This is a genomic window from Streptomyces sp. NRRL S-37 (assembly GCF_000721605.1).
GTDB lineage: Bacteria > Actinomycetota > Actinomycetes > Streptomycetales > Streptomycetaceae > Streptomyces.
Genome location: NZ_JOIZ01000015.1, coordinates 115344 through 173014, shown reverse-complemented (window position 1 = coordinate 173014; position 57671 = coordinate 115344). Strand labels below are relative to the sequence as shown.

At 72.9% G+C, this 57671-nt stretch carries 46 protein-coding genes and 1 pseudogene (2 of these 47 cut by a window edge); 26 read left to right on the top strand and 21 right to left on the bottom strand.

The genetic code is table 11. The features are described from left to right. The 3 genes in view from IH50_RS0122140 to IH50_RS0122130 are tightly spaced (at most 5 nt apart) and all read left to right on the top strand, a layout consistent with a single transcriptional unit that may run on beyond the window. Window positions 1-644 carry the 3' portion of an ATP-binding protein gene (locus tag IH50_RS0122140; RefSeq protein WP_030864965.1) on the top strand. The gene continues 526 nt to the left of window position 1, outside the view, so 644 of the gene's 1170 nt are visible here — the last part of the coding sequence; its start codon lies off the left edge, out of view; its stop codon occupies window positions 642-644. 5 nt (window positions 645-649) lie between these two features. Then, on the top strand, window positions 650-4177 hold the full coding sequence (locus IH50_RS0122135; RefSeq protein WP_030864962.1) for a vWA domain-containing protein: 3528 nt from the start codon (window positions 650-652) through the stop codon (window positions 4175-4177). Continuing rightward, complete coding sequence (locus tag IH50_RS0122130; RefSeq protein ID WP_030864957.1) at window positions 4174-5916, top strand: hypothetical protein; 1743 nt, start codon at window positions 4174-4176, stop codon at window positions 5914-5916. Before IH50_RS0122135 ends, IH50_RS0122130 begins: the two co-directional genes overlap by 4 nt. A gap of 83 nt (window positions 5917-5999) precedes the next feature. Here IH50_RS0122130 and IH50_RS0122125 read toward each other — a convergent pair whose 3' ends face one another. Then, entirely contained in the window at window positions 6000-6509 is a 510-nt protein-coding gene (locus IH50_RS0122125) for a hypothetical protein (RefSeq protein WP_030864955.1), read from the bottom strand. 137 nt (window positions 6510-6646) lie between these two features. On the opposite strand from IH50_RS0122125, the gene IH50_RS0122120 reads away from it, so the two are divergent. Beyond that, a complete protein-coding gene (locus IH50_RS0122120) occupies window positions 6647-7135 on the top strand; it encodes a hypothetical protein (RefSeq protein WP_030864952.1) in 489 nt (162 codons plus the stop codon). 5 nt (window positions 7136-7140) lie between these two features. Here the strand turns inward: IH50_RS0122120 and IH50_RS0122115 are convergent, their stop codons facing one another. After that, window positions 7141-8232, bottom strand: a complete 1092-nt coding sequence (locus tag IH50_RS0122115) for a DUF475 domain-containing protein (RefSeq protein ID WP_030864949.1) — start codon at window positions 8230-8232, stop codon at window positions 7141-7143. Between the two features lie 139 nt (window positions 8233-8371). Beyond that, the gene (locus IH50_RS0122110) at window positions 8372-9334 is read right to left on the bottom strand and encodes an NADP-dependent oxidoreductase (RefSeq protein ID WP_030864947.1); all 963 of its coding nucleotides are present in this window, start codon (window positions 9332-9334) and stop codon (window positions 8372-8374) included. A gap of 127 nt (window positions 9335-9461) precedes the next feature. Here IH50_RS0122110 and IH50_RS0122105 point away from each other — a divergent pair, with 127 nt between their 5' ends. After that, window positions 9462-10442, top strand: coding sequence for a GlxA family transcriptional regulator (locus IH50_RS0122105; protein ID WP_030864944.1), 981 nt, complete (start codon window positions 9462-9464; stop codon window positions 10440-10442). Window positions 10443-10524: 82 nt separating this feature from the next. Here the strand turns inward: IH50_RS0122105 and IH50_RS0122100 are convergent, their stop codons facing one another. From IH50_RS0122100 to IH50_RS0122090, 3 genes are all read right to left on the bottom strand, one after another. Then, on the bottom strand, window positions 10525-12051 hold the full coding sequence (locus IH50_RS0122100; protein WP_030864942.1) for an FAD-dependent oxidoreductase: 1527 nt from the start codon (window positions 12049-12051) through the stop codon (window positions 10525-10527). A gap of 47 nt (window positions 12052-12098) precedes the next feature. Continuing rightward, complete coding sequence (locus IH50_RS0122095) at window positions 12099-12986, bottom strand: AurF N-oxygenase family protein (RefSeq protein WP_030864941.1); 888 nt, start codon at window positions 12984-12986, stop codon at window positions 12099-12101. Window positions 12987-13402: 416 nt separating this feature from the next. Then, a complete protein-coding gene (locus IH50_RS0122090; RefSeq protein WP_030864938.1) occupies window positions 13403-14287 on the bottom strand; it encodes a hypothetical protein in 885 nt (294 codons plus the stop codon). Window positions 14288-14529: 242 nt separating this feature from the next. On the opposite strand from IH50_RS0122090, the gene IH50_RS0122085 reads away from it, so the two are divergent. Continuing rightward, on the top strand, window positions 14530-16044 hold the full coding sequence (locus IH50_RS0122085) for an MFS transporter (protein WP_030864936.1): 1515 nt from the start codon (window positions 14530-14532) through the stop codon (window positions 16042-16044). A gap of 153 nt (window positions 16045-16197) precedes the next feature. On the opposite strand, the gene IH50_RS0122080 is transcribed toward IH50_RS0122085, so the two are convergent. Together IH50_RS0122080 and IH50_RS0122075 are read right to left on the bottom strand one after the other, a co-directional pair. Continuing rightward, window positions 16198-17757: a DUF4139 domain-containing protein gene (locus tag IH50_RS0122080; protein ID WP_030864934.1), complete on the bottom strand. Its 1560-nt coding sequence runs from the start codon at window positions 17755-17757 to the stop codon at window positions 16198-16200. Window positions 17758-17763: 6 nt separating this feature from the next. Then, window positions 17764-19890: a DUF4139 domain-containing protein gene (locus tag IH50_RS0122075; RefSeq protein WP_051767406.1), complete on the bottom strand. Its 2127-nt coding sequence runs from the start codon at window positions 19888-19890 to the stop codon at window positions 17764-17766. A gap of 116 nt (window positions 19891-20006) precedes the next feature. Between IH50_RS0122075 and IH50_RS0122070 the strand changes: the two genes are divergently transcribed. Beyond that, the gene (locus tag IH50_RS0122070; protein WP_030864929.1) at window positions 20007-20933 is read left to right on the top strand and encodes a ketopantoate reductase family protein; all 927 of its coding nucleotides are present in this window, start codon (window positions 20007-20009) and stop codon (window positions 20931-20933) included. 11 nt (window positions 20934-20944) lie between these two features. On the opposite strand, the gene IH50_RS37925 is transcribed toward IH50_RS0122070, so the two are convergent. Then, on the bottom strand, window positions 20945-21130 hold the full coding sequence (locus IH50_RS37925) for a hypothetical protein (protein ID WP_037872673.1): 186 nt from the start codon (window positions 21128-21130) through the stop codon (window positions 20945-20947). 1736 nt (window positions 21131-22866) lie between these two features. Here IH50_RS37925 and IH50_RS43590 point away from each other — a divergent pair. The 4 genes from IH50_RS43590 to IH50_RS0122030 all read left to right on the top strand — a co-directional run bounded on the left by IH50_RS43590 (window position 22867) and on the right by IH50_RS0122030 (window position 27376). Beyond that, the gene (locus IH50_RS43590) at window positions 22867-23520 is read left to right on the top strand and encodes a peptidoglycan-binding protein (RefSeq protein ID WP_037872671.1); all 654 of its coding nucleotides are present in this window, start codon (window positions 22867-22869) and stop codon (window positions 23518-23520) included. 126 nt (window positions 23521-23646) lie between these two features. Further along, window positions 23647-24132 (top strand): hypothetical protein, encoded by a 486-nt coding sequence (locus tag IH50_RS0122050; RefSeq protein ID WP_030864923.1) that lies wholly within the window; start codon window positions 23647-23649, stop codon window positions 24130-24132. Between the two features lie 562 nt (window positions 24133-24694). Continuing rightward, complete coding sequence (locus tag IH50_RS0122040; RefSeq protein ID WP_030864920.1) at window positions 24695-26404, top strand: SpoIIE family protein phosphatase; 1710 nt, start codon at window positions 24695-24697, stop codon at window positions 26402-26404. A 156-nt stretch (window positions 26405-26560) separates the two neighbouring features. After that, window positions 26561-27376 (top strand): class I SAM-dependent methyltransferase, encoded by an 816-nt coding sequence (locus tag IH50_RS0122030; RefSeq protein WP_030864917.1) that lies wholly within the window; start codon window positions 26561-26563, stop codon window positions 27374-27376. A gap of 28 nt (window positions 27377-27404) precedes the next feature. Here IH50_RS0122030 and IH50_RS0122025 read toward each other — a convergent pair whose 3' ends face one another. Beyond that, window positions 27405-28049 carry a sugar O-acetyltransferase gene (locus IH50_RS0122025; RefSeq protein WP_030864913.1) on the bottom strand — a complete coding sequence of 215 codons (645 nt, stop codon included), beginning with the start codon at window positions 28047-28049 and terminating at the stop codon, window positions 27405-27407. Window positions 28050-28528: 479 nt separating this feature from the next. On the opposite strand from IH50_RS0122025, the pseudogene IH50_RS37920 reads away from it, so the two are divergent. The 4 genes and pseudogenes from IH50_RS37920 to IH50_RS0122005 form a co-directional block, all read left to right on the top strand. Continuing rightward, a pseudogene (locus IH50_RS37920) lies at window positions 28529-31235 on the top strand (PQQ-dependent sugar dehydrogenase); the annotation flags it as partial. Between the two features lie 4 nt (window positions 31236-31239). Further along, window positions 31240-32589: a ThuA domain-containing protein gene (locus IH50_RS0122015; protein WP_051767413.1), complete on the top strand. Its 1350-nt coding sequence runs from the start codon at window positions 31240-31242 to the stop codon at window positions 32587-32589. Between the two features lie 103 nt (window positions 32590-32692). Next, window positions 32693-32962 (top strand): hypothetical protein, encoded by a 270-nt coding sequence (locus IH50_RS0122010; RefSeq protein WP_030864908.1) that lies wholly within the window; start codon window positions 32693-32695, stop codon window positions 32960-32962. A gap of 8 nt (window positions 32963-32970) precedes the next feature. Further along, window positions 32971-33552, top strand: a complete 582-nt coding sequence (locus IH50_RS0122005) for a hypothetical protein (protein ID WP_051767405.1) — start codon at window positions 32971-32973, stop codon at window positions 33550-33552. A gap of 110 nt (window positions 33553-33662) precedes the next feature. Here IH50_RS0122005 and IH50_RS0122000 read toward each other — a convergent pair whose 3' ends face one another. Together IH50_RS0122000 and IH50_RS0121995 are read right to left on the bottom strand one after the other, a co-directional pair. After that, window positions 33663-34442 (bottom strand): GNAT family N-acetyltransferase, encoded by a 780-nt coding sequence (locus IH50_RS0122000; protein WP_030864901.1) that lies wholly within the window; start codon window positions 34440-34442, stop codon window positions 33663-33665. Window positions 34443-34705: 263 nt separating this feature from the next. Further along, window positions 34706-35914 (bottom strand): DUF2235 domain-containing protein, encoded by a 1209-nt coding sequence (locus IH50_RS0121995; protein WP_030864898.1) that lies wholly within the window; start codon window positions 35912-35914, stop codon window positions 34706-34708. A 120-nt stretch (window positions 35915-36034) separates the two neighbouring features. Between IH50_RS0121995 and IH50_RS0121990 the strand changes: the two genes are divergently transcribed. Together IH50_RS0121990 and IH50_RS38840 are read left to right on the top strand one after the other, a co-directional pair. Then, the gene (locus IH50_RS0121990) at window positions 36035-36886 is read left to right on the top strand and encodes a hypothetical protein (protein ID WP_030864895.1); all 852 of its coding nucleotides are present in this window, start codon (window positions 36035-36037) and stop codon (window positions 36884-36886) included. Between the two features lie 18 nt (window positions 36887-36904). After that, on the top strand, window positions 36905-40057 hold the full coding sequence (locus IH50_RS38840; protein WP_030864892.1) for a peptidoglycan-binding protein: 3153 nt from the start codon (window positions 36905-36907) through the stop codon (window positions 40055-40057). A gap of 102 nt (window positions 40058-40159) precedes the next feature. On the opposite strand, the gene IH50_RS0121980 is transcribed toward IH50_RS38840, so the two are convergent. Together IH50_RS0121980 and IH50_RS0121975 are read right to left on the bottom strand one after the other, a co-directional pair. Further along, window positions 40160-40942 (bottom strand): DUF899 family protein, encoded by a 783-nt coding sequence (locus IH50_RS0121980; RefSeq protein ID WP_030864888.1) that lies wholly within the window; start codon window positions 40940-40942, stop codon window positions 40160-40162. Between the two features lie 351 nt (window positions 40943-41293). Continuing rightward, the gene (locus IH50_RS0121975; protein ID WP_030864886.1) at window positions 41294-42142 is read right to left on the bottom strand and encodes a helix-turn-helix transcriptional regulator; all 849 of its coding nucleotides are present in this window, start codon (window positions 42140-42142) and stop codon (window positions 41294-41296) included. Window positions 42143-42243: 101 nt separating this feature from the next. Between IH50_RS0121975 and IH50_RS0121970 the strand changes: the two genes are divergently transcribed. Further along, on the top strand, window positions 42244-43008 hold the full coding sequence (locus IH50_RS0121970) for an SDR family oxidoreductase (RefSeq protein WP_030864882.1): 765 nt from the start codon (window positions 42244-42246) through the stop codon (window positions 43006-43008). 37 nt (window positions 43009-43045) lie between these two features. Here the strand turns inward: IH50_RS0121970 and IH50_RS0121965 are convergent, their stop codons facing one another. Continuing rightward, complete coding sequence (locus IH50_RS0121965) at window positions 43046-44938, bottom strand: SMI1/KNR4 family protein (RefSeq protein ID WP_030864880.1); 1893 nt, start codon at window positions 44936-44938, stop codon at window positions 43046-43048. Between the two features lie 75 nt (window positions 44939-45013). Then, entirely contained in the window at window positions 45014-45955 is a 942-nt protein-coding gene (locus tag IH50_RS0121960) for an aldo/keto reductase (RefSeq protein WP_030864877.1), read from the bottom strand. A gap of 91 nt (window positions 45956-46046) precedes the next feature. Between IH50_RS0121960 and IH50_RS0121955 the strand changes: the two genes are divergently transcribed. After that, window positions 46047-46667 (top strand): TetR/AcrR family transcriptional regulator, encoded by a 621-nt coding sequence (locus IH50_RS0121955; protein ID WP_030864874.1) that lies wholly within the window; start codon window positions 46047-46049, stop codon window positions 46665-46667. 24 nt (window positions 46668-46691) lie between these two features. On the opposite strand, the gene IH50_RS0121950 is transcribed toward IH50_RS0121955, so the two are convergent. Further along, window positions 46692-47105 carry a MerR family transcriptional regulator gene (locus IH50_RS0121950; RefSeq protein ID WP_030864872.1) on the bottom strand — a complete coding sequence of 138 codons (414 nt, stop codon included), beginning with the start codon at window positions 47103-47105 and terminating at the stop codon, window positions 46692-46694. A gap of 419 nt (window positions 47106-47524) precedes the next feature. Between IH50_RS0121950 and IH50_RS0121945 the strand changes: the two genes are divergently transcribed. Continuing rightward, window positions 47525-49015 carry a SulP family inorganic anion transporter gene (locus IH50_RS0121945; protein WP_037872668.1) on the top strand — a complete coding sequence of 497 codons (1491 nt, stop codon included), beginning with the start codon at window positions 47525-47527 and terminating at the stop codon, window positions 49013-49015. 48 nt (window positions 49016-49063) lie between these two features. On the opposite strand, the gene IH50_RS38835 is transcribed toward IH50_RS0121945, so the two are convergent. Continuing rightward, a complete protein-coding gene (locus IH50_RS38835) occupies window positions 49064-49708 on the bottom strand; it encodes a hypothetical protein (protein ID WP_051767404.1) in 645 nt (214 codons plus the stop codon). Between the two features lie 163 nt (window positions 49709-49871). Here IH50_RS38835 and IH50_RS41070 point away from each other — a divergent pair, with 163 nt between their 5' ends. Both IH50_RS41070 and IH50_RS42085 read left to right on the top strand, forming a co-directional pair. Then, entirely contained in the window at window positions 49872-50123 is a 252-nt protein-coding gene (locus IH50_RS41070) for a hypothetical protein (RefSeq protein WP_158801287.1), read from the top strand. A 236-nt stretch (window positions 50124-50359) separates the two neighbouring features. Beyond that, window positions 50360-50527 carry a hypothetical protein gene (locus IH50_RS42085; protein WP_179167568.1) on the top strand — a complete coding sequence of 56 codons (168 nt, stop codon included), beginning with the start codon at window positions 50360-50362 and terminating at the stop codon, window positions 50525-50527. Between the two features lie 87 nt (window positions 50528-50614). Here the strand turns inward: IH50_RS42085 and IH50_RS0121925 are convergent, their stop codons facing one another. Next, complete coding sequence (locus tag IH50_RS0121925) at window positions 50615-51490, bottom strand: PhzF family phenazine biosynthesis isomerase (RefSeq protein WP_030864861.1); 876 nt, start codon at window positions 51488-51490, stop codon at window positions 50615-50617. Window positions 51491-51923: 433 nt separating this feature from the next. On the opposite strand from IH50_RS0121925, the gene IH50_RS0121920 reads away from it, so the two are divergent. After that, window positions 51924-52790, top strand: coding sequence for an endonuclease/exonuclease/phosphatase family protein (locus IH50_RS0121920; RefSeq protein WP_030864859.1), 867 nt, complete (start codon window positions 51924-51926; stop codon window positions 52788-52790). A 170-nt stretch (window positions 52791-52960) separates the two neighbouring features. Here IH50_RS0121920 and IH50_RS0121915 read toward each other — a convergent pair whose 3' ends face one another. Continuing rightward, window positions 52961-53245, bottom strand: coding sequence for a GlsB/YeaQ/YmgE family stress response membrane protein (locus IH50_RS0121915; RefSeq protein WP_030864856.1), 285 nt, complete (start codon window positions 53243-53245; stop codon window positions 52961-52963). A 218-nt stretch (window positions 53246-53463) separates the two neighbouring features. Between IH50_RS0121915 and IH50_RS0121910 the strand changes: the two genes are divergently transcribed. Then, window positions 53464-54333, top strand: coding sequence for a hypothetical protein (locus IH50_RS0121910; protein WP_051767403.1), 870 nt, complete (start codon window positions 53464-53466; stop codon window positions 54331-54333). Window positions 54334-54696: 363 nt separating this feature from the next. On the opposite strand, the gene IH50_RS0121905 is transcribed toward IH50_RS0121910, so the two are convergent. Next, window positions 54697-55326, bottom strand: coding sequence for a TetR/AcrR family transcriptional regulator (locus tag IH50_RS0121905; protein ID WP_030864851.1), 630 nt, complete (start codon window positions 55324-55326; stop codon window positions 54697-54699). Window positions 55327-55437: 111 nt separating this feature from the next. Here IH50_RS0121905 and IH50_RS0121900 point away from each other — a divergent pair, with 111 nt between their 5' ends. Both IH50_RS0121900 and IH50_RS0121895 read left to right on the top strand, forming a co-directional pair. Then, window positions 55438-56346, top strand: a complete 909-nt coding sequence (locus IH50_RS0121900) for a carbon-nitrogen hydrolase family protein (protein WP_030864849.1) — start codon at window positions 55438-55440, stop codon at window positions 56344-56346. Next, window positions 56343-57671, top strand: the 5' portion of a protein-coding gene (locus tag IH50_RS0121895) for an APC family permease (protein ID WP_030864847.1). Its footprint extends 24 nt past the window's final position; the window shows 1329 of its 1353 coding nt (coding positions 1-1329); it begins with the start codon at window positions 56343-56345; the stop codon falls past the right edge of the window. The genes IH50_RS0121900 and IH50_RS0121895 overlap by 4 nt, the downstream gene beginning before the upstream one ends.

Here is a 57671-nt window from a genome sequence, read left to right as displayed (position 1 = left end):
TCGAGGAGGTCACCCGCTGCCTGCCCGAAGTGCAGGACTCCCTGGTGTCGTTGCTCTCCGAGCGGCGCATCGCCGTACCCGAACTGGCCGGCACCGAGGACGCGCTGGCGCACGCGGCACCCGGCTTCAACCTCATCGCCACCGCCAACCTCCGCGACAAGGGCGTCTCCGAGATGTCCGCGGCCCTCAAGCGCCGCTTCAACTTCGAGACCGTCGGCCCCATCGGCGACCTCGACGCGGAGACCGCGCTGGTGCGCGGCCGGGCGCGGGCGTCCGTGGAGCGCGCCGGAGCGCCGTTCCAGGTCGACGACGCCGTGCTGGAGGCCCTGGTCACCGCGTTCCGGGACCTGCGCGAGGGCCGGTCGGCGGAGGGCTGGGAGGTGGAACGGCCGTCGACGGTGATGAGCACCGCCGAAGCCGTGTCCGTCGCCGGCGCGCTCGCCCTCGCGGCGGCCTACTTCCCGGGCGACCGCGACGTCCTCGGACTGCTGCCCGGACACCTGCTCGGAGTGGTCCGCAAGGACGACCCCGCCGACGCCGCCCGGCTGCGCGGCTACTGGGACGGCCCCGTCCGGCGCCGGGCCGAGCAGGGCTCCGCCACCTGGCGCACCCTGTGGGACCTGCGCACGGTCCTGGAGGGCTGACGGCCGTGTCCCTCTCCCACGGGGCCGCCGTCCCGCCCGTCCCGCCCGACGAGGCGCTCGCCGCCCTCACCGGCCCGTCCGCGCCCTACCTCGTCGGCGTACGGCACCACGCGCCCTCCCTGGCCGCCGCCGTGCCCGCGCTGCTGGACGAGGCGGAGCCGAAGGTGCTGCTCGTCGAACTGCCCGCGGAGACACAGCAGTGGCTGCCCTGGCTGGGGCACGAGGAGACCCGGGCCCCCGTGGCGCTCGCCGCCGCACCCGGCGACGGCGACGGCGGACCGGCGTTCTACCCGTTCGCCGACTTCTCGCCCGAACTGGCCGCCGTGCGCTGGGCCGTCCGGCACGGCGTGCCCGTGGTCGCCTGCGACCTGCCGCTCGCCGACCGGGCCTGGACCGGCGGACGCCGGGCCACGGGGACGGGGGCGGGCGGCCCCGGTCTCGCCACCGCGCTGCGCACCCGGCTGACGGGCCGCCCCGGGGACGACCTCTGGGACCGGCTCGTCGAGACGGCCGCACCCGGCTCCCCGCCCGAGGCGCTGCGCCGGGCCGCCCTGCTCACCGGGTGGGCCCTGCGTGAGGACGCGGTCGCCTCGGGCGGCGTACCGGAGCTGGACCTGCGGCGCGAACGCTGGATGCGGGCCCGGCTGGCCGAGGCCACCGCGGGCGGCGAGCGGGCCGCCGTGGTGGTAGGCGCCTTCCACGCCCCGGCGCTGCTGCGGCAGGCCCCGGGGGACGAGGACGGAACGACGCCCGCGGACGGACAACGGCCCGTGTGGAACACCTCGCTGATCCCGTACACCTACGCCCTCCTCGACGAGCGGTCCGGCTACCCGGCGGGCATCCGGGACCCGGAGTGGCAGGACATGGTCCTGCGCGCGGCGGGCGACCCGGCCGCGCTGGAGGAGGCGCTGATCCGGGCGGCCGTACGCGTCTGCGCCGAGCTGAGGAGCCTCGGCCACCCCTCGGGACCGGCCGACGCCCAGGAGATCAGCCGGCTCGCCTCCGACCTCGCCCGGCTGCGCGGCCTGCCCGCGGCGGGCCGCGGCGAACTGGTCGAGGCGGTCCAGACGGTGCTCGCGCAGGGCGAGCCGTACGGGCGCGGCCGGGCCGTGGCACGGGCGATGGAGCGGGTGCTCGTCGGCACCCGCACCGGGCGCCCCGCCCCGGGGGCGCCGCGCAGCGGACTCGTCCCCGCGGTCGAGGCCGAACTGGCCCGGCTCGGCCTGCCCGGCCCCGAGGAGGGCGGCCCCGGCCCCGCCCGGGACCTGCGGCTCGACCCGCTGCGGTCCGACCTCGACCGGCGCCGCGAACTGCTGCTGCGCCGGCTGACGGTGTGCGGTGTGCCCTACGGGGAGGCCAGGGAGGTCGTCGGCGCGGGCGGCGCCGAGGCCCTCACCTCCCGCTGGGAGGTGCGCTGGACCCCCGCCACGGCGGCCGTGCTGACCGCGGCCGGCGTACGCGGAGTCACCCCCGCGCAGGCCGCCGAAGGAGTCCTGCGCGAACGGCGCCGCCAGGAACGCGACGAGGGCGGGCCGACCGCCGCACAGGCCCTCGAAGGGCTGGAACGGGCGGCGGAGTGCGGCCTGCCCGGACTCGCGGACGAACGGCTCGACGACGTCGCCGGCGTCCTGCCCCAGGCCGGCACCCTGCCGGAACTCCTCGCCGGACTGGCCCTGCTCGACCGGCTGCGGGCCGGCCACGTCCCCGGGCTGCCCGCCGACCCGGACCGCGAGCCCCGGACGGCCGCCGCCGCGGAACTGCTCACGGCGGCGGCGGTGCGGCAGGTCGACGGACTGACCGGGTCGGAGGACCCGGCCGACGCCCACGCCCTGCTCGAACTCTCCCACCGCGCCGACCTGCTGGGCGGCATCCGGCTCACCGACGCCCTGGACCGCCTGTCCGCCGGAGGCTCCCCGCTGATGCGCGGTGCCGCCGGGGCCGTACGCGTCCTGCTCGGACACGAGGACGCCCGCGCCTTCGGCGACCGCGTGGCCTCCTGGGTCGACGGGGCCACCGACCCCGGCTCCCGCGCCGCCCTCACCGCCCGGCTCGGCGGACTGCTGACCGCCGCCGGCCCCCTGCTGGAGGCGGCGCCCCCCGCGCTGGAGCCCCTGCTCACCCGGGTGACCGAACTGCCCGACCGGGCGTTCCTCGACCGGCTCCCCGCCCTGCGCGGCGGCTTCGACACCCTGAGCCCCGCGGCCCGCGACCGCCTCCTCACGGCCGTCGAGGAACGCCTCGGCACCACCCACGTCGCCGACACGGACGACGTCGACCCGGCCGCCCTCGCCACCTGGACCGCGGCGGACTTCGCGGCCCGCGCGGCCCTGCGGTCGCTCGGCCTGCTGCCTCCACCGGGCGGCGGTCCGGCAAAGGCCGCGCCACAGCACCCGGAGCGCGGTGCCCCGAAGACCGCCGGGGAGCACACCCTCGCCCCCGCCGACCGCTGGCGCCTCCTTCTCGGCCGCCGCGCCGACCGGCTGCCGTCGTCCGCCGCACCGCTGGCGACCGCGCTGGACGAGCTGTACGGCAGCGGACGCGGCGAAGGCAGCAGGGGAGACCTCACGGGCCCGGGAACCGGCGGGGGACGTCAGGCGCCGTACCCCGGAGTGCGGGAGTGGTCCGAGGAACTGGCCGCGCTGTTCGGCCCCGGCATCCGGGAGGAAGTGCTGGCGACCGCCGCCGCGTCGGGCCGCAGGGACGTCCTCGCCGAGCTGGACGCGGACAGCGTGCGGCCCTCGGTGGACCTCCTGCGCACCGTCCTGCGGCACGCGGGCGGACTGCCCGAGGCCCGGCTGGCCGCCCTGCGCCCGCTCGTACGGCGGCTGGTCGACGCGCTGACCCGGCAGCTCGCCACCCGCCTGCGCCCCGCCCTGCACGGCACCGCCCTGCCCCGCCCCAGCCGACGGCCCGGCGGCGGCCTGGACCTGCCCCGCACCCTGCGCGCCAACCTGGCGACCGCACGCCGTACCCCGGACGGCACGGTGCGGGTGATCCCCGAACACCCGGTGTTCCGCACCCGGGCCCGCCGGGCCGCCGACTGGCGGCTCATCCTGGTCACGGACGTCTCGGGGTCCATGGAGGCGTCCACGGTGTGGGCCGCGCTCACCGCCTCCGTCCTGGCCGGGGTGCCGACCCTCTCCACCCACTTCCTGGCGTTCTCCACGGAGATCATCGACCTCACCGGGCACGTGGAGGACCCGCTGTCGCTGCTGCTGGAGGTCAGCGTGGGCGGCGGCACCCACATCGCCGCCGGACTGCGGCACGCCCGCGAGCTCGTCACCGTGCCGTCGCGCACCCTCGTCGTGGTCGTCAGCGACTTCGAGGAGGGCTACCCGCTCGGCGGTCTCCTCGCCGAGGTCCGCGCACTGGTCGGAGCCGGCTGTCACGTCCTGGGCTGCGCGAGCCTCGACGACACCGGCCGGCCCCGCTACTCCACGGGCGTCGCCGGGCAGCTCGTCGCCGCGGGCATGCCCGTCGCCGCCCTCAGCCCGCTCGAACTCGCCCGCTGGGTAGGGGAGAAGATCGCATGAGCCCGGACCTGCCTCCGGTCGTCCCGTCCGTCACCGCCGAACTCGTCGCGGCGCTCTCGCCCCGGCTCCGCAAGCGGCTGGACGCGGGCGTGACCAAGCTCCTGGCGCGTCCGGCCGTCCGGGAGGGCGACACCGTGCGGATCGCCGTCGACGACGAGACCGACGTCGTCCTGAGGGCGCCCGGCGGGACGGTGACCGGCGCGGACGCCATCCGCTGCGGATGCCTGCTGGCCCCCGACTGCCTGCACCGCGCGGCGGCGGCCTCGGCCGCACCGGTCGCCGAGGAGGCCCCGGCTCCCGCCGAGGTCACGGAGGCGGAGGAGGGGACAGGGACGGCGCAGCCGGAGCCCGACGCCGCCACCGCGGAACAACGCGCCGCGGCCCGAACGGTGTTCGACGCGGCCGCGGCCGTCCTGGAAGCCGGCACCGACGGCGCCGGCGCCGTGCTCCAGGCGGAACTCCTGCACGCCGCGCACACCGCCCGCCTCGCCGGCCTCCCACGGGCCTCGGCCGCGGCGGTCTCCGTGGTGACCGGGGTGCGCGCGGCCCGCTCCGCCGACCCAGGACACCGCCTCGCCGGCCTCGCCGACGCGCTGGCCGCGGTCCTGGGCGTCACCCACCGCCTCCCGCACGCCACCGGCCCGGACCTGACCGAACTGCGCGGCACGGTCCGGCAGCCGTACCGCCCCGACGGCTCCCTGCGGCTGTACGGGCTCTTCTCCGAGCCCGTCCTCACCGCGACCGGATACGCGGGCGCGGTCACCTGGACCGCCGACGCCGACGGACGCCTGTACACGGTCTCGGACGTGGCACCGGGCGGACCCTCCCGGGCGACCGGCGCCGCCGACCGGGCCGTACGGATCGGTGACACCACCCTCACCCACCGCGAACTGTCGCGCGCGGGACTCGCCGTGTCCGGGGCCACCGTCTCCCCGACGGGCCGTCTCGGCGCGGGGGCGGGCGTGCGGGCGGTCCGCGCCTCCGGCGCCGACTGGCGCGCCGAGCCGCTGGACCGGCTGTGGGCGGTCCCCGCCCCCGAGCAGGTGACCCGGGCGCTGGACGGCGGGCAGGACCTGCTGTTCCTGGAGGTGACCCTCGAGGGCACGGTGCGGGAGACGACGGGCGACTGCCTGCTGGCCGACTGCGCGGGCCTGCCCCTGCGGCTGGCCACCGCCCACGACGACCCCGCACTCCCGTACCGCGACAACCTCCGCCTGCTCGCCGCCGCCGCCGGGGGCAGCCGGCTGCGGATCGTCGCGCGCCTGGCACCGGGGCCGTGTCCCCGCGCCCTGCTGCTCGCCACCGAACATCCCACCGGTCCCGGCGCCCGGGTGGACCTCGGTCTGGACCGCCTCCAGCGCGCGGACCTGCCCACCGGCGCGGTCGCACCACCCGCGCGGGCCGTGCCCGCCGGGGACGAGGCCCCGCTGCACCTGCTGCGCCGCCGCGTCCACCAGGCGGTGCCGGGAGGCCGCCGTGTCCTCACCCTCGCCGGGAGCCGGTCGGGCGACGGCGCCCGGCTGCGCCGTCTCGGCCTCGCCACGGCGGGTGACCTCCTCGACGACCTCCACACCGCCGCCGCGGACCGCTCCCGCGACACCTTCGGCCGTCTGCTCCCGGCCGACACCGGCCGCTTCGCCCGGGCCTGGCTCGCCGCCGCCGTCTACACCGACACGGTCGAACGGGCCCTGTGCGCGGCCGCCTGGGGAGCGTCCGCCACCGAGGCGCGCGGTGCGTAGGCCGGCCGGCGCCTCCTGGTCGGCCTCGACGCCGTGTCCGGTGACGCCGTCCATGAGGGGAGACGCGGCCGGCGGACGAGCCGTCAGGCGGCCGGGTGGATGACGAGCTTGAACTCCGCCAGGACGATGTCCCGTGTCACGCTGTCGTCGTGGGTGGCGCGCACGGCGAGCGGGACGGCCGGGTCGACGAAGACGCCCCACTGCTTCGTCCAGCACTGCATGCCGGGACTCGGCGGCCGGTGCTCCGTCGCCGTGGTGTCACGGGGTGCCGGGGTGAGGCCGAGCGGATCCCGGACGAACTGGTCCCGCAGTTCGCCGTAGTTCCCGGCCTCCCACTGGATCATCGCGTACAGGACGCCCCAGCCGGCGGTGCTGGGCCATATCAGTCCGGACCGGTCGTCCGAGTCCCAGTCCGTGACCACGTACCCGTCCGGCTGGTTCACCTGGTGCATGGAGAACCGGTCGGTGGACTCCGCGGACCCGAACGGGAACCGTACGACCGTGTAGGGGCTGTCGGCCGGGACCGGCTGCGGAGTGTCCCGCTTCAGGGAACACACCCGCACTCCGGGCGAATCCGTCGCGTCGATGGACATGATACGAATCTGCCCGTTCCCGGACGGTTCGATGCGACCCCATCGGGACCACGGGGTTCATCACCACCCCGCCGTGCCGCACGGTCCGGCACGGAAACGAGGTGCGGCCGGTGGCGGACGTCTCCTACCGTGCGGTCATGCGCGTCGTCTTCACCAAGGGTCCCGGCACGAGCTACGACATCGCGGTGCACCGCGAGACCGGGGCGGCGCTCGCCCCGCGCAACGGGCCCGGCGGGCATCCGTACCTGCCGCACGACCTGGTGCACTTCCTGGTCGAGGCGGAGGCGGGCATCGAGCTCGGGGTCTACGGGCGGCTGGCCGCCGGCGACAACGGCCTGTTCTGGCCCGCAGACCCGGCGGAACGCGCCAGGGCCGCGAGGCGCCGCAAGTCCAGGCCGGTGAAGCCTTCCCCCCGGGCGCGGGCGGACATGGCCCTGTCGGAGCACCTGGCGGGCATCGCCGTACCCGTGTGGGAGGTGCGGCGCGGTCATGCGCGGCAGGTGCCCGCGTATGTGACGGCGGGTGGGATCCCCCCGGTGGTCGACCGGATCGTGTCCCGGTTCGACGAGTACGCCGACCGCTGGCACGCCCTGCCGGCCGGCGGTTCACTGACGCTGACGTGGTGAGGGGTTCACCGGCGTGCGGCGCGGTTGCGGCGGACGGAGGAGAGGAACGACGCGCTGATGAGCGCGACGCCGATGAGGCCGGTGACGATGTCGTTGATCTCGTACCGGATGCTGACGAGAAGGACGAGGGCGAGCGCGCCGATCGCGTAGTGGGCGCCGTGTTCGAGGTAGACGTACTCGTCGAGGGTGCCCTGGCGGACCAGGTAGACGGTCAGGGAACGGACGTACATGGCGCCGATGCCCAGGCCGAGCGCCATCAGCACGATGTCGTTGGTGATGGCGAACGCGCCGATCACGCCGTCGAAGGAGAAGGACGCGTCCAGCACCTCCAGATAGAGGAAGGTGAAGAAGGCGGCCCTGCCCGCCAGGGCGACCGCCGGCCGCCCCGCCCCGGCGTCCCCGGACCGTCGCCCGGCGGGCTCCCCGGTCTCCTCGGCGGCCAGCCTCCTCTCGAAGAAGTCGGAGAGCCCGCCCACGACCAGGTAGGTGATCAGTCCCGCGATGCCCGAGACGAGAACCGTCTGGGCCTTGTCGGCATGTTCGCCGCCGTGCTGGTGGGCGTGGGCGGCGAACGTCACGGCGGTGACGAGGAGGACCCCGAGGGCGACGCAGACCGACAGCATGTCGATCCGGCCGAGCCGGGCCAGCGGCCGTTCGACCGGGCCGAGCCACTTGATCTCGCGGTCCTCCAGGACGAAGTCGAGGAAGATCATCAACAGGAACATCCCGCCGAACGCGGCGATCGACGGGTGTGCGTCGGTGACGAGTTCCTGATAGCGGTCCTTGTCGGTGAGCGCGAGGTGGACGGCCTCGGCCGGCGCGAGCCGCGCGCTGACGGCGACGATGACGACGGGGAAGAGCAGCCGCATGCCGAAGACGGCGATCAGGATGCCGATGGTGAGGAAGATCTTCTGCCAGAAGGCGTTGAGCTTCTTGAGGATGCCGGCGTTGATCACCGCGTTGTCGAAGGACAGCGACACCTCCAGAACGGCGAGGACGGCGACCAGCCCCAGGGCCGTCCAGCCGTCGTAGAGCACCCCGGCGGCCAGACCGAGGCCCGTGACGGCGAAGGCCCAGCGGAACGTCTTCAGCAGCACGCGGCACTCCCCACTCTCTCGTCGCGCTCGTCGCCGGACGACGGGTCCCCTTCCGGTGCCCCTCTCAGGGATGTCTACTACGCCGGTGCCGCGGAGGAGCGGCCGACACCGCGCCGGCGGCCCGTCGGCCGCCGGCGGGTCACCGCGTGACGTCCAGGACGAGCTTGCCGCGGGTGTGGTGGGTCTCGCCCCGGCGGTGTGCCTCGGCGGCCTGCTCCAGCGGGAACACGTGCTCGACCTCCACCCGGAGGTCGCCCGCGTCGACCAGACCGGCGATGGTGGTCAGGGCCGCGCCGTCCGGCTCGACCAGGAGCGGGCTGGTGCGCACCCCGGCCCGCTCGGCCGCGGCGGCCAGCGCCGGGGAGACACCGCTCGGGACGGAGACGACCAGGCCGCCGGGCCGGGTCACCGCCACCGACCGTGCGTCGGTGGCGTCCGCGTCGCCGATCAGGTCGACGACGACATCGATCCCGCCGGTCACGTCCTCGAACCGCTGCCGCGTGTAGTCGATCGTCTCGTCGGCGCCCAGCTCCTTGAGCCAGGCGTGCCGGGACTCACGGGCGGTCGCCACCACTTCGGCGCCCAGATGCCTGGCGATCTGCACCGCCAGATGCCCGACACCGCCGGCCGCCGCGTGCACCAGGACCCGCTGACCGGCCTTGACGCCCGCCGTGTCGACCAGCGCGTGCCACGCGGTGAGCGCCGCGAGGGGCAGGGCGGCGGCCTCGGCGTGCCCGATCGAGGCGGGCTTGCGCGCGAACTGGCGCGACGGCGCCGTCACGTACTCGGCGTAACCGCCGGCCGGGCGCGGGAACCAGGGCATCGCGTACACCTCGTCACCGGGCGCGAGCGTGGTGACGCCGAAACCGACCTCCTCGACGACCCCGGAGACGTCCCAGCCGAGGACCAGCGGCAGCGTCTGCAGTCCCGCCATGCCCTGTCCCGCGCGGGTCTTCCAGTCCACCGGGTTGATCCCGGCGGCGTGCACCCGCACCAGCACCTCGGTCGGCAGCGGTTCGGGACGCGCGATCCGCCCGACGGTCAGCACCTCCGGCCCGCCGAACTCACCGATGGTGACGGCACGCATGGTGCGCTCGCTCATGTTCTTCTCGTCTCCTGTTTGTTCCGCGTGTACGAAGACCGGGCCGGGCCCGGTGATCACCCAGTCTCGTCCCATGCCCCTGGACGGAGTGAGTGGCCGGAGGGCCACCTGTCGTACCATTCCGGCCATGGTGCACCGTATCGCCGTTCTCGCTCTCGAAGGCGTCCTCGCCATGGACCTCGGGATCGCCTCGCGCGTGTTCGGCGCGGCGTGCGATCCGTCCGGCGCGCCGCTGTACTCCGTGACGACCTGCTCGCTCGGCGGCCGGCCCGTCCGTACCCACGAGGGCTTCCGGATCGTCGTCGACGACGACGAGTCCCTCCTGGAACGCGTGGACACCGTGGTGATCGCCACCCAGGAGCCCGGGAGACATCTGCTCGCCACCGGAGAACTGCCCGCGGAGGTCGCCGGGGCGTTCGCCCGGATCGGTCCGCGCACCCGTGTCGTCAGCCTGTGCACCTCGGCGTTCCTGCTCGCGGCGGCCGGAATGCTGGACGGTCTGCGGGCCACCACCCACTGGGTGCTCTGCGACACGTTCGCCCGGCGCTTCCCCCGGGTCGAGGTCGATCCGGACGTCCTGTTCGTCGACAACGGACGCATCCTGACCTCGGCGGGCGGCGCCGCAGGCATCGACGTGTGCCTGCACCTCATCCGCCGGGACCACGGCGCGGCGGTGGCCGGCGCGGCGGCGCGCCGGTGCGTGGTCGCGCCCTGGCGTGAGGGCGGACAGGCACAGTTCATCGAGCACCCGGTACCCAAGGACGCCGACCGTTCCACCTCGGCCACCCGGCAGTGGGCCCTGAACCGGCTGGCCGAGCCCCTCACGCTGGAGGACCTGGCCCGGCACGCGCACATGAGCGTACGCACCTTCACCCGGCGGTTCCGCGACGAGGTGGGCACCAGCCCCCTCCAATGGCTGCTGCAGTGCCGGCTGAACCAGGCGCGCAGGCTGCTGGAGTCCACCGAGCTGACCGTCGCGCGCGTGGCCACGGCGAGCGGCTTCGGTGACGCCGTGGCCCTGCGCAAGCACTTCTCCAACCATCTGGGCCTGTCCCCGCTGGCCTACCGCCGTGCCCACAACGCCCCGGACCTGACGGCGACGGGGTGAACGCCCTCGGGTGACGCCCGAGGACACGGCCCACGGGCGGGAACATGACGTTCTGCCTCACCCCGGACAGGAGGCGGGAACGTCAGCGGCGCCGACGGCGTACGAGACGGCGGAACGCCCTCGGCCCGCCGGCCGGTGCGGGCAGGGTGCCCGCCACCGCGTCGGACAGCAGGGAGCCGACGGTCTCCGCCGCGCAGGCGCGGTTGGCGCCGATGCCTCCCGACGGGCCGCGTTTGATCCAGCCGACGACGTACGTCCCGGGCCGGCCGGTGACCCGGCCGCGCTCGTGCGGCACGGTCCCGGTGGCCTCGTCGAACGGCAGCCCCGCCGGGGCCACCCCGCGACAGCCGACTGCCCGCAGGACCAGGCCGGCCGGAATCTCCGGCTCGGCGGTACCGCCGGTGACCCGCACGGCACGCGTGCCCTCGTCCCCGCGGACCGCCACGGGGGAGGAGTGGAAGCGGAACACGATGCGCCGCCGCCCGCCTGCCGCACCCGGCGGCAGGGACCAGTCGACGGTCTCCCGCGCCACACCTCGCAGCACCGCCGCCTTGTCCTCCGGGCCGGCGGCGTCGATCGCCGCCCCGGTGCGCGGATCGTGGTCGTCGACGAGCAGATCCACCCCGGGAAGGTGCTTCAGGGCGAGCAGCTCGGGTCCGGTGTACGCCGCGTGCTCCGGTCCGCGGCGTCCGAGCAGCACGACCTCGCGCACCTTGCCGCGGCGCAGTTCCGCCAGCGCGTGGCCGGCGATCCCGGTGCCGGCCAGCGTCCTGGGATCGGAGACCAGGATCCGCGCGACGTCGAGGGCGACGTTGCCGTTGCCGACCACGACGACCCGCCCGCACGACAGGTCGACGGCGTCCGCGGCGACCTCCGGATGCGCGTTGTACCAGGCGACGAAGGTGGTCGCGGAGACGCTGCCCGGCAGGTCCTCGCCCGGGATGCCGAGACGCCGGTCCGCGGCGGCGCCCACCGCGTAGATCACCGCGTCGTGGTGGGCGGCGAGTTCCTCCGCGGTGACGTGGGTGCCCACGTCGAGGCCCAGGTAGGTCCGCGCGCGCGGATGGGTGAGGAAGCGGGCGAAGGACTCGCCCACCTTCTTGGTGGCCGGGTGGTCCGGTGCCACGCCGTACCGGACGAGCCCGCCGGCGGCCGGAAGCCGGTCGACGAGCGTCACCTCGGCCCGGGTGTGCAGCAGCAGGTCCCTGGCGGCGTACATGCCGGCCGGGCCGGTGCCGACGATCGCGACCCGCAGCGGTCCGAAGTCCGAGGGCAGCACCCGGTCGAAGGACGGCGCGCCCCAGGCGTGGAGGTTCGGCCCCGGACGCGCCGGTGACTCCGCTCCCTCGGGGAGGTCCTGCTCGAAATAGGCCGCGTTGATCCGCGCGTACTCCCGCTGCCCGCCGGTCAGCCGGTCGAGCGGGAGGACGGCGTCCACCGGGCAGGCGTCGGCGCAGGCACCGCAGTCGATGCAGCTCCTCGGGTCGATGTGCAGCATCTCCGTGCTGCCGAAGGCCCGTTCCTCGGGCGTGGGGTGAATGCAGTTGACCGGGCAGACGGACACACAGGTGGCGTCGTTGCAGCAGGTCTGGGTGATCGCGAAGGCCATGGTCGTCCACTCCGCTGAAGGCCGGGGCAGGTGCAGGGTGCGGGTCGTCAGACGAGGTGGGCGCGCTGGTAGAAGAAGAGCGCGGGCCCGGTGAGCAGCCCCACCGAGTCCAGGAACTCCATCAGGCCCGAACAGCTCGCCCGCATCATCGACTTGTGGTGCTCGTTGGCCTTCGCCTCGCGCAGCGCGCGTGCCTCGTCCAGGCCGGCGTTCGCGTAGACCTTCCGGTTCACCATGCTGGTGACGATGACGTAGGCGGCGACGGCGATCAGCAGGGCGTGGAACCGGCGGCGCAGCCGTCCGGCACGCGCGAGGTGCCTGCGTGTCTCGTCGCGGGCGAACTTCATGTGCCGGGATTCCTCGACGACATGGATGTTGTTGATGGTGCGGACGAAGGGCACGACCCGCTCGTCGCGCATCCAGTCGCGCTGCATGACGTCGAGGACCTCCTCGGCGACCAGGATCGCCGCGTACGCGGCCTCACCGAAGGCGACGGTCTTGAAGAACCGGCCCAGTTCCAGCGCGACCCGGTGCGGCCGGTAGGCCGGCGCACGGAGCTTCTTCGCGCCGCGGGCGAACATGATCGAGTGCCGGCACTCGTCGGCTATCTCGGTGAGCGCCCACTGGACGGTGTCGTCCGTCGGGTCCTTGGCGTAGATGTCCCGCAGCACCATCTGCTGGAGGATCATCTCGAACCAGATGCCGGTGCTCGCGACGGACGCCGCCTCCTGGCGCGTCAGCTCCTTGCGCTGGGCGTCGGTCATCTCGTCCCAGTAGGCCGTCCCGTAGAGCGTGCTCCACTCCGGGCTGGCGCCGTGGAAGTCCGTGTCGAGCGGTGTGTCCCAGTCGACCTCGGTGAGCGGGTCGTAGGAGAGCTGCGCCGACGAGTCCAGCAGCCGCCGGGCCACGTCGTCGCCGGAGATCGTGTTCCCCATGCCGAGGGCTCCTCGCCTCGAGTCCGATCAGTATTACCGCGGGTAACCACCCGCCTTGCTGACGAACTGTATAGCAAGAGGAGTCGCGTTCCTACCCCCAAGTAGCAAAGGAGCGCCGCCGGCACGCCGGCCCCGGGTCGGGACCGGCGGGAGCGGACCACGAGGGCCGTGCCGCCGCCGCTCCCGGACGCCGGGGACGGGCCGGCGGCCATCAGGGCGGCGACGGGGACGAGGACGGCCAGGGGGAGTGGCCGGCGGGCGGAGACGTGCCGTACGAACGTCATGACAGCTCTCTCGTCGAGGGGGACGACTGCCGTCACGACACCGCATGCGGCCGAGTGGCCCAGCACCGTCACAGGGGCCGGGCGAGTGAACGGGCCGCCCTCACGGTCGTCTCCGCGCGTCCGGTCCCGCGGTCACTCGATTCCGCTGGGAGTGGGCGTCGGCGTGCGGCCGGCGAGGACCGCCTGAAGCCGCGGTGTGCCCTGTTCGACGGCGGCCGTGGTGGCGTCGTGGTCGGCGCCGTCGAGCCCGCCGTTGGTGACCGTGATCGCGTTCGCTCCGATCTGGACGACGGCCACGTCCAGGGTGAGGGTCACGGGCTGGCCCCCGCTGTCGCCCTTCACCGTCACGGTCATTCCCTGCCGCGCGTCCCCCTCCTCGGGCAGGGACATCTCGACGACCTGGACGGTGCGGTCACCGTTGTCCCCGCCGGTCACGGTGAACTGGTCGCAGGTGTCGGGAAGCGACCGCAGCGACTTCATCGACTCGTCCAGGTCCGCCTTCTCGTAGGCCGCCACCTGGTAGAGCAGCCGGGAGTCGCCCTGCTCGAAGCCGTTGAGCGCCGACGCCCCGGACGGAGTCCCCAGCAGAGTCTCGTCGTACAGCGAGTCGATCAGCTGCTGGCAGTCCGGGGCGTCGCTCTTCCCGCTGAGGAAGGCGGCCACGTCGACCTCTCCGACGAGCAGGGAGTCCCGCCAGGTCTGCGGCTTGTCGGCCTGGGTCCAGTCGCCCTCGAGGTCCGCCGAGGTGATCAGCGCGTTCCGCGCGCCCGTCTCGCTGAGCGTCGCGCCGGGTGACGACGTCGGTGACGAGGTCGGGGAAGCGGTCGGGGACGTGGTGGTCGACGTGGGCGTGGACGTGGGTGACTCGGTCTGCGCGACGGCCGCGGCGGCGGTCTTCGACCCGGCCGACGCGCTGTTGTCCGCGTCGGAACAGGCCGCCGTGGTGAGCAGGGTCCCGGTGGCCAGTACGGCGGCCAGGACACGGGACGAGCAGACGATCGGACGAGGGGTGGTCACGAGTGCCTCCTGTGGATGGGACGAGCGCCCCGGCGCCGACCTGCCCCGAGCGCTTTTCTGCCCTTGTCCTCCCACCGCATCACCGGTCCGCCCGGGCGACCAGCGCAGCGGAGGCACATGGGTGAGAACCGCCCCGGCCGCACACCTGCGTAGCGGAGGAACCACCGGGAAGAAGCGATTCCGAGCGTGCTTCCCCGCGTCGTTCCGATGACGCTGATACGTTCCGTTTGCTACGGCATGACCTGGAAAGGAACCCCGCCACGTCCCCCATCGACAGCGAACCCACGCCTCCTTCCGAGGCGGTCAGGCGTCACCCCGCCCTGTTCCGTGCCGTCCGCCGCAGGCGGAACCCGCCGCTGCGCCGTTCGGACATCACCGTGACGGACGAGCGGGCGGTCAGGCGAGCGGTGAAGGCGGCCTCGCTCGGCAACGCCATGGAGTGGTTCGACTTCGGCATCTACGCGTATCTGGCCGGCACCATCGGCCGCGTCTTCTTCCCCTCCGGGAGCGAGACCGCGCAGCTGCTGTCGTCCTTCGCCACCTTCGCCGTCGCCTTCCTGGTGCGCCCGCTCGGCGGCATGGTCTTCGGGCCGATGGGCGACAAGGTCGGCCGCAAGAAGGTCCTCGCGCTGACGATGATCCTGATGGCGGTCGGCACCGCCGCCATCGGCATGCTGCCGACCTACGCGGCCGTCGGCTTCTGGTCACCGCTGCTGCTGATCCTCTTCCGGCTGCTGCAGGGATTCTCCACCGGCGGCGAGTACGGCGGTGCCTCCACCTTCATCGCGGAGTACGCCCCGGACAAGCGGCGCGGCTACTTCGGCAGCTTCCTCGAACTGGGCACGCTGGCCGGGTACACCGGCGCGGCGGGCCTGGTCACGGCCCTCACCGCCTGGCTCGGCTCCGACACGATGGACGCCTGGGGCTGGCGCATCCCGTTCCTGGTCGCCGGGCCGCTCGGCATCGTCGGCATCTACCTGCGGCTGAAGCTGGACGACACACCGGCGTATCTGAAGCTGGAGCAGGGCAATGTCCACATCACCGAGGCCGCGAACGCGGTGGAGACCACCGCCCACGGCGACCTCGCCAAGATCTTCCGGCAGCACTGGCGGACGCTGGTGCTGTGCATCGCCCTGGTCGGCGCGTACAACATCACCGACTACATGCTGCTGTCGTACATGCCGACGTACCTGTCGGACGAACTGCACTACAGCGAGACCCACGGTCTGCTGATCCTGGTCGCCACCATGGTGGTGCTGATGCTGATCATCACCCAGGTGGGCCGGCTGAACGACCGGTTCGGCCGCAAACCGTTGCTGATGGCCGGCATGCTGGGCTTCTTCGTCCTGTCCGCCCCGGCGTTCCTGCTGGTGCAGCAGGGCAGCCTGCTCGCCGTCTCGGGCGGCATGCTGATGCTCGGCCTGTCCCTGGTCTGCCTGCTGGGCACCATGTCGGCGGCGCTGCCGGCCATGTTCCCGACGCCGGTGCGCTACGGCTCCCTGTCGGTCGGCTACAACCTGTCGGCGTCCCTGTTCGGCGGCACGACACCGCTGGTCATCACGGCCCTCATCGGCGCGACCGGCTCGGACATGATGCCGGCGTACTACGCGATGGCCGCGGCCCTGGTCGGTGTCATCGCGGTGGCCTGCATGAAGGAGACGGCCCGGCAGCCGCTGGAGGGCTCGCCGCCCTCGGTGCAGACGGAACAGGAGGCGGCGGAGCTGGTGCGGTCACAGACACCGACACCGAAGTTCTGACGGCGCGGGCACACCCGGCGCGACCGCCGGGCCCACCGGACGGACGCCGCCGGACACACGGCCGCCGCGCGTCCGGCACATGCGCCGTGCCGGACGCGCGGCCTCATCCGCGGCCGGTCACCCCGGCCGGCCGCCCCGCTTCCGCGTCCGGGGTCACAGACCGGTGACCTTGCTGCTCGCCGAGACCTCGTAGACCAGGGTGACGGTGCGCCGGCCGCCCGGGGCCAGCGGGACGTTCCAGCGGACGATGCCGTCCGCGTCGATCGCGTCGGGCGCGGGGGAACAGTCGTCCCGGCGCAGGCGTACCTCCACCGCCGAGACCTCGGAGACCGGGACGCGCTCCCGGACGACGACCGTCCTGTCGTCGTGCTCGCCGGGGGCGGAGAACCTGGAGAGGTGCAGGCGGACGGTCCGGGTGAGGACGGTCCGCTGGGTGATCCCGGCGGTCTCGCGGGTCTCCTCGGTGTGCCGCAGCACCCGGTGGTCGTCCCGGCTGCCGAAGGCGATCTCGAGGGGGGCACCGGGGGCAGTGAAGTCCAGGGTGCCGCGTCCGGTGAACCCACTGCCGCGGACGAGGCCGACCGGCCCGGCGAGCAGGGCGTGGCCGGACCGGTTGTCGCACCGCACCACCTGGTCGACCAGGGGCGACAGCTCGGGGGAACTGGCGTACTCACTCCTCGCGGGCGAGGTGAAGGAGGAGAGCGGCACCCGGTGGGCGCGACCGTCGGCCGGCACGGAGACCGGTGCGGGGGAGTGGAGCACGCGCACCTCCCCGCCGTCGTCCACGCCCGGCAGTCCGAGCACGGGGACGGGGCCGAGGTCCGCGACCTCCTCCTCGCGCAGGTCGACGTGGACGGTGCGGCGCTCCGCGGCGGAACGCTCCTGGAGCGTCAGCCGGTCCTCGCCGAGCCGGGGCGGTTCCGCGGCTCCCGCGGAGCGGGCCGTCGACAGGGTCAGCCGTACGTCCGACCAGTCCTCGCCGGTGCGCTGCCAGACGATCGCGTCCGTGTCCAGCGTGAGGGAGTCCCCGTCGAGCACGGCCCGGTAGGCGGGCCGCCACACCGCGCACGGCGTGAGATGGCTCAGCCGCAGCCCGGCCCGCCCGGCGGCCGGGGCACGCACGGTCAGCTCGATGTGACCGACCAGCTCGGCGGGCTCCGTCTCGGAGAGGTCCAGGGCCCGCCGGGTCTCGGACAGTTCGGCGGTGACGGCGGACAACTCGGCCTCCACGGAGCGCAGCCGCTCGCCGTGGGAGTCGCGTTCGCCGTCCACCCGGTCCAGTTCCCGGGCCCAGCGGTCCCTTTCCGCCTCTCCGGAGCCGGCGCCCTCGCCGATCTCCCGCAGCAGATCGGTGGCGAGACGGCCGAGCAGATCGAGGCGGGTACGCAGCCGGTCACGCCGCTGCTCCAGGTCCGTCCGCTTCTCCTCCAGGGCCGTCACCCGCCGGCGCAGCGCGGAGTCGTCGTCGGCGGGCCCCGGCCCGCGCGGCGTCCAGCTGCGGACGATCCGCGCGTCGAGCACGGTCGCCGGGTGGCCGTCGGTCAGCTCGGCGTGGAGGGTACGGTCGACGGCCAGCGCGCTGACCGGTCCGAGACGCAGCCGCTGCGTACCGGCCTCCAGATCGAGCACGGCCGTCCGCTCGACGTGAGCGCGGTCCTCCGTACAGGTGACGGCGGTGACGGGGAGGGGGATGAGCTCCGATGACGTAGACATGCTGGGTCAGCTCCTGCGGTTGCCGCCGGTGAGGGCCTTGCCGGCCGGGATCCGGATTTCGTAGCCGCCGTCGAGAGCGGCGGTGCCGCCGGCGGGCAGTTCGATCCGCCACAGGCGGGTGCCCGGCGCGTGGCGCTCAAGGCCGGTGTCGTCCCCCGGCGCCGTCCAGCCGGCCCGTTCCTCGATCCGGATGTCCGCGTCGGAGGTGACGGGCACACGCTCGCGCACCTCCACGGAGACGGGCACCGGAAGCCGGTTGGCCAGCTCCACGTGGACGCGGTGGTCGAGCACCGTGACGTTGTTGCGCAGCCCCGCGGTCGACTCGTGCAGATTCACCCGGCGGGTGACCCCGATGGCCTCGGCCGGTCCGAGCCCCACCCGGGACACACCGCCCGGGGCGAGCGTGGGCAGCGCGGCGGTCAGCAGGAAATCCTCGTTCACGGTGACCTCCACCGGACCGGCCAGCAGGGCCTGATCGGTGGCGTTGGAGAGCACCAGCGTCGTGTACACGGTCTGCTCCACGGACGGAACGCAGATGTACTCGGTGCGCAGACCGACCGGGATCTCGCCGACGGTCACGGTGTGCCAGGTGCCGTCCGAGGGGATGTCGGCGGGGGCGGCGGCATCGAACCGGTGGTCGAAGGAGCCCGCCGACTCGCGGGGCCGCACGGCGTATCCGGGAAGGGGCAGCGCGCCCACCGTCTCGGCGCGGCGGCGGTACTCGGCGGTCACCGGGTCGAAGCCGGAGCCGGGGAACAGCCTGCCCCGGCGGCCGCCCGGCTCGTCCGGGCCGCACAGGACGAGTGCGGAGTAGTCGAGTTCGGCGCCGTCCGGCCGCGGCGGACCGGCCACGGGCACCGGCGGCGCGGCCGCGGGGAAGACCGCGGACGCGGCGGGCGGTGGCGGAGCCGCCCCGTAGGCCGCCGGGGCGGCCGGGGCGGCTCCGGGTGCTCCGGGTGCTCCGGGTGCTCCGGGTGCTCCGGGTGCTCCGGGTGCTCCGGGTGCTCCGGGTGCTCCGGGTGCTCCGGGTGCGGCGGGTGCCGCGCGGCGCGCGGTGCGCGGCCCGCCGCCCGGCCGGGCCCGGACCGGCGCCACGGCGCCGCCGAAAGCCGGTGGGGAGGCGCCCTCCGGGAGCGGGACGGGCGGGGGCGGGGGAACGGAGCCGGGCGCGGCACCGGCCACGGCATCGGGCGCCGGCCCCGTGCCGGGACGGGGGCCCGCCGTGTCGTAACCGGCGAAGAGATCGGTCAGCCCCGCCGGGTGCTCACGCCAGCCCGAAGGCGCGGGAGCGGACTGACTGCGTCCGACGCGGACCGAGCGGAGCCGGGGCAGACCGGTGCGACGGCGCAGATCGGCGGTGGCCAGGGCGATGCGCACACCGGTCCAGTCCTCCCCCGTACGCTGGGCGACCGAGGCCCGCAGCACCAGGGATCCGTCGCTCTCGCCCTCCCGGTGGGTGAGCTGGTAGGCGGGCACCCAGACGGCGCCGGGCACCCCGTACTCCACCTCCAGCTCCACCTCCGCGCCGCCCGCGCCGTCCAGCGTCAGGACCGCGCACATCGAGGCGGCCACCGCCGCCGAGGGCGCGTCGGTGGAGGCACGGGAGAGCCTGTCCACGGCGACCGTGAGCTCGTGCTCGGCCCGGCTCAGCTCCTCCTCCAGCTCACGGAGCCTGCCGTGCAGCCCGGTCAGACGCTCGTCGACGAACTCGGAGAGCTCCAGCCACGCGTCGACCGGGGTACGGCGATGCGGGTCGTCCCGCTTGCGGGCCGGCGGCACCGGACGGAGCGCCCCGACCTCCTCGATCAGCCCCAGTTGCCGGTCCCGTCGGTCCCGCGCCGCCGCCCACGCGTCGCGCAGCCGCTCCTCCTCGCGCCGCAACTCGTCGGACGGTCCCGCGTCGAGGAGTTCGGCCTCCACCTCCACCCGGGCCTCGGTGACACGTACCCCGGACGCCCCGACGACACGGGCCCGCAACGAGCCCGGGTCCAGCGAGCGGGGCAGTCCCGCCACCCGCACGCGTCCGCCCGCCGGCACCGTGCCCCGGGCCAGACGGCGGCAGAGCGCGCCCTGCGCGTACACCACCACCGAATCGAGAGTCGACGCCCACCTCGGGGCCGTTCCAGCCGTCATGTGCTCCCCCACCCAGCCGTTTCCGTGCGAGGGCAGCCTACGCGGTGACCGGCCCGGGGCCGGGGCGAGGTGGATCGTCATAATCCTCGGAACAGGAGTCGAGGAGGCGGTCACACATGCGTATCGCGGTTGTCGGAGCCGGTGGGGTCGGTGGCTGTTTCGGGGCGCGGCTGGCCGCGGCGGGTCACGAGGTCACGTTCGTGGCCCGGGGCCGTCATCTGGAGGCGGTACGCGGCTCGGGGCTGCTGGTCCGCAGCCCGCTGGGGGACGTGCGCACCCCGCCCGGCTCGGCCGTCGACAGCGTTGCCCGGCTCGGTCCCACGGACCTGGTGATCATCGCCGTGAAACTCTGGGACACCGAGGACGTCGCCGTACGACTGGCTTCCTCGAAGGCGGGGGACGCCCCTGTGCTCTCGCTGCAGAACGGCGTGCACAAGGACGACGTCCTCCGCCGTCACCTGCCCGCGGACTCCGTCCTGGGCGGAACGTGCTTCATCTCGGCCTTCATTGAGGAACCCGGCGTCGTCAGGCACAACAGCGCCCTGCAGAGGGTGGTCGTCGGCGCCCGCCATCCGGGTCAGGAGCCCGTCGTGCGGCGGTTTCTGACCGCCTGTCGTGAGGCGGGCATCGAGGCGGAGACCAGCGCGGAGATCGACAGGGTGATCTGGGAGAAGTTCGTCTTCCTCGTCGGGCTGTCGGCCACCACGACCGCCATCCGCGGGCCCATCGGTGTCGTCCGTTCCCACGAGCGTTCCCGGGCACTGCTGCGCGAGATCATGGAGGAGACCGTGGCACTCGCGCAGGCGTCGGGTGTCGCGCTGGACGACACGTTCGCCGAGCGTCAACTGGCCTTCTGCGACACGCTGCCCGCGGACATGACGTCCTCCATGCACAACGACCTGGAGAACGGCAACCGTCTCGAACTGCCCTGGCTCAGCGGGGGAGTGGCCGACCTCGCGGCCCGGCTCGGCGTTCCCGCACCGCGCAACCGGACGGTGGCCGACATCCTGTCCCCGTACGTGCTCGGAGCGGCGGCGGGGTGACGGCTGCCGCCTCACCAGACCAGGCACCAGTACGCGCCGTGGTGCCCGATGCCGATGCGGCCCTTCCGCGGCACCAGGCCGGGGTCCGGCCGGCCCACGGCCGCCATCGAGCAGGCGGGGTCGCCGACCGCGTCGGCGTCCGCCATACGGTGGGCGGCGGCCGTCGCGGCCGGGGAGGTGTACCACGTGGTGGTCACCCGTTTGCCGCCACCGGTCGTGGGCGTCGGCCCGGGTGACATGACGGACGGCGCCGATACGTGCTTCGAGGGCGCCGGCCGCGTCGTCGGTGTCCGTGTCGGCGCCGGGCGGGCCGGTGACGCCGGGTGCTCCGGCGTGGCGGGTTTCGGCGGGGGTTCGGGGATGCCGGGCTTCGGCGGGGGTTCGGGCGTGGCGGACTTCGGTGGAGGTGCGGACGTGGCGGACTTCGGTGGAGGTGCGGACGTGGCGGACTTCGGTGGAGGTGCGGACGTGGCGTGCTTCGGCCGGGGTTCGGGTGTCGCGGACCTCGGTGGAGGTCTGAGCGTGCCGGGCTTCGCCGGGGGTTCGGATGCCGTGGGCCGCGTCGGGGGTTCGGGTGTCGTGGGCCGCGGTGAGGGTGCGGGAGTCCGGGAGCCCGGTGAGGGGCGGGATGCCGCGGACCGCGTCGGTGGCGGTGGGGTTGTCGGTCCCGCCTCCGGAGTGCGCAGGGCCGACGCGCCGGTCGCGGTCCGGCCGGGCACCGGCCGGCGGCTGGGCGGCGCCGGCCGAGTCGTGGGCCGCTGACCCGGCGGGGCCGGCTCGGTCGTCGGCCGCTGTACCGGCGGTGGCGGCTCGCCGGTCGGCCGCTGTGCCGACGGGGCGGGCTCGGTCGTCGGCAGCTGTGCCGACGGTGGCGGCGGGACCGGCTGACCGGGCCGGGACGCCGTCGGCCCGGAGGACGGCGTGGACGTCGGCGTCCGCCGTGCCGTGCTCGACGGCTCTGTCGTGAACGTCCAGGACGGCAACGGGTTCAGCGTCGGAAGGGACAGGTCGTTCGAGGCCGAAGGCGTGGGACTGGGCGTGCCGCCGTCCTGCGCCACCCACACCCACACGCCGATGCCACCGAGGACGAGCACAGCGGCGCCGCCTGCGATCCACGGGGCACGCCGGGGCGGGCGTCGGTGACGGTTCATGGTCTTACTGTCCTATGCGACCTGGCAGGGCGCCTGTCGCACCGTCCGGACATCGTGCTTCCCGCCCGGCCGCTCCGCCCGTGCGGGTGACACGGAGGCTTCTCCGGCTTCCTTCCGAACGGGGTGGCTCCGGGTGCACCGTGACGACCCGGGGCCGAGTCCGGGGTCATGCGCATCCGTCCGTCAACGCGTCACCGGTGTTCTGTTCGTCCTGTCGGGCGCGGTGCAGGGAGCGGCGGCGACAGCGGCTCGAGGAAAGGGAGTACACACCTCGGATATGGGTTTACATGCCCCTGTTGTGCTGGTCCCTGCGGGCGCTGTTCCTTCTTGTGCGTGAAAACCGGGGGAGTGTGTCCCGTGCCCCAAGAAATTTGTCTTCGGGTGTCTGCCCGTCCGTTTCACCGGGATCCGGCGTCGGGGAGTCGTCGGACGTCTCGTCCGGCGTGGAGGTGGGAGACGGCGGGGAGTCCGTGGAATCGTCGGGGCCGCCGGAATCGCTCGGCGGAGAAGGAGGGATCCGGTTCCCGGGTTTGCGCGCCACTCCCGCCGGGCGCATGGTGGAAGAAGAGCGACTGCGACAGCCGGCGGCGCACGGTCCGGGAAGGATCCGTGCCTCCCGAGCCGGGGTCGCCGCTGTGCCGACCGGCAGGTCACTCCTTACCGGCCTCCTCCACGCCGATCGACCGCTTCCGGCGCCGGTACGGTGACACCTCGCGCGTTCGACGGACGATCCCGCACCGTCATCCGGCGGCTTGCCGAGCCCCGCGGAAGGAGAGAGGGCCATGCCCGCGACGGCGCCATTCCCAGGAGTGAGCTTCTTCCACAAGGGACAACGCAGCCCCCTCATCGCCTCGATGGGCAAACGCCTGGTGGCGGAAGGGTGCGGGAAGTACCGGACGGGTCCGGGCCCCGAGTGGACCGATGCCGACCAGCAGTCGTACGCCGCCTGGCAGCACAAGATCGGGTTCGAGGGAACCGACGCCAACGGCATACCGGGCAAGACGAGCTGGGACCGGCTCCGCGTCCCGGCGGCGGCGCCGGCGCCGGGACGCGGTGGTGCCCGCGTCGCATCCCCCGTACCGGGGCACCGTGTCACGACCCCCTACGGGAAGAAGGGGCCCCACTGGAGCCTGGGCCGTCACACCGGCGCGGACTACGCCGCCCCGCAGGGAAAGCCCTGTGTCGCGGTGCGCGACGGTTCCGTCGTCCGCAGCGGACACGACCGCAGTTTCGGCGACTTCCTCGTGCTGCGCGTCGGCGGGTTCGACTTCTACTACTGCCACCTCTCCGAGAAGACGGTGGAGGGGGGCCCGGTCAAGGCCGGCCAGAAAGTCGGGGAGGTCGGCTCCACCGGGAATGCCACCGGCCCTCATCTCCACTTCGAGAAACGCCCGGCCGGCCGCCGTTTCGGCTCCGACGTGCCCCCCGACTGGTGACCGGGAGAGCCCGCCGGCCCGTCACCGGTTCCCGTGAGCCGGCGCGTAGCCCGTACCGGCGGCACCGGTCGGGTGCGGGGCGTGTACGGCCCGCGGGTGCCGGAAACGCTGCCATTCTCGTCCTTCATGGACGTCAGTACCTTCTACGCGCTCTTCTCCACCACCTGCTTCACCCTGGTCGGCCTGTGGTGGAACGTGGTGCAGAGTCATACCGACTGGATGCGTGAACCCGCCCTGCGCCGCGTCGTCGGCGGGGTCTACCTGTCCTTCCTGCTGCCTGCTCTGATGGGCCTGTTCGCCCAGGTCGGCGGCACCGAGAACCCGCAGGTCTGGCGGACGGCCTTCATCGCCCTCTCCGTGGTCGGCTGTGTGTCCACCCTGCGGCTGCTGGCCCGCGCCCGCGGCGACCACTTCATCACCTGGCAGCAGGCCGCCTCCACACTGCTCTACGCGCTGATCGCCGTCGTCGGCGCGTTCCCCGGTCTCGCCCGCCACGTCGGGCTGCGCCCCATCCAGACCGGGGCCCTCATGCTGATCGTCCTGATCATTCTCGCTCACGCCCTGGTCTGGCGGTACATGGCGGGGGAGGGCCGTGCCGACGAGGACGCCTGATCTCCGTGCGTCCAGCACCTCGCCGGGGCCGGCCCGCCGCCTCCGCGGCGGTGACGGAGACGGCTCCCGGGCGCCCCGCACGACGGAAGGCGCCCGACGGCGCTCCGGGGATCAGCGGGACCGGACGGCGAGCCGGACGTCGTCCTCGGCCGGACGGCGGTAGACGCCGTCGCTCCGGTGCGGACGGCGCGGGCCGACGAGGTACCGGCGCAGAGTCACCTGGTCGATCCGGGGCCCCCTTCGCACCAGGCGCGGAGCCTTACGCGAGCCTCCTTCTCCGCGTACTCCCGGCCCGGCCACGGCTTCGCCCGTCGTGCTCCGTCTCCGTCCTTCCGGGAGCGGCACCTCCCGGACCAGGCCACCGGGACGCCGGGCATGTCGAGCGTGTCGGACGAGGTGTTCCTGCCCGGCTGCGCCGGAGCGAACTTCATCGAAGTCGCCGGACGACGTGGGATCTTCACACGTATGGGCATACGGGGAGGGCGGAAAGCGGAAGAAGGCACGTGCGGCCGGGCATACGGGCGGCGGGCGGGGCGTCGGCCCGGCAGGCAAGGAGGTCACGATGACAGGGTCGGAGTACAGGGAGGTCCACGGGCTGTCCGTGCCGACCGCTTCCGCGGCGCTGGAAGCCATCGGCGCGGGTGCCTACGTCGTCGACGAGCAGGGCTGCATCATCGCCGTCAACACCCGCGCCGAGGAACTGCTGGACCGGCCCGCCGCGGAGCTCCTCGGCCAGGACGCGCACGACCTGCTGCACCGGGACCCGCAGGGGCAGGAGCTGCCGAGGACCCAATGCGCGATGCGACAGGCGTTCCACGCCGGATACCCGGCCCAGGGCGGCGAGGACTACTTCGCACGGGGCGACGGGTCGGTGCTGCCGGTCTCCTGGCTGATCACCCCGTACGACGTCGGCGACCGCCGGGCCGCCACACTCATCGTCTTCCACACCCCCGAGCACCCACGGGACACCGGTCCGCGACCGGAGCCGGAACCGACGGCCCAGTCGCTGTCGGAACTGCAACGGCTGGCACTGCTGGCCGAGACCACCGCACAACTGACCTCCACTCTCGACGTCGACGAGGCGCTGCGGCGGCTGGTGGCCCTGGTCGTTCCCCGGCTGGCGGACTGGGTGATCATCGACCTGATCACCGAACGTGACGAGGTGTGGCGCACCGTCGTGGTCCACGCCGAGGGCGGCACGCTGGTGCGGTACGAGGAACTGCAGGGACCGATGCCGCCGATCCCCGAGGAATCCCCGATGCCCCTGTCCAGAGCCCTGCGCGGGGTCTCCTCCACCCTGGCCGGTCCGCAGACCTACCAGGGGACACCGGATTCCGGCATCGCGGTCGAACAGGGCCGCCTGTTCCACGCCACGGGGATGCACTCCGCGGCCATCGCGCCCGTCCGCGGCCCGCGCGCGGTCCTGGGCGCGCTCACCCTGGGCCGTACCGAGACTCCGGAGGCCTTCGCCCCCATGGACCTTCCGCTGATCGAGGACATCGCGCGCCGGGCCGGCCTCGCCCTGGACAACGCCCGCCTCTACCAGCGTCAGCGCAAGGTGGCCGAGACCATGCAGAACCACCTGCTGCCCCAGATGCCGGGCGTTCAGGGCCTGGAGATGAACGTCCGCTACCTGCCCGCACCCGACGCCTCACATGTCGGCGGCGACTGGTACGACGCCTTCCCCCTGCCCGACGCGTCCACCGCCCTGGCCATCGGCGACGTCGTCGGCCACGACCTGGAGGCGGCGGCCGGCATGGCGCAGGTCCGCAACATGCTCCGCGCCTACGCATGGTCCCAGCACGAGCCCCCCAGCCGCGTCGTCGAACGGCTCGACGAGGCGATCCAGCACATCACCGACGTCGCCATGGCAACCACCGTCTTCGGCCGGGTCGAAGCGGCCCACGACGGTCACTGGCAGCTGTCCTGGACCAACGCGGGCCACCCTCCGCCGCTGCTGGTCAGCCGGGACGGCCTGGCGAGCTACCTCACCGACGGCCACGGCATCCTCCTGGGCACTCAGACGGGCCTGCGGCGCCCCGACGCCACAGTGCTGCTCCCGCCGGGGTCCACCCTGGTGCTGTACACGGACGGCCTCATCGAGGCGCCCGGCCAGAGCCTCGACACGGGGCTGAACAGGCTGCGCCAGTACGCTGCCGCCCTCGCCCACCGCCCCCTCACCTCGTTCACCGACCAACTGCTCCGCCAGGTCCGCCCCGCCGGCAACGACGACGACGTGGCCCTCCTGGCCCTGCGCGTTCCCGAGAGCTGATCCCGTGAGGGATCCTCGAAGGGCCGCCCGGCACCGTCCACCGCCTGAACGAGGTCCGGCCATGGAACAGTCCGGCGACCCGCTGCCGAAGTCCTTCGCCGGCCGGGCGCCGGAACGTGCCGGGGACGGCACTCCCGGCGTCACACGGGCGGCGACGTGACCGCCGGACCGCGCGGGCACGGCCGGTACGGCGAGGACGTCTTCCGCCCCGGACAGCCGCACGAGGACGAGCGCGTCGACCGCGGCGCCCTCGCCTACGACGACATCACCCTGGCGCGGCTGCGGTCACTCGGGGCCGGCCCGGGGTGGCGCTGCCTCGACGTGGGCGCCGGAACGGGCACGGTCTCCCGCCGGCTGCTGGACGAGGCCGGGGTGACGAGCGTGCTCGCCGTGGACCGCGACATCCGTTTCCTCACCGAGCGGTCCGTGCCGGGGCTCGACGTGCTGGAGGCCGACATCACCGCCCCGGACTTCGCCCCCGGCCGGTTCCGGCTCGTCCACGCGCGCTTCGTGCTGATGCACCTGCCCGAGCGGGAACGCCTGATCAGGGCACTGGCCGGACTCGTCGCCCCCGGCGGTGTGCTGGTACTCGGTGACGCGGTCGACCTGACGAGCGACCGGGCGCCCGGCACGCCGTACACGATGGTGATGCGGGCGATGTGGCAAGGGCTGCGGGAGACCATCGGCACCGATGTCTCCTGGGTGCCGTCGTACCCCCAACTGCTGCGCGGAGCGGGGCTCGTGGGTGTCGCCGCCGAGATGTACGTGCCGCCGCTGCTGCCCGGCAGTCCCATCAGCCGCTTCTGGGCGGACACCTGGGAGCGGAGCAGAGCGGCGATGCTCGCCACCGGCCTGGTCGACGACGCCGCCGTCGACGCCGCGGTCCGGTACCTGAACTCCGACGAGTGCGCCGCGCTCTCCGCCGGCCTGCTGACCGTCTGGGGCCGGAAACCCGGGAAGGCCCGGAGCTGACCGCCTCCGACCGGAGCGGCTGCGGGGCTCAGGGCGTCGGCTCACGGCGGGACGCCGCCGCCTGCCCCTCGGCGGTACGGGTGGCGAGGTCCTCGTCGGTGATGGCGCGGACCACGCGGCAAGGGGCCCCGAGCGCGACGGTCATCGGGGGAATGCTGCGGCTGACGACACTGCCGGCGCCGATGACCGACCCGTATCCGATGCGGACGCCGGGCAGGACGACGGCGTTGCTGCCGATCCACACCTTGTCCTCGATCACGATCGGCTCCGAGAACCGCCCGAAGTCGGTGCGCCGCGAGGGGTGCACCGGGTGTCCCGTCGTGGTGAGGGTCACGCTCGGAGCGATCATCACACCGTCACCTATGCGGATGTCGACATCGTCGACGAAGGTGAGGTTCACGTTCCCGAAGAAGTCGTCGCCTATGTGGACGTTGCTGCCGAACCCGGCGTGGAACGGCGGCAGCAGCACCGTGCGTTCACCGACCGACCCGAGGATCGCGACGAGCAGCGACCGGCGTTTCTCCGTCTCGCCCGGCGGGGTGTGGTTGTACTCGAAGATCTGCTCGGTGCGGCGCCGGGGAGCCTGGAAGGCCGCTTCCGACTCGGTGTAGACGAGCCCCTTGGCGATCCGGGCCAGGACCTCTTCCTCGTGTTCCTCGCGCGCGTGCGTCACAGTGGAACGACTCCGTTCGTCCGACTCCCGGGCCCGGGCCCGGTGCGCCCTCGGCCGGCCGCGAGCGCCGAGCCCATGCCTTCGCCCGGACCGAGGCGCCCCGTCCCGCATGATGACGCCTGCATGATAATCACTACGTCGCGATGGCGGCCGGGAAGACGCCCTGTACCACCGCGCGTTCGACTGACGGGTTTCCCGGCCCTCGGCCGAAGCGCCCCGGTCCACGGCGCGGCACTTTGTCCCTGGCGAGGAAGAAGACGCGGGACAGTGCGCGAAAGGGGTTACGCGTTCACGCGAGGCCCGCTAACTTTCTTGAAATGGACCCGTCATAACCCTGTCCGGGGTGACGGTCCGGTGTTCGACGGCGCGACGGCGCGCGCCCGTACTCCTTCACGGCAGGCACCCGTGGTCTGCCGCCACCCCGCCTATTCCTGGAGACTTCCGTGCGCACGAAACCGCTCGGGCACAGACGTGTCCGCATGCTGCTGACGGCCGTGGCGTGTGCCATGGGCCTGGCGCTGCCCGTGGGCCCGGCCGCCGGGGCCCCTGCCGCCCCGGCCGGGCCGGTCGGCGCCGCCGCGGCGGCCGAGGACTTCCAGCAGGTCACCCTCGCCAAGGGCGTGGCGGAAATGGGCGAGCCCATGACCCTGGCCGTCCTGCCGGACCGCTCCGTCCTGCACACCTCACGCGACGGCACCCTGCGCCGGACCGACGCGTCCGGCACCACCACCGTCGCCGGCCGGCTGAACGTCTACAGCCACGACGAGGAGGGCCTGCAGGGCGTCGCCGCCGACCCCGGCTTCGCCTCCAACCGCTTCGTCTACCTGTACTACGCGCCCCCGCTGGACACCCCGGCCGGTGACGCACCGTCCGACGGAACGGCATCCGACTTCACCCCGTTCGACGGCGTCAACCGGCTGTCCCGGTTCGTCCTGCGCACCGACGGCACCCTCGACGTGGGCAGCGAGAAGAAGATCCTCGACGTGCCCGCCTCCCGCGGGCTGTGCTGTCACGTCGGCGGCGACATCGACTTCGACGCCGCGGGCAACCTGTACCTGTCGACGGGCGACGACACCAACCCCTTCGCCTCGGACGGCTACACCCCCATCGACGAGCGGGCCTCCCGCAACCCCGCCTACGACGCCCAGCGTTCCTCGGGCAACACCAACGACCTGCGCGGCAAGATCCTCCGCATCAAGGTGAACGCCGACGGCACGTACGGCATCCCGGCGGGCAACCTCTTCGCACCCGGCACCGCCCGGACCCGGCCCGAGATCTACGCGATGGGCTTCCGCAACCCCTTCCGGATGAGCGTCGACAAGGCCACGGGCACCGTCTACGTCGGTGACTACGGCCCCGACGCGGGCACCGCCAGCGCCACCCGCGGCCCCGGCGGACAGGTCGAGTTCAACCGGATCACCAAGGCCGGCAACTTCGGCTGGCCCTACTGCACCGGCAAGAACGACGCCTACGTCGACTACGACTTCGCCACCGGAGCCTCCGGTTCGTCCTTCGACTGCGCGGCGCCGAGGAACACCTCGCCGCGCAACACGGGCCTGACCGACCTGCCGCCCGTCCAGCCCGCGTGGATCCCCTACGACGGCGGCTCCGTCCCCGAGTTCGGCAACGGATCCGAATCGCCCATGGGCGGCCCTGTCTACCGTTACGACGCGAACTCCACCTCCGACGTGAAGTTCCCCGCCGAGTACGACGGCGACTTCTTCGCCGGTGAGTTCGGCCGCCGCTGGATCAAGCGCATCGAGACCGGCGGCGACGGAACCGTGCAGGCCGTCAACGCCTTCCCCTGGACCGGCACCCAGGTGATGGACATGGCCTTCGGCCCGGACGGCGCCCTCTACGTCCTCGACTACGGCACCGGCTACTTCAACGGCGACGCCAACTCGGCCCTCTACCGCATCGAGCACGTGACCGGCGGACGCGCACCGCTCGCCCAGGCCAAGGCGGACACCACCTCCGGCAAGGCGCCGCTGTCCGTCACCTTCTCCTCGGCCGGCAGCTCCGACCCGGACGGGGGCGCGCTCGCCCACGCCTGGACCTTCGGCGACGGCGCCACCTCCACCGCCGCGAACCCGTCCCACACCTACACCAGCAACGGGCAGTACACCGCCACGCTGAAGGTCACCGACCCCACCGGCAAGTCGGCCACGGCGTCCGTGCAGATCACCGTCGGCAACACCGCCCCGACCGTGCGGCTCGACACGCCCGCCGACGGACGGATCCACGACTTCGGCGCCGCCATCCCCTTCAAGGTCACGGTCACCGACCCGGAGGACGGCACGGTCGACTGCGCCAAGGTGAAGGTCACCTTCATCGTCGGTCACGACAGCCACGGCCACCCGCAGACCTCGGCCACCGGCTGCACCGGCACCCTGCACACCCTGGCGGACGGCGAACACGACCCCAACGCCAACATCTTCGGCGTCCTCGACGCCGAGTACACCGACAACGGCGCGAACGGCCAGCCCGCCCTCACCGCGCACGACCAGCACATCACCCAGCCCAGCCACCGGCAGGCCGAGCACTACGGCGACTCCGCCGGCGTCCAGGTCATCAACCACACCAACGCGCACGGCGGCAAGACGGTCGGCGAGATCCACAACGGCGACTGGATCTCCTTCACCCCCTACAGCCTCGACAACACCAGCGGCTTCACCGCCCGCGTCTCCTCGGCCGGCACCGGCGGCACCCTCGAGGTCCGCGCCGGCTCCCCGACCGGCACCCTGCTCGGCACGGCCACCGCACCGGTCACCGGCGACTGGGAGACCTTCCAGGACGTCTCGGCGTCCCTGACCGGTCAGCCGGCCGGCACCACCACCCTCTACCTCGTCTTCAAGGGCGGCAGCGGCGCGCTCTACGACGTGGACGCAGATCTGGACGTGCAACTCCTCGGCGGCACAGCGCTGGACGGTGGCCGGTGACGGGTCGCTGCGGGCGCTCGGCAAGTGCCTGGACGTCTCCGGCGGCGGCAGCGCGGACGGGACGCGGATCCAGCTGTGGACGTGCAACGGCACGGGGGCGCAGAAGTGGGCGGCCCAGTCGGACGGTACGGTGCGCAATCCGCAGTCGGGCAAGTGCCTGGACGCCTCGGGCGGTACCTGGGAGGACGGCACCCCCGTCCACCTGTGGACCTGCCACACCGGCCCCAACCAGAAGTGGACCCTGCCTCTGCCTGACGCCGCAGACCACAGCCCTGTCCACAGCCGCACCGGCGGCCCACCACAGCGCGGACGAGGTGCCGGGCGCGGCGGCCGACCCCGCGTACAGGATCCTTGTCTTCTCCAGGACCACGGGATTCCGTCACTCCTCGATCGATGAGGGCGTCACGGCACTGCGCGACCTCGGGGCGGCGAACAACTTCACCGTCGACGCCACCGAGGACCCGGCGGCCTTCACCACCGCCAATCTGGCCCGGTACCGGTCCGTGGTCTTCCTCTCCACCACCGGCGACGTCCTCGGAGCCGCCCAGCAGACCGCGCTCGAGCAGTACATGGGTTCGGGCGGCGGCTACGTCGGCATCCACGCCGCCGCCGACACCGAGTACGACTGGCCCTTCTACGAAGGACTGGCCGGCGCCCTCTTCCAGTCCCACCCCGCCATCCAGCCCGCGACCGTCGAGGTCGAGGACCGGGCGCACGACGCCACCGCGCACCTCGCCGGCACCTGGCAGCGCACCGACGAGTGGTACAACTACCGCACCAACCCCCGCACCACCGCCCACGTCCTGGCCTCACTGGACGAGTCCAGCTACTCCGGCGGCTCCATGTCCGGCGACCACCCGATCGCCTGGTGCAAGGACTACGCCGGCGGCCGGGCCTTCTACACCGGCGGCGGTCACACGGAGGAGTCCTACGCGGACCCCGCCTTCCGCCGTCACCTGCTCGGCGGCATCCGCTGGGCGGCCGGCACGACCAAGGCCGACTGCCGCCCGGAGACCGGCTACACGCCCCTGTTCGACGGCACCGGCACCACCGGCTGGAAGCAGGCGGGACCCGGCGGCTTCACCCTGGCCGACGGCACCCTCACCTCGCACGGCGGACTGGGCCTGCTCTGGTACGACGCCCGGGAGTTCACCGGCGACTACTCGCTGAAGCTCGACTGGAAGCTGAACGGTGACGACAACTCCGGTGTCTTCGTGGGCTTCCCGGCCTCCGACGACCCCTGGTCGGCGGTGGACAACGGCTACGAGATCCAGATCGACGCCACCGACGCGGCCGACCGCACCACGGGATCCGTCTACGGATTCCGGTCCGCCGACCTCGACGCGCGCGACGCGGCGCTGAATCCGCCGGGGGAGTGGAACACGTACGAGATCCGCGTCACCGGAGAGCGGCTGGAGGTCTTCCTCAACGGCCGGAAGATCAACGACTTCACCAATACCGACCCGGCGCGCAGCCTGGCCCAGGGCCACATCGGCCTGGGCAAGTGCCTGGACGCCTCGGGCGGTACCTGGGAGGACGGCACCCCCGTCCACCTGTGGACCTGCCACACCGGCCCCAACCAGAAGTGGACCCTGCCCTGATCCCGGCAACTTCCCCGGTCCGTCCGCCGCTTGACGCTCTCGACCAGGGGTAGCCGGTAGGGCGTCGGAGACGGACAAGGCACAGTGCACAAGGAGGCCGGTCATGGAAGCGCGTCACGAGGACGGCGTACAGGAACTCGGTGACCTCGAACCGGGCACGCGCCAGCGCGACCGGTTACGCGCACGCGTCGCCGACATCGCCTGGACGGCACTGTGCGTGGTGCTCGCCCTGTGGGCGGTGTGGGGCGTCGTCGGCGTGGCGCGCGGAACGGCGGGATGGGTGTACAGCGCGGTGGCCTGCGTGCTGCTGGCGGTCGCGCTGTACGCCCGGACGGTGAGCGCCCGTCGCGGCGACGTCCGGCCCGGACGGTAGGGGCGGCGATGGAACGGCTCAACACCTTCCTCGGCCGCCACATATGGGCTCAGGTCCTGCTCGTCGTCCTCCTGGGCTGGGCGGTGACCATGCTGATGTCACCGGGGGAGCCGGCCCTCGTGGTGCTGGCGCGGTCCGCCGTGACCTCGGTGGGCGCGGTGGCCGTCCTGCTGGTGCTGCGGGCCCGGGAGAAACGCGCGGCCGGCGGCTCGGGCGACCGGCTGGTCACCCTGGACCACCGGCTGCGCCACGGGGAGATCCCCTCCTCGCCGGCCGACCGGGAGGCCATGCTGGGCCTGGTGGAGCAGCGGCTGCACCGCACCCGGCACCGGCGCCCCGCCCTGGCGGTCCTCTGTCTGATGTACGCGCTGCTCGTCGCCGCGCCGCTCCTCCTGGGCCAGGTCCGGCAGGCACTGGTCCTCGGTCTGCTGGGCGCGGTCGTTCTGCCGCTGCTGACATGGCAGGGCGGCCGGCAGGTGCGGCGCCTGCGCGAGGTGCGCGAGACCCTCCGCGGGAGCCACGGCGGAGCGGACGCCGGCGGTGGGGCGCCGGAAGGACGGGAGCCCCGACGGCCCCGGCACGACGGGTAGTCCGCCCCGCCTCCCCCCAGCGCCACCGGCACACCGCTCACCGGGGGCCGGGGCGCGGGAGGCCGCGTTCGCGCAGCACCGCGCACAGCGCGGTGACGGCATCCGCTCCGTCAGCTTCGCAGAGTGAAGAAGTGCAGCGGGCTGTTCGGCTCGAAGCCGATCCGCGGGTACACGGGGGCCCCGGCGGCGGTCGCGTGCAGTGTGGCGCGGGTCAGGCCGGTGGCCCGGGCGCCCTCGTACAGGGCCTTGCGGGTCACCGCCTCCCCGTACCCTCTGCGCTCCCACCGCGGGTCCGTGGCCACCAGGACGACGAAGAGACGGCCGTCCGCCTCCACGGCCCCGGCGCACGTCACCGGAACGCCGTCCCGTACGCCCAGGTAGGCGTGCACTTCCGTCCTCCACAGCCTCGAGCCCACGAGGCCGTCGCGGCCGGCCTCCAGCGGCATGCCGTAGGCGCGCGAGTTGAGGTCGGCGTAGGCCCGCAGGTGCTCGTCCGTGCGGACCCGCGTGAACGTCAGGTCCGGGTGCGCCGGTTCCGGGACCGGCAGCAGGTCGCCTGCCATACCGGTGCCCGAGAAGGCGTGCACCAGACCGGCCCGCTCGGCCGCTTCCGTCAGGCGCGGGCGTGCCCCGGCGTCGAGGAGGTCCTCGAAGACCCACAGAAAACCCGCGTGTCTCTTCGCCCGCATGATGTCCGCCGCCTGCCCCAGGCGCTTCTCCATGAGGACCGCGTCCGCCCCGGCGTCGGTGAGCGTGACGCAGTTCCAGAAGCCGAACCGGGACTCCGCCCAGCGCACCGCGATGCCCGGCAGGTCCCGTACGTCCGCGTCCGGATCCCGGTCGAGCACCATGTCCCGCCAGACCGTGGCGAGCTGCTCCATCGATTCCATCGCGTCAGCGGAGTTCCGCGTCACCTTGTCCCCTTCGTTCGATCACCGGTCGGGACATGTCTGCCCACCGGGACCGGCGAAGCACGCCCGAACCGGCTGGAACGGCCCCGCTCACGGATGACCGGGCGCAGCCGGTGGCCTCCGCCGCCGGGTGTGCCGGCGGCGGAGGGAAGGGACGAGATCACGCGGAAGCCAGGTCATGGGCGTGAGCCGGCCGGGCCGGGGAGCGCCGCGCAGAGGGATGCCGTCGCAGCCGGCCGGTGTCACGTGGCACGGTGGAGTCCGTCCCGCGCGTCGGCCGTCGTTCCCGGACCGGATGCGGCGGGAGACACGGGCGGCAGGCTCGAGGCGAGGTCCGGCAGCAGGACGGGCTCCAGCCGGACCCGTTCCTGCCGGCTCAGGTAATCCTCCAGTTCCGGCGGCCGGTAGTCCGGGTCCCGGTCGTAGCGCTCCTTGGCGGGCACCGCCAGGAACTCGTTGCCGTCGGGCTCGCCGTGGTCGTCCACCGCCTTCCCGAGCGGCCGGTGCAGCGGCCTGGCCAGCCGGTACACGCCCGTTCGTGAGGCGTGGAGAGTGCCCGAACCGTCCGGCCGTACACGGAAGTCGACGCATTCCTCGGGCTTCATCACCCGGGGCCCCTCCGCGCCGAGCGCATCGGCGTCGAACTCCAGACCGTGCCTGCGGGCATGGGCGACCATCCACAGCAGGGCGATGTCGGACAGTCCCGTCTCCTGGTAGCCGCCGCCGACGTCGCTGTGCACCCCGGCGAACCACACCTGCTTCAACTCCTGTCCCCGCGTGGCGGAGCCGGGACGCCGGTGCCACAGGGCCGGCCGGAACGCCGAGCGCTGTTCGTCGACGGCCAGCGCGTGGAAGGCCGCTTCGACCCGGTCGCTCAGCTCGGTGTCGTGGAACGCCCAGCGGCGGTTGAACCGGTCCGCGGCCGGCCGCAGCCAGGGGGCGTCCGGGACCGGGATGCCCAGGGCGCCCACCGTGTCCCACACCCCGACGAACCTGATCTCCGTCTCGCGCGCGTACGAGCGGCGGAACAGCGTGGCGGCCGCGCCGTTCGGCTGCTCGACGCGGTCACGGTACAGAGCCCAGGCCTCCGGGATCCGGCCGGCGTGGTCCCGGCGCAGGACGCCGCTGTGGTGCACCAGCCCCGCCAGGCTGCGGGCGGTGAACGCACCGCGGCTGAAGCCGAAGAGGAACAACTCGTCGTCGGGCTCGTACGTCTCGACGAGGAACCGGTAGGCGTCCATGACGTTCCGGGACAGCCCCACACCGAACGCGCCGCCGCGCAGACGCTCCCAGCGGTGGGTGCCGACGCCGCTGTGGTAGTAGACGCGCTGTTCCTTCCCGGCGGCGGACCCGGGGCGCACGGACAGGGCGACCTTGGCGACATTGGTCTTGCTCGGCTGGTCCGCGAAATTCCATGTGCCGTCACAGCAGACGACCAGACGCTTGGCCATGACCATCCCCTCCTCGCGAGAGCGTGGAGCGGCACACAGCGCCACTCCCAGGGTCTCACCGGCCGGCGCCCCGCGCCATGCGGCAGCCGCTCGACGCGCTCACTGGTACGGAAGACGTCGGTGGAGGGCCGGCTGCGCGATGTCGCGCTGGTCATCGGCGACGTCGTCCGCGTGGAGATCGCCGACCTGGAGTTTCGGGCCGCCCCCGGCAACAAACCGGACGTGTCGGCGTCCGGCCTGGAGATGCGGTTCCTGGGGGACCTCCGGTTCATCGACACCCTGCGCAGCGCCCTGCCCGCCGACGCCTTCGGTTCCGGCGCGTATGTGGACGTCCAGCCCTGGGGCATCCGCACGGGGTACGCGCTGGCCCTCCCCGCCATCGGAATCGGCGTCTTCTCACTCGCCGACGTCTCCCTGAGGACGGAACTGACCATCCCCTTCGACCCCGGCAAGGCCCTCTCCTTCCGCTTCTCGGTCTCCGAGCGGCAGCGTCCCTTCAACGTCACCGTCTCCCTGTTCGGCGGTGGTGGCCACTTCTCCCTGCTGGTCGACGCGGCCGGTGTCATCGAGGTCGAGGGCGCCATCGAGTTCGGCGGGGGAGCGGCACTGAACCTGGGCGTGGCGAGCGGCGGGGTGACCGTCATGGCCGGTGTCCGCTTCGAAGTCCGGGACAAGGGCGCGAAGGTGGGCGGCTACCTGCGCTGCAACGGATTCCTGAGCGTGCTGGGCATCGTCACCGTTTCCGTCGAGTTCTATCTGGAGCTCACGTACGAGAAGCACGGCAACGAGTCCGTGGTCCGGGGGAGGGGCACCCTCACGGTGAGTGTGAAGATCGCCTTCTTCAGCAAGTCCGTGTCCCTCGAGCTCGAACGGAGTTTCTCGGGTGCGCCGGGTGACCCCTCCTTCGTCGACTGCTTCGACAAGGAGACGCACTGGGAGGACTACTGCCTGGGCTTCGACGGCGATCCGTAGACCGGGCGGGAAGTGATCATGAAGTTCGAGCAGCAAGTCCTGTGGACCGTGCTCCCGGCGGGAATCCCGGCGGACGGCACCCGGCTCAAGGTATCGGTCTTCGTCACCCCACGACTGGGGGTCCCCGACCAGGATCCGGCCGAACCGCCGGAACGCGGCACGCTGCGGGCCTTCCCGGACTTCCGTGCCTGGCCCGACAGACTACGGGAAGCGACCTTCGAGTTCGGGCCCGGAGACGGTGATTCCCCCTCCTTCAGCGGCCACGTCCGACCGTCCGGCCCGGCCCCCGACTCCGCGCTGCCGCTGGAGATCGACACCAAGGTGCTGAAGGGCTCGCTGCCCCGCCTCAGGTACGGCCGTGGATACCGGGTCCGGCTGCGCACCGTCGACCTGGCGGGCAACGGCCTCACCCTGCGGGAAGCCGACGCCCTGATGGACCGGGAGCCCGAGGGCGACTGGGCCCTGCCCGGGGACGGGCCCCTGCCGTTCCGGAGGTTCGAGTCCGTGCCGGCCCCCGCCGTCGTACCCAGGCTGCCGCTCGACGAGGGCGCCTCGGTGTCCCGGCTGGTCATCCGCAGCACCCCCGGCAGCGCACCCGGCCCGGCCGGCGGCGCGGCCCCCGGCACCGGGACACGGACCGTCGTACTGGCCGACGTACAGCCAGGCATGACCAACGACGACGTACGCCTCGTCCAGCAGGCCCTGATCGCTCGCGGCCACCCCATCCCCGCCGGCGCGACCGGTCACTTCGGCTCACAGACCGGAAGGGCCTACGCCGCCGAACAGCGCGCACAGGGCTTCCGCGGCGGGGACGCCGACGGCGTCCCCGGCTGCCGGTCCCTCACGGAACTCGGCCGCAGCAGTGGATTCGCCGTCGACTGCGACACCGCCGCGGGCACTCCCGGCACGGTGGCGCGCCGGACCCCCGGGGACGAGGAACCGGCCCGGACCGCCGAACAGTACGCCGCCGACCTCAATGGCTCGCCGCTGGTCACCACAGGGGAGCACACCCCCTTCCACGGGGTCGACGAACGGCACCTCGTGGCTCCGAAGGCATCGCTGCAGTGCGTCGAACGGCACGGGCTGCTCGACGGGGCCATCGGTTCACGGGACCGCGCGGCCAGGGAAGCGGGCTACGATCTGGCGTCCCGCGAGAACGGGTCGCTCAACGATCCGAACCGGCCGGACGTCGAAGTGACACCGGTCGATTCGCCCGCCGCCGACCCGGAGCACCCCGCGGCGACCGCCCGGCACACCGGAGAACAGGTCGAACTGCCCTATCTGCGCGAGCCGCTGGCCACCGGCGTCCGGCTGTTCGATCTGCCGGGCATGCCGGAGGGGGAGCCGTTCGAGGTCCCGTGGGGAGGCAGCGTCTGGCACCGGCCCCTCTCGTTCCGGCTGCGGCTGGCGGAAGGCGATGCCCCGCCTCACTTCGACGAGTCGTCACGCGTACTGACCGTTTCGCTCCCCAAGGCCCGGGTCGCCACCGTGCGGGTGTGTTCCGCGGTCCGGTTCGACGAGTCGCTGATGGGCCTGGCCTCCTGGTGCCGCGAGCAGCCCGGCCCGCGGCCGGCCCCACAGGCCGCGCCCGAGGCCGGGGAGAGGGCGGCACGGCAGGCCGAGGAGGTGCGGCAGAGGGCGTCCACCGCGCTGGACATGGCGGCCGCCGGACGTCACTGGATGTTCACGCCCGGTCAGGAACTCACCCTGGTGCACGCGGTACAGCGTCCACTGAGACAACCCGTCCTGGACCTGCGGCCCACGGGGCAACGCCCCGAGAACGCCACGGCCGAGCACCTCGCCGGAACGATCAGGCTGGACCAGGGCAGCACCGACCGGGTCGAACTCGTCGCACAGTGGACGGACGTGACCGACGAGGGCGACGAGGGCCGCGTCGAGCGTCCGATGACCACACCGGTCTTCGGTCTCCTCACCGCGAAGCCGGCCCCGGCCGGCGACGGTGCCGACGTCGCACCGGTCACCCTTCAGGACGGCACCCTGGCCTTCAGCACCCCGGCCGCGCAGCGGGCGGGGAGCACGGAACCGAAGAAGCACGAGTTCGGCGACACCAAGCACCGCAGGGTGCTCTATCACCCGGTGGCCGGCACCAAGTTCGGCGAGTACTTCCCGTCCCGGCTCGCCGAACGCAACGCGAGCGCCCGGACCGTCCGGGGCGCGGCCGTGGAGCACTCGGTACCCAGCAGCGCCAGGCCCACCGTGCCCCGGGTGCTGTACTGCGTGCCCACGCTGTCCCTCGAGACCGCCGAAGGCCCACCCGGCACCGTCGTCCGGCGCCGCCGTGGCGGCGGCGTCCGGGTGTTCCTGCAGCGTCCCTGGTTCTCCTCCGGGGACGGCGAGCTCCTCGGTGTGGTGCTCGGGCCGGCAGCGGGCGCCGGCACATCCGCCCCGGACGCCCCGGAGGTGACCCTGATGGGCCGCGACCCCGTCCATCGCTCCGCGGACGTCGTCACCCCGACTGTGTCGACGTTCACCAACGCGGTGCGGCACGCCGAAGGGCTCACCCCCGTGACGCCCGCGGGGCCTTCCACCGTCACCGTCGTGGGCTTCGCTCCGCGGTTCGACGCCGAGGGGGACCGCTGGTTCTGCGACCTGGACCTGGACACCGGGGACGCCTGGCTGCCGTTCATCCGCCTGGCCCTGGTCCGCTACCAGCCGGACTCGATTCCGGGAGCCGAGATCTCACCGGTCGTGGTCACCGATCTGGTACGGACCCTGCCCGACCGTGAACTGCGGGTGAGGCTCGACGACGTGCCGATCGTCAGCGTCACCGGCCCGTCGTACGACCCGTCCGACTCCCCGCCGCCCCGGGTCACGGCGACCGTGCAACGGCGGAACGACGCCGTCACCGACGAGGACCTCGCCTGGGTGACGCTCCACGACACGACCGTGACGCTGACCTCGATCGACGCGGCTTCCACCAGGACCCCGTCCTACATCGGCCAGGTCCCTCTGCCCGGGGGAGCGCGGCGGGACCGACTGCGTCTGCTGGTCATGGAGACCGACGGAATTCCGCCCAATGCGGGAATTCCGCCCACCACGCCGGGGCCGGTGGTGTACTGCGACACCGTTCCCCTGGACGGAGACCGTCAACGCCGTGACCATCACGACGGTCGTGACCACCACTGGGGCGATCACGACTCTCGGCACTGACCCGGCGAACAGCCCCCGGCACCGGTCCACCGGACGTCTTCACGTGCGGTGCTCCGCCCGGAGGGATCCGGGCGACGCCCCCGGAGGGCTTCCTCGTACGTGTCAGTGGTGGGGACCGTGACGGCCGAGGGTCTCCACCGGGGTCGCGCCGGGGCGGGTCCACTGCGGTACGGGGCGGCTGGTCGGGCCCCAGGTGGCGTTCCCGTCCGCGTCCGAGCGCCAGGACCAGCACGGGGCGCCCCCCTCGGGCCGGCCCTCGGGGTTGTCCTCCCACGCCTCGCCGCGGCCGTAGGGCGTCATGTCGAGCAGGCCGAGGGAGCCGTTGACCCGCTCGTTGCCACGGCCCGTCGTGGAGTAGGTGAGGAACGCGCGGTCGCCGTCGCGGAGGAAGCAGGTCAGATACCCCATGTCGCCGCCGACCGGCGGGTCCACGCCGCGCACCGAGTACCAGGGCTGGGTGTAGCCCATGAACGCGACATAGGAGGCCACCTCGTCCCAGGGGCCCGTGGTCAGGACGGCGAACGAGACGCCGCGGGCGTTGAGGTAGACGGCGTCCTTCAGGTGCCAGGCCGCGGTGGTGCAGCCTTCGCACTGCCCCTGGTGCGGCGCGCCGTCGTACCACATGTGCTTGTAGACGATGAGTTCGCCGCGCCCCTGGAACAGGTCCAGGAACGGGACCGGGCCGTCGGGTCCGACGACCTCGACCGTGCCGTCGAACTCCACCATCGGCAGCCGGCGGCGGGCCGCGGCGATGGCGTCGCCCTCGTGGGTGTGGGCCTTCTCGCGGACCAGCAGCTCGTCACGTGCCGCCTGCCAGGTGGCCAGGTCGACCACGGGCGGGCGTCCGGACAGCGCGGTGGCCGGGTCTTCCGGTGTGGTCGTCATGGTGTCCTCCGTGGTGCCTCGTGCCGGACGGCGCTTACGACGGTCACCAGAGGAGACTCGCGGCGGGGCCGGAACTCATCGCGGAGGGACGTTCCCGTGCCGCCGCGGCACGGAGGGAAAGCCGGAAGCCCTGTGGTCACCCCCCAGGGAGACGTGTCCCGGTCCGGGACGTGTCCGGGGTGTGGCCGTGCGTCCTCATCAGCTCCTCGGCCTTGTCCCGTGGCCGGCCGCTTCGTCACCGGGCTCCTCGGCCCGGCTGGCGCCCGCACTCCCGACACCCGTGGGCGCGCTTCTCGCGTCCGCGGCCGGCGCCGGACCGCACGACCTGGCGGGGCCGCGCCGGCACCGCCCCTAGCGCTCCGCCTCGGTGAAGCGGTCCAGGCCGAGCACGGCGAGCAGCCGCAGCTTCTCGTGGCCCTCGGTGCGCGGCGGAGCCGTGAGCACGAGCAGCGTCTGGGACTGGTCCTCGGTGAACAGCGCCTGGCAGTCCAGCTCGATCGCGCCGATTTCGGGGTGGATGAGCGTCTTGTGGTCCTCGAACCGCTGTGCCACCTCATGGCGGGCCCACAGTCCGGCGAACTCCTCGTTCGCCTTCTGGAGGGCGCGCACGAGCTCACCGGCCCGCGAGCGCGGGCCGCGCAGCCCATGGGCGGCGCGCAGGCTCGCGACCTGGGCGCGGCTCTGCCGGGCATGGTCGGCCTCGGGATAGACCGACCGTTCCGCGGGGTCGGTGAACCAGCGGTAGATCGCGCTGCGGGCGAGCCCCGTGTGCTTCGACGCGTCCCCGAACAGGGCGGCGGCCATCCTGTTCTGCACCAGCGTCTCGCCGAGGTCGGTCAGGACGAGCGCCGGGGTGTCGTCGAGCCGGTCCAGCACCCGCAGCAGCGCGGGAGCGACATGCGGCGAGGCCGACAGCGACACCGGTGCGTTGTGCCCGGCCACCCGGTACAGGTAGGTGCGCTCGTCGGCCGTCAGCCACAGCGCCCGGGCGAGCGAGGCCAGCATGTGCTCGCTGGGCTGCGGCCCGCGCCGCTGCTCCAGCCGGGTGTAGTAGTCGGTCGACATCACGGCCAGCGACGCGACCTCCTCACGCCGCAGGCCCCGGGTCCGCCGGCGTACGCCTGTGGGAAGGCCGAGGTCCTCCGGTCGCAGCGCCTCGCGGCGGTGGCGCAGGAAGTCGGCCAGAGCTGCACGGTCCATGGAGGCGATTATCGTCCGGCACCGGTGCCCGAACCAGGGATCGCCGGTCCCCCGACAACCGGTCTCTGCCCCCGCGGCGGCGGACCGGTGACGATCGGGTCATGAACATCTCCGGAAACACCATCTTCATCCCCGGCTCCACCAGCGGCATCGGTCTCGCCCTCGCCCTCGCGCTGAAGGCCAGGGGGAACACCGTCATCGTCGGTGGCCGACGCACCGAGCTGCTGGAACGGATCGCGGCCGAGCACCCCGGCATCGACACCGTGCGGATCGACACCACGGACGCCGCGAGCATCGCCTCCGCCGCCCAGCAGGTGCTGGACAGTCACCCGGACCTCAACGTCCTCGTCACCATGGCCGGCGTGATGCGCGTCGAGGACTGGCGCGATCCCGCGTCGTTCCTCGCCTCCGCGGAGTCCACGGTGACGACGAACGTGCTCGGTCCGATCCGTCTGATCGCCGCCTTCGTCGAGCACCTGCGGGCGCGGCCGGACGCCACGATCATGACCGTCTCCTCGGGCCTGGCCTTCGCGCCGCTCAAGGCCACGCCGAGCTACAACGCGTCGAAGGCGGCGATCCACATGCTCAGCGAGTCCATCCGGCTGCAGTTGGCCGGCACCTCGGTGAAGGTCGTGGAACTCGAACCGCCGTCCGTCCGCACCGCGCTGCTGCCCGGGCAGGAGGACAACGAACACGCCATGCCGCTCGACGAGTTCGTCACCGAGGTGATCGGTCTGATCGAGACCCGGCCCGACGCGAAGGAGATCCAGGTCGAGCGCGTGAAGTTCCTGCGCTACGGCGAGGCCCGCGGCGACTACGACCAGGTCGTCGAGACGCTCAACGGCACCGACCCGCACGGGAAGTAGGCCACAACCTCTCGCCGTCCGCCGGGCGCGTGGCTCCTCAGCTCATGCGGATCACCGCGTACGTCTCGCCGTCCCCCGGCGGCCGTGTCCAGGAGCGGGTGGTGAACGTGTGCAGCCGGCCGTTCACGATCGCGTGGCGCGGCAGCCGCGCGCCGAACTCCCCGGACACCGCTTCCAGCAGCGGCCGTTCCGCCTCGGCGGCGTCCTCCGGAGCACCGAAGAACCGGCTCGGGTCCAGTGCCCGCGGTATGTCCCCGCTGCGCCGGACCTCTCCGTCCGTGTAGGTGAACGCGTACTGCTCGACGCCGTCCCGCGCCACCGAAAGGTGGAAGAACGGCTCCCCGTACCATGCTCTGAGGCCACTCCACACCACCACCGCGCGGGTGCCCGCGCCGGCGGCCGGGGCGGGGGAGACGAACCGCCGCCGGTCGAACGGGGCGGGGTCGCCGTCGAAGGCGAAGCTCCAGCCGCTGCCGGCCCGGCCGACCGCCATGAGCGCCCTGTCGTCGTAGGACGAGAACTCCCTCCGGTTGTGCAGCAGCCTGCTGCGCGCGTCCCAGAGGGTCATGGGTTCGTTCAGCACCGTGTCGTCCCCGTCCGCCAGGCGGGCCGGCAACTCCTCCGGCTCTACCCCCTCCACCAGGACGAACCGGTAGGACGTACGGTTGTTTCCGGGGTCGAGCTCCGCGAGCCAGGCCAGACCGCCCGGGTCGATCCCGGTCCTCGGCCCCGGTGCCTCGCCCTTCTGCCCGCCCCTCGGAGTGGACAGCAGTTCGCGGCCCCGCTCCGGGGTCAGCAGCGGTCCGAGCACGGGGTCGGCCACCCACCCCAGCGGCGCCAGGAGGTCCGGCCCCGGCGGCTTCCACAGGGGCAGGGCGTCCATCAGGGTCCGCCATGCCCCGTCGGTGTCCCCCCACCGCGCCAGCTCCCGGGCCCGCTCCACCGCTTCCCCGAACGGCCCGGCCGCCGTGTACCGGTAGGTGCCGCCGCGCACCCGCTCCAGCGTCGCGTAGGCCAGGGACACCAGGTCCTCGTCGGCGCCCCGCAGGTGGAACGTCAGCGTGGAGTCGTCCCGGTACGGGTGCGCCGCGTGCTCGGCGACCAGGGACGGCAGCAGTTCGGGCGCGTACCGGGGGTCCGTCACCAGGCCGTCGAAGTACCCCATGGAGGTCCGGCCGAGCAGGAGGTGTATCTGGTCGCCCAGCCCGGCGGCCCGCGGCCTGTTGTACCCCTTGGCCTCGTTCAGCGCCTTCGCGGCCCGCTCCCAGCCGCCGCGCAGCGCCTCCAGCCGGGCCTCCTCCACCGCGGCGTCCAGCTTCCGCGTCGTGTCGTTGACGAACTCCGGCTTCCCGTCGCCCGGACGGGCCCGCAGGCTGTGGAACTCCCGGTGCATGTCCCGCATGAACGCGAGGAAGCTCGCGTGCCGTTCGGGCGGCGCGGCCCGCCAGCTCGCCCACGTGTACACGGCCCACTCGCCGTCCTCGTCCACGTCCTCGGGATCCAGCAGGACGTAGGTGACGTCGGACTCGACGTCGAGCTGCAGCCCGCGCCGCCAGATGTCCACCTCCAGCCGCTCCTCGGGCCCGGCGTCCTCGTCCAGGTCCCCCTCGAACATGGCGGCGAGTCCCGACTCGTCGTCGTGCCAGCGCGCGTCCGCGGTCCCCGCCAGCAGCGACACGAACCCGCCCGCGTGCCGCCACCCGTCACTGACCTTCAGGAACTCCCGGTACGAGGGCGGCATCCGCCGGCCGAGGCGCTTCTCCAGGGCCGCGATCCGCTCCTCGGACGCGGGCGGGAAACCCAGCCACCGCGCCCGCCGGGCGGCTTCGTCCGCATCGTCCCGCGCCTCGCCGTCCGGCAGGGAATCGGCCCACTCCCCACTCCACTCGAGCAGGAACGGCCGCCAGTCGAAGGATGAGTTCTCCGTCATGCTCCGATGCTGTCACCCACCACTGACAGTCCGCCGGGATCAAGAACTGTCCGGCGGGGCGCGGGCCGGGAGTTCTCAGCCGAGGACGACGTCTCCCGGGCGGGACGGCACGGCGTCCAGGGCGGAGAGCGTCGCCTCGTCGAGCGTGACCGCTCCCGCCGCCACGTTCGCCTCCAGGTGTCCGGGGTCGGCCGTGCCGGGGATCAGCAGGACGTTGGGGGAGTGGTGGAGCAGCCAGGCCAGACCCACCTGCGCGGGTGTGACGCCCAGCTCACGCGCGGCGGAGCGCGCGGCGGGCTCGTCGGTCACCTTCGGCATACCGGCGAAGGCGCTGCCGAGAGGGAAGTACGGTACCCAGGCGACACCCTCCTCCTGGCACAGGCGGAGCATGTCCTCGTCGTCGCGGGCCAGCAGGCTGTAGGCGTTCTGCACGCAGGCGATGCCCGCGGGCAGGGCGCTGCGCAGGACGTCCAGGGAGACACTGCTGAGACCGATCGCACCGATCTTGCCCTCGTCGCGCAGCGCGGTCATGACGGCGAGCTGGTCGTCGAGGGGGACGACCTGGTCCCCTTCGGCGCGCAGACCGGGGCCGGTGTCCGTACGGCGGAGGTTGACCAGGGGGATCTGTTCCATCCCGAGAGCCGCCAGGTTGGCCTCCACGCCCGCCCGCAACTGTTCGGGGCGCTGCGCCAGGCGGAGAGGGAGCGGGCCGTCGGGGTCGGGCTCGGCGCCGACCTTGCTGACCACCATGACGCCGTCCTCGGGGCGAACGGCCTCGCGGATGGCCTCGTTGACGAAGCCGTGGCCGTAGAACTGGGCGGTGTCGATGTGGTCGATTCCCAGCTCGACGCAGCGGCGCAGCAACGCGACCGCCGCCGCGCGGTCGCCATGGAGACGTTCCAGCTGCATCGCGCCGAAGCCGATCCGGGAGACGGTACGGCCCGCGAGCCGTCCGGTACCACCGGCGTGCGGCGTGCCGGACGCGGTGACCTGAGAAGAACGGGCGGGGGAAACCATGGGTGCTGCCCTCCGTGTGGGACCATGGGGAAGGAAAACGGAGTGACTCCGTTTCGCGTATCACCGTAACACTAACCGGAGGTCCTCCGCTTTGTCTGGGTCCGACTCCCCTGCCACCGGCCGCGACGCGGCGGCCCCGGACCGGCCGGCGCGCGCCGACGCGCGGCGGAACCGCGACAGACTGCTCGCCGCCGCCCGGGAAGCCTTCGCCGCCACACCGGACGCCGTCCCGCTGGACGCGATCGCCCGTGCGGCCGGCGTCGGCATCGGCACGCTGTACCGGCACTTCCCGACCCGCGAGGCGCTGGTGGAGGCCCTCTACGCCGCCGAACTCGACGAGGTCGTCTCCAGCGCTCCGGCGCTCCTCGCCGAACTCGAGCCCCCGGCCGCCCTGCGTGCCTGGATGACCAGGTACGCGGAGTTCTTCAGGATCAAGCGCGGCATGTCCGACACGCTGCGCGCGGGCTGGGCCTCGGGCAGCATCGCCACGCCCGCCACACGTGAACGCATCACGGCCGCCATCGCCGAGATGCTGAGCAGCGGCGCGGAGGCCGGCTCGCTGCGCTCGGACGTCGATCCCGACGACGTCACGATGATGCTCCTGGGCGTCTTCCTCTCGACCACGGCGATCGACTCGCCGGAGAGGGTCGGCCCGCTCCTCGACCTGCTGGTCGACGCACTGCGCCCGGCCCCGGGACCGAACGGCCGCTGAAGTCCCCCCGCCGGGCCGCCCGGTTCAGGCGCGGGCCGCGGGGGAGTCCTGCTCCAGGCGGGTGCGCAGTGTGGCGGCGAAGTCCTCGGCGCGGGCGAGCTGGACGCGGAGCCTGGCGACCTGCTCGCCGGCGGCCCGCTCGTAACCGCGGACGCGCTCCAGCAGGTTCTCCCGCTCCCCGGCGCCGAGTTCCGTACCGGCGTCGAGGCGGTCGGTGGCGTCCAGCAGGTCGCGCATCTGCTCGAGGGAGAAACCGAGCGGCTTCATGCGGCGGATCACCATGAGCCGCTGTACGTCGTTGTCGGTGTAGAGGCGGAAGCCGCCCTGGGAGCGGGCGGAGGGGATGACCAGTCCGGCCTCCTCGTAGTGCCGGATCGTGCGCAGGGACAGCTCTGTACGCGCGGCGACCTCGCCGATCTGCATGTGCTTGCCGTCCACGCCCGTGTCCCCGGTCCTTCCCCTTGTGGCGGACCGCGTCCCGCGCGACCCCACCGATCTCTACTCTAACGTTAGGGTAGAGTTGTCGGCGGTGAGGGCGGCCCGGCTGCCCCGCTGCCGCTGTTCCGGGGCCGATGGCGCCCCCGGCGAAGATCCGATTCCCGCAGGAGAGAGCGTGCGCGAGCCCATGACGCCGATCGCCGCCGCCTGCCCGCCGTGACCCTTCGCCCTCGGATGTGAGCCGCCCGGCCGCCCGCGCGCGCCGCCTCGCCTCGCGTCCCCCTTTCGACTTCCGGCCCGCCCCGCGGGCCGTCCGCGGGGCACCGGCCCGGCCCCCGCGCGTCCTTCCCGCACGCCCCGGCCTGCCGACGGGGTGTGCCCGAGCACGACAGGTGTACATCCTCTTGTCCTCCGCTGCTGTGACCCCCGCCGCGCGGCTGCGCGGCCTCAAGCCGGACTGGCTGAACGACCCGAAGGTCTGGCGCACCGAGGTGCTGGCCGGCCTGGTCGTCGCCCTGGCCCTGATCCCCGAGGCGATCTCGTTCTCGATCATCGCCGGTGTCGATCCCGCGATCGGCCTGTTCGCCTCCTTCACGATGGCCGTGACGATCGCGGTCGTCGGCGGCCGGCGGGCGATGATCTCCGCCGCCACCGGCGCCGTCGCCCTGGTCATCGCGCCCCTGAACCGCGAGCACGGCTTCGGCCACCTGGTCGCCGCGGTGATCCTCGCCGGTGTCTTCCAGGTCGTCCTGGGCGCGCTGGGGGTGGCGAGGCTGATGCGGTTCGTCCCGCGGTCGGTGATGGTCGGTTTCGTCAACGCGCTCGCCATCCTCATCTTCATGGCCCAGGTTCCCGAGATGCGGAACGTGCCCTGGGCGGTCTACCCGCTGATCACCGCCGGGCTGGCGCTGATGGTGTTCTTCCCCAGGGTCACCACCGTGATCCCGGCGCCGTTGGTCTCCATCGTCGTCCTGACCGTCGTCACGGTCGCGGCCGGGATCGCCGTGCCGACCGTCGGTGACAAGGGAGCCCTGCCGTCCTCGCTGCCCGTGCCCGGCCTGCCGGACGTGCCGTTCACCCTGGACACCCTGACGACGATCGCCCCGTACGCGTTCGCGATGGCGCTGGTCGGTCTGATGGAGTCGCTGATGACCGCGAAACTGGTCGACGACCTCACCGACACCCACTCCGACAAGACCCGGGAGTCCATCGGCCAGGGCGTCGCCAACATCGTCACCGGCTTCTTCGGCGGCATGGGCGGATGCGCCATGATCGGCCAGACCATGATCAACGTGAAGGTCTCCGGAGCCCGCACCCGTCTGTCGACGTTCCTGGCGGGGTCCTTCCTGATGGTGCTGTGCATCGTCTTCGGCCCTGTCGTCTCCGACATCCCCATGGCCGCCCTGGTCGCCGTCATGGTGATGGTGTCGTTCGCGACGTTCGACTGGCACTCCGTCGCCCCGAGGACGCTCCGGCGGATGCCCGCGGGGGAGATCACCGTCATGGTGGTCACCGTGGCCTGCGTCGTGGCCACCCACAACCTCGCCGTCGGTGTCGTCGCCGGGTCGGTCACCGCCATGGTCGTCTTCGCCAAGCGCGTCGCCCACCTCGCCGAGGTCACCGCCGTCACCGACCCCGACGGCACCACCGTGGTCTACCGGGTCACCGGCGAGCTGTTCTTCGCCTCCTCGAACGACCTGGTCGGCCGGTTCGACTACGCGGGCGACCCGGCGACGGTCGTCATCGACCTGAGCTCGGCGCACATCTGGGACGCCTCCTCCGTCGCGGCCCTGGACGCGATCGAGGCCAAGTACGCCCAGCGCGGCAAGACCGTCGAGATCACCGGCCTCAACGACCCGAGCGCCCGGCTCCACGGCAGGCTCAGCGGTGAACTGGCCGCCGGCCACTGACCGCACACGGCCGGCGGGCCGCACCCACCTGGACGGCGGAGGCGTGGTTCACACGAAGGCGATGGCCGCTCCGGTCGCGACCGAGGCTTTCGCGGCCCGCAGGAGCTGCAGGCAGACGTACGACTCGACACCGTGCCGCCGCCATCCTTCCGCGGCGGGTTCCTCGGCGTCGGCGGCTTCGAAGACCTCCTCGGAGTGCGGATCCAGGTCCTCGGGAAGGCCGAGGGCTTCGGCGAGCCGCCGGGTCTCCGCGAGCAGCCGTACCGACGAGCCGAGGCAGCCACCCGGGGCCTCGTCGTCGACGATGACGTGGGCGAAGTCGACGGGGACGTAGTAGCCCCCGCAGTCCGAATGATGGACGAGGTGGTCGAACGGTCCCGGAGGATCACCGGGAGGAGTCTCGTAGACCTCGCGCAGGAGCGGGTCGTCGACCGCATGTGAGCCCTCGTCCAACGGCTCGGGCAGGCGCCCGCCCGCCGCCAGGTGGACGGCGAGACGGCGAACGGTGTGCAGGCCCGAGTAGCCCCACGCCTCGAACTCCTCGCTCCTCGCCCCGGCCGGATCGGGCTCGGCCCACCGCGGCAGTCCCGCACGCTCCAGCAGCCCGCCGATCGCGGCGAAGTCGGCGCGGACCATGCCGGCGTGGTCGTCCTCGGCGTCGACGAGCACACCGACGACCATGTTCAAGCCCATGGCCTCATTCTGGCACCGGTACGACGGCGCGCCGTCCGCCCTCCGGCGACGACGGGTCCGCGCCGGCGGCCGATCGCGGGACCGGCACGACCGTGTGCGGTGAAACCGCGTGACGGGGGTACCGGCTGGATGACGCGTGACGGTGCGGCTCGGGAGGGCGACGATGGAAGAGACGGTTCAGTTGCGACAGCTCAGGGCCGTGTATGCGAGCGGTGTGGCCGCCTGGACCCTCTGCCTGTTGCTGACCCTGGTTCAGGAACACGGGTCGGCACGGCAGGTCGTGGTGTTGCTGGGCCTGCTCGCCGCCTTCCTCGTCCTGCTGCTGTGGTCGACCTGGTGCCTCTGGGAAGCCGAGAGGCGCCGTTCGCAGGACCGGCAGGGAGACATGGCGGACACGCGGCTCGAGCGGTCCTGACGGGAACGGCGGCAGGCCCGGTGCGGGCGGATCCGCGGACGAACGACGACCAGGGCGGTGCCGTCGCGTCCGTCGGCCGCACCGAGGAGGGGGAGGGCGTCGCCCGGTGGGCGGGACACCACGTCCCGGCCGGGTTCTCGTACGGGGCTGCCGGCCGGCAAGTCCGGGTCCCCCGGCGCGTCTGTGAGCGCGACGGCCGGGCATACGGGCTTCATCCCTATGAGAGGAGCCCGTTCATGCTCGGTATGGTCGCGGCGGTGCTTTTCTTCATCGCGTTCCTGATCAACGCGGCGGAGATCGGCACCAACGACGTGTTCTCTTCGGTGAACGTCATGCTGCTGGGGCTGACCGCCCTGGCCCTGCACGTGGCGGGAGTCGGGACCGGCTGGTCCCGCCGGCGCTGACCCGGTCCCGCGCGGGTGCGGTGCGGGTGTCACCGGGCCCGCGCCGTCCCGCCCGCCGCGGACGACAACGGCCTGTGAGACGGTCTTTCAGCCGATGCGAACCCCCGTGCCGCCGACCCGGACGCGCGGGTCACCCGCGCGCAGCGTCACCGTGAGCCGGCCCGGACGGCCCAGGTCCTCGCCCTGGTGCAGGGTGAGAACGGCGTCCTCGGGAACGAGGCCGAGCTCACGGGCGTACGCCCCGAACGCGGCGGCCGCGGCGCCGGTCGCCGGGTCCTCGACGACGCCGCCGACGGGGAACGGGTCACGGACGTGGAAGACGGTGGCCGACTCCCGCCACACCAACTGGACGGTGGTCAGGTCCAAGCGGTGCATGAGGGTTTCGAGGCGCGCGAAGTCGTACGAGAGATCCGCGAGGCGGGCGCGCGTGGCCGCCGCGAGAACGAGATGACGGGCGCCGGCGAACGCGATACGGGGCGGGAAGGCCGGATCGAGATCGGCGGCCGGCCAGCCCAGCGCGGCGAGCGCCTCCGCGAGGCCGGCGTCGGCGATCTCCTCGACGTGCGGCTCCACGCTGGTGAGCGTGGCCCTGACCGTCCCGCCCTCCTCGGTCACCTCCACCGGCACGGTGCCGGCCCGCGTCGCGAACACCAGCTTCCCCGGGCCCGTCCGCTCGGCGAGCGCGACGGCGGTCGCGACGGTGGCGTGCCCGCAGAACGGCACCTCGGCCTTGGGGCTGAAGTAACGGATGCCGTACGTACGTCCCCGCGGACCGTCGAGGTCCTCCGGGGGCGCGGTGAGGAACGCGGACTCCGAGTACCCGAGGCCGGCGGCGATGGCCAGCATCTCCCCGTCGTCCAGAGCGGTGGCGTCCAGAACGACGCCGGCGGGGTTCCCGCCGTCGGGACTGCTGGAGAAGGCGGTGTATCGCAGGACCTCGGGCCGCGGCGCGTTCGTCGTCATGCTCGCGGCAACACGGCGTGAGCCCGCGGCTATTCCTGGACGCGGGGGCGGCTCGCGCACAAGCGGTCGCCCGCCGGCGGTGGCGGTGGACGCGATGTCCGGCATGGCGGCCCAGGCGCGCCCGCCGCGGCGGGAGGAGACGAACGCGTACCACCGGGCCTCGCCACCAGGGGGATCCGCATCGTCACACGGGAGATACCGGCGCATGAGCGCGCCGTCAGCGTTTCCGTCCGGAGCCGGACGGACCGCCGGACCGGCGCTCTCGTTCCGCCGGCCCGGCCCGGCCGGGTGGAGCGTCCGCCGGGCATCCGGGGCCCGCGTCCCGCGGGACCACCTCACGCCACGCGGCGGGACCCTCGTCGAAGGATCCTTCGCACCGGCTGGGAGCCCGGCGGGCGAGGCGGTCCCATAAGCTCGTGCGGGGAAGCGTCGGATGCCAGGTGTGTGCCTTGAGGAGGCGACAGTGCTCGGAAGGAGCGCGCGGTTGCTCGCGGGTGCCGCGATCGTGGCCTGCATGGTGCTCCTCGGGCCCAGTGCGCCGAGCGGAGTCCCCTTCGCCCGGCCACTGCCCGACGGTGCCGTCGGCGACGTCGTGCCGAACCGGGTCATGACGTGGAACCTCTGCAACCCCTGCGAGACGAGCAACGTCGACCGGGCGGCGGAGATCGCCACGTACGCGCCCCAGGTCATCGGCCTGCAAGAAGCGTGCGTACGTGACGTCGAGAGGATCCGGGACTATCTGAGGCGCCTTTACGGGCTGGTGTACCACGTCGAGTACGGGACGGTCCTGCGGAACTGGGGCCGCTGCGGGGGAGTGCCGTGGAGTCCGGGAGGCTTCGGTCAGGCGATCCTCTCGGCGGCACCGATGACGGACCGCGTCCAGGCGGAGTACCCCGACGGAGGATCCGAGGACCGCGGGTACATGGCGGTCACCACCACGGTGGGCGGCCGGTCCGTACGGGTCTTCAACACGCACCTCGCCGAACGACGTCAGGAAGAGGTGAGGGCGGACCAGGCCGGTGTACTCGCCGAGGTCATCGCCCGGCACGACCGCGCGATCGTTCTCGGAGACTTCAACGCGGTGCCGGACGCTCCCGAACTCTCCCCGATCTGGGCACTGGCCGAGGACACGGATCCCCAGTGTCTGCCCTCGTACGCCGGCACCTGCGAGACGACCACCGACTGGCACAGCAAGTTCGACTACGTCTTCCTGCGGGGCGTCACCCCGCTCGACCACCACGTGGAGCCCACCCCGTACTCGGACCACCACATGCTGCACACCGACGTGGACATGAACTAGTGCTTCCCGCCGCCTTCACCGCCGCCGGCCTGGCCGAGAACCGGGTTCAGCGCGCCTGAACCCGCCGGATCACGCCAGTACATGGGTGGGTGCCCCCCGTCTTCGGACGGGGGGCACCCACCCATGTACTGGCGGTTCGCCCCGCGCGAGTCGCGCCGGCTGCCGGGCTGTTATGCGTGGGCGTGCCCGCGCCCGTGTCCCCGGCCGGTGAACAGCCGGTACAGCGCCAGCAGGATGACGGACCCGACGATGGCCGCGATCCAGGTGGACAGCTCGAAGAAGCCGTCGATCGAGTCGACCCCGAAGATCACCTTGCCGAGGAATCCTCCGAGCAGTCCTCCGGCGATACCGATGAGCATGGTGATGATGATTCCGCCCGGGTCCTTGCCCGGCATGAGCGCCTTGGCGATCGCTCCGGCGAGCAGGCCGATGACTATCCACGCGATGATGCCCATCACACACTCTCCTTGCAGTCGGTTCGCCGTACGTGTGTCCCCGAATCGCTTTTCCTAACCGACTCGTGTGCGGTCGGCGTGACTGGCTCGTATCAGGCCCCGCGTCGCCAACCTCCGCCGGGAAAGGGCGTTTTCGCGCTTTTCCGAGGGGCACACGGGTCGCCGGTCCGCCGTCGTCCGGCGGACGAGCGGCAATCGTCGAGGAGATGGGGATTCACATGCGTCGCAGGGGGACGAAGGTGGCCGCGATCACGGTCGCCGTGGTCATGGGGAGCGTGCTGACGGGGTGCGGGGACGACAGCGGGCCGGCGGGTGCGAAGGACGGTGCGTCGTCGAGCGCCGGCGGAAACGACGGGAGTCGGGACCGGAGCACGACAGCGGTACGAGCGGCCTACGAGAAGACGGCCGAAGCCGGGTCGGCCCGGATGACGATCAGGATGAAGCTCGCCGCGGAGGGCGAGACGATCACGTCGGAGGGCAAGGGCGTCCTCGATCTGGCCGAGGGCGACAGCGTCATGACGGTCGATGCGCAGGGCGAGAGCATCGAGCAGCGCGTGGTCGACGAGGTCCTGTACCAGAAGGCCCAGGGCCAGAACGCCCCGGGCGGCAAGCCCTGGATCAAGATCGACCTGCGGAAGGCCGCCGCCCAGCAGGGCGTGAACGACCCGCGGATCGGCGATCCGGCCAGGACCGCGGCCTATGCCGAGGCGATCACCGACAAGGACGTCACCGAGGTCGGCACCGAGAAGGTCGGCGGCGTCGGCACCACCCGTTACCGGGTCTCGGTGGACGTGACCGAGCTGCCGGGCGGTGACCGGATGCGCGAGCAGCTCGGCCCGACGCTGCCGATGCAGGTCTGGCTCGACGACGAGGGGCGGCTCCGTCGCCAGCGGGTGGACATGACCGTCAAGGCCCCGGCCTCCGCCTCCGCGAAGCCGGACGGCGGTGCGGCGCCGCGGCAGCTCACGATGAGCACCGTGATGGAGTTCTCGGACTTCGGCGCCGAGGCCGATGCCGAGGCCCCGCCGGCCGGACAGGTGGCCGACATGACGGACAAGGCCCTCCAGCGGGGCCGGCAGCAGGGCTGAGCCGCGGACGCCCGGCCGGTGGGAACGGCCGGGCGGGTCTCACCTCCTGACCCGCCGATGTCCTCGTACGGGCACAGGGAAGCCGGGGCGACCGGTGGGCCGTTGCTCCGCCCTCTCGCCCGGAGCCGTCACCGGTACCTCTGCCGCAGCGCGTTCTCCGTCATACCGTCCCAGGGCCCCGCACCTCGGCAGGTGCGTTCCGCCGCGCACGCGGGCTCCCGTCCTCCCCGCCGGCGTACGGTCGTCGAAGACGTCCCGTGGGCGGGGCGGCAGTCGGCTCCCCTCCTCGCGGACGTCCTGACGGACGGGAGCGGACGCCTGCGGGAGCGTCGCCGCCGCGGGGGTGCGGGAGAGGGGACACCGTCAGCGGGTGTGGTGGGTGGCCGGGGGGCGGACGAAGGCGGGGTTGCCGGTCACCGTGCGGGCGTGGGCCAGGAGCCGTGTCTCGATCTCGGCCGCCGTCGCGGTGCCGATCAGCAGGTCCATGGCGTAGCCGTCCTCCAGGGCGACGAAGGACCTGCCCAGCGCGCGGGGGGCGGCGGTGAGCGCGAAGTGTCCGTCGTCCTCGCCGTGCGCGAGGACCTGGTGGTACAGGTCGGTCTGCTGGTCGACGAAGACCTGGTGTGCCCGGCCGACCGCCTCGTTGCGCAGGGCGACGGGGAAGAGTTCGAACAGCAGCCGGGTGCTCCGCTCACCGGCCCCCGGCCACGGCACTCCGCTGTGGATGCACGCCCGGAGCTGTTCCACCGGTCCCTCGGCCGCCGTGATCGCCTCTTTGCGGGTGTCGAAGTAGGTCGCGGCAGCGTGCTCGAAGACCGCTGAGAAGAGTTCCTGCAGGTCGGAGTAGTAGTAGAGCACGGAGGCCGGAGTGACCTGCGCTTCCGCGGCCACGTCCCGCAGCTTGAGGGCGGTCGCCCCCGTGCTGATGACGGCCCGTGCGGCCGCGTCGATCAGCTGGGCACGCCGTTCCGCCTGGTTCCTCGGTCGGGGCATGGTCCACATGCTCGCACACGCGGTCTCTTTTCCCGGAGCACACCCATTGACCCCCGGCGGATTCGTTAACTAAATTTCGTTTAATTAATCCGCTCACACACCTGGTGCTCCATGTCGCGTCCTCTTCCCCTTGTGATGGCCCAGGCCGCCCGGCGTCCCGCCGACGACCTGGACGGCTTCGCCGCCGATGTCGCCCGGCGCACGCGGGGCCTGCCCGCCCAGCCGCTGGTCGTCTATCCCGAGCTGCACCTGTGCGGCGCCCCGAGCGGCTCCCCGCTGGATCCCGCGGACCTGCCGGAGGCCACCGCCGAACCGCTGGACGGCCCCCGTGACACCGCGCTCGCGCGGATCGCCGCCGACCTCGGGGTGTGGCTGGCCCCGGGCAGCGTCTACGAACGCGGTGACGACGGGCGTATCCGCAACACCGCCGTGGTGTACTCCCCGCGCGGCGAGCGCGTCGCCACCTACCGCAAGGTCTTCCCCTGGCGGCCCTACGAGACCACGGTCCCCGGCGACGGGTTCACCGTCTTCGACATGCCCGGCGTCGGCCGTATCGGCCTGTCGATCTGCTACGACGCGTGGTTCCCCGAGACGACCCGCCACCTCGCGTGGATGGGGGCGGAACTGGTGCTCAACTTCGTCGAGACCGGCACCAGCGACCGGGCCCAGGAGATCGTCCTGGCCCGGGCCAACTCCATCGTCAACCAGGTCTTCACCGCCAGTGTGAACTGCGCGGCCCCCGTGGGCACCGGGCGCAGCCTGCTGGTCGACCCCTCCGGCACCGTCCGCTCGCAGGCTCCGGACGACGGCGACACGTCCCTCACCGATGTCGTCGACCTCGACGAGGTGAGTAACATCCGGCAGTTCGGCACCGCGGCCCTGAACCGTCCCTGGCAGCAGTTCCGGCCCGACGACAGCCCGCTCGCCCTGCCCCTCTACCAGGGCCGTATCGACCCCGCCGCCTGGAGCGGCCGTACCCGCCCCGGCTCCGCCCCCGCCCCCGGAGAGAGCACACCATGACCGGTCAGCCCACCCGGATGAGAGGCGACCTCGGTCTCCTGTCCATCGTCCTGTTCGGCCTCGCCTACATGGCCCCGGCCGTCGTCACCTCCACCTTCGGCGTCATCGCCGCGACCAGCCACGGTGCCGCCCCCGCCGCGTACCTCGTCGCGACCGGTGCGATGCTGCTGACCGGCCTCAGCTACGCCAGGATGGCCCGGATCATCCCGTCCTCGGGGTCCGTCTACACCTACGCGCGGCGCATGCTCGACTCGCGGTCCGGCTTCCTGGCCGGCTGGGCCATGCTCCTGGACTACCTGTTCCTGCCCATGGTGGCCTTCCTGGTGCAGTCGATCTACCTGCACGCGCAGTACCCCTCGGTACCGCAGTGGCTCTGGCTGGTGATCAACATCGTGGCGGCCACCGCCGTCAACGTCATCGGCCTCAAGGTCGCCGACAAGGTCAACAAGACGCTGCTGATCGCCGTCACCGGCTGCCTGCTGGTCCTGGCCGTGCTCTGCGTCCGCCACGGCTTCGGCCACGGCGGGGCCGCGGCGGCCGGACACGCCCTCTGGAACAGTTCCACCAGCATGTCCGCGATCACCGCGGCCGCGGCCGTCGCCGCCTACGCCTTCCTCGGCTTCGACGCCGTCAGCACCCTCAGCGAGGAGGCGCGGGACCCCCGGCGGACCATCCCGCGCGGCATCGTCCTCACCGTACTGGCAGGAGGCGTGATCTTCGTGGCGCTCTCCTTCGTGATGCAGTGGGCCCACCCCGGCGGCACCTTCGCCGACGAGTCCTCGGCCGGCTACGCCGTCTTCACGCTCGTCGGCGGCCAGGGCTTCGCCGACGTCGCGAACACCGTCACCATGCTCGGCGGCTTCGCCTCCTGCGTGGCCATCCAGGCCAGTACCAGCCGCCTGATGTTCGTCATGGGCCGTGACAACGTCCTTCCCCGCCCCGTCTTCGGACGCCTGCACGCCAAGCTGCTCACCCCGGTGCCGAACGTCCTCATCGTGGCCGCGGTCGCGCTGCTCGCGATGAACCTGTCCCTGGCCGACGCCACCTCGTTCATCAACTTCGGCGCGTTCCTCGGCTTCACCCTGGTCAACATCTGCGTCATCGCCCACGCCGTACGGCAATGGCGCTCCGGGAACCGCCCCTCACCGTTCGGTTTCGTGCTCCTCCCGCTGGCCGGCGCGGCCGTCGACGTCTACCTGATCACCCAGCTCGGCTCCACCGCGACCGAACTGGGACTGCTCTGGCTCGCCGTCGGTGTCGTCTACCTCGCCGTCATCACCAAGGGCTTCCGCCGCCCCACACCCGAACTCCGGCTCGACTCCGAG

What these genes read in the sequence shown, in the direction of transcription:
- IH50_RS0122130 (WP_030864957.1), top strand. Translation starts at nt 4,174, where the DNA reads ATGAGCCCGGACCTGCCTCCGGTCGTCCCGTCCGTCACCGCCGAACTC.
- IH50_RS0121995 (WP_030864898.1), bottom strand. Translation starts at nt 35,914, where the DNA reads ATGGCCAAGCGTCTGGTCGTCTGCTGTGACGGCACATGGAATTTCGCG.
- IH50_RS0122105 (WP_030864944.1), top strand. Translation starts at nt 9,462, where the DNA reads ATGGTGCACCGTATCGCCGTTCTCGCTCTCGAAGGCGTCCTCGCCATG.
- IH50_RS0121905 (WP_030864851.1), bottom strand. Translation starts at nt 55,326, where the DNA reads ATGCCCCGACCGAGGAACCAGGCGGAACGGCGTGCCCAGCTGATCGAC.
- IH50_RS0122000 (WP_030864901.1), bottom strand. Translation starts at nt 34,442, where the DNA reads ATGGAATCGATGGAGCAGCTCGCCACGGTCTGGCGGGACATGGTGCTC.
- IH50_RS0122125 (WP_030864955.1), bottom strand. Translation starts at nt 6,509, where the DNA reads ATGTCCATCGACGCGACGGATTCGCCCGGAGTGCGGGTGTGTTCCCTG.
- IH50_RS0122110 (WP_030864947.1), bottom strand. Translation starts at nt 9,334, where the DNA reads ATGAGCGAGCGCACCATGCGTGCCGTCACCATCGGTGAGTTCGGCGGG.
- IH50_RS0121980 (WP_030864888.1), bottom strand. Translation starts at nt 40,942, where the DNA reads ATGACGACCACACCGGAAGACCCGGCCACCGCGCTGTCCGGACGCCCG.
- IH50_RS0122010 (WP_030864908.1), top strand. Translation starts at nt 32,693, where the DNA reads ATGGAAGCGCGTCACGAGGACGGCGTACAGGAACTCGGTGACCTCGAA.
- IH50_RS0121910 (WP_051767403.1), top strand. Translation starts at nt 53,464, where the DNA reads ATGCGTCGCAGGGGGACGAAGGTGGCCGCGATCACGGTCGCCGTGGTC.
- IH50_RS0121970 (WP_030864882.1), top strand. Translation starts at nt 42,244, where the DNA reads ATGAACATCTCCGGAAACACCATCTTCATCCCCGGCTCCACCAGCGGC.
- IH50_RS38840 (WP_030864892.1), top strand. Translation starts at nt 36,905, where the DNA reads ATGAAGTTCGAGCAGCAAGTCCTGTGGACCGTGCTCCCGGCGGGAATC.
- IH50_RS0122005 (WP_051767405.1), top strand. Translation starts at nt 32,971, where the DNA reads ATGGAACGGCTCAACACCTTCCTCGGCCGCCACATATGGGCTCAGGTC.
- IH50_RS41070 (WP_158801287.1), top strand. Translation starts at nt 49,872, where the DNA reads ATGGAAGAGACGGTTCAGTTGCGACAGCTCAGGGCCGTGTATGCGAGC.
- IH50_RS38835 (WP_051767404.1), bottom strand. Translation starts at nt 49,708, where the DNA reads ATGGGCTTGAACATGGTCGTCGGTGTGCTCGTCGACGCCGAGGACGAC.
- IH50_RS0122050 (WP_030864923.1), top strand. Translation starts at nt 23,647, where the DNA reads ATGGACGTCAGTACCTTCTACGCGCTCTTCTCCACCACCTGCTTCACC.
- IH50_RS0121920 (WP_030864859.1), top strand. Translation starts at nt 51,924, where the DNA reads ATGCCAGGTGTGTGCCTTGAGGAGGCGACAGTGCTCGGAAGGAGCGCG.
- IH50_RS43590 (WP_037872671.1), top strand. Translation starts at nt 22,867, where the DNA reads ATGCCCGCGACGGCGCCATTCCCAGGAGTGAGCTTCTTCCACAAGGGA.
- IH50_RS0122075 (WP_051767406.1), bottom strand. Translation starts at nt 19,890, where the DNA reads ATGACGGCTGGAACGGCCCCGAGGTGGGCGTCGACTCTCGATTCGGTG.
- IH50_RS0122120 (WP_030864952.1), top strand. Translation starts at nt 6,647, where the DNA reads ATGCGCGTCGTCTTCACCAAGGGTCCCGGCACGAGCTACGACATCGCG.
- IH50_RS0121915 (WP_030864856.1), bottom strand. Translation starts at nt 53,245, where the DNA reads ATGGGCATCATCGCGTGGATAGTCATCGGCCTGCTCGCCGGAGCGATC.
- IH50_RS0122080 (WP_030864934.1), bottom strand. Translation starts at nt 17,757, where the DNA reads ATGTCTACGTCATCGGAGCTCATCCCCCTCCCCGTCACCGCCGTCACC.
- IH50_RS0122040 (WP_030864920.1), top strand. Translation starts at nt 24,695, where the DNA reads ATGACAGGGTCGGAGTACAGGGAGGTCCACGGGCTGTCCGTGCCGACC.
- IH50_RS0121900 (WP_030864849.1), top strand. Translation starts at nt 55,438, where the DNA reads ATGTCGCGTCCTCTTCCCCTTGTGATGGCCCAGGCCGCCCGGCGTCCC.
- IH50_RS0121925 (WP_030864861.1), bottom strand. Translation starts at nt 51,490, where the DNA reads ATGACGACGAACGCGCCGCGGCCCGAGGTCCTGCGATACACCGCCTTC.
- IH50_RS42085 (WP_179167568.1), top strand. Translation starts at nt 50,360, where the DNA reads ATGCTCGGTATGGTCGCGGCGGTGCTTTTCTTCATCGCGTTCCTGATC.
- IH50_RS0121965 (WP_030864880.1), bottom strand. Translation starts at nt 44,938, where the DNA reads ATGACGGAGAACTCATCCTTCGACTGGCGGCCGTTCCTGCTCGAGTGG.
- IH50_RS0121960 (WP_030864877.1), bottom strand. Translation starts at nt 45,955, where the DNA reads ATGGTTTCCCCCGCCCGTTCTTCTCAGGTCACCGCGTCCGGCACGCCG.
- IH50_RS0122100 (WP_030864942.1), bottom strand. Translation starts at nt 12,051, where the DNA reads ATGGCCTTCGCGATCACCCAGACCTGCTGCAACGACGCCACCTGTGTG.
- IH50_RS0121975 (WP_030864886.1), bottom strand. Translation starts at nt 42,142, where the DNA reads ATGGACCGTGCAGCTCTGGCCGACTTCCTGCGCCACCGCCGCGAGGCG.
- IH50_RS0122095 (WP_030864941.1), bottom strand. Translation starts at nt 12,986, where the DNA reads ATGGGGAACACGATCTCCGGCGACGACGTGGCCCGGCGGCTGCTGGAC.
- IH50_RS0122070 (WP_030864929.1), top strand. Translation starts at nt 20,007, where the DNA reads ATGCGTATCGCGGTTGTCGGAGCCGGTGGGGTCGGTGGCTGTTTCGGG.